45 protein-coding genes and 1 pseudogene are annotated in these 51,299 nt (G+C 64.9%); 22 read left to right on the top strand and 24 right to left on the bottom strand.

The genetic code is table 11. The annotated features are described in order from the left end of the window. From ACS8Y6_RS16870 to ACS8Y6_RS16825, 10 genes and pseudogenes are all read left to right on the top strand, one after another. Positions 1-251 (top strand): annotated as a pseudogene (locus ACS8Y6_RS16870) (aldehyde dehydrogenase (NADP(+))); the annotation flags it as partial. Positions 252-268: 17 nt separating this feature from the next. Next, a complete protein-coding gene (gene araD1, locus ACS8Y6_RS16865) occupies positions 269-1,276 on the top strand; it encodes an AraD1 family protein (protein WP_440851190.1) in 1,008 nt (335 codons plus the stop codon). A 107-nt stretch (positions 1,277-1,383) separates the two neighbouring features. Next, a complete protein-coding gene (locus tag ACS8Y6_RS16860; protein WP_440856097.1) occupies positions 1,384-2,598 on the top strand; it encodes an aldose epimerase family protein in 1,215 nt (404 codons plus the stop codon). Positions 2,599-2,687: 89 nt separating this feature from the next. Continuing rightward, on the top strand, positions 2,688-3,773 hold the full coding sequence (locus tag ACS8Y6_RS16855) for a sugar ABC transporter substrate-binding protein (protein WP_440851188.1): 1,086 nt from the start codon (positions 2,688-2,690) through the stop codon (positions 3,771-3,773). A 15-nt stretch (positions 3,774-3,788) separates the two neighbouring features. Then, on the top strand, positions 3,789-4,841 hold the full coding sequence (locus ACS8Y6_RS16850; RefSeq protein WP_440851187.1) for an ABC transporter permease: 1,053 nt from the start codon (positions 3,789-3,791) through the stop codon (positions 4,839-4,841). Further along, the gene (locus ACS8Y6_RS16845) at positions 4,838-5,614 is read left to right on the top strand and encodes an ATP-binding cassette domain-containing protein (protein ID WP_440851186.1); all 777 of its coding nucleotides are present in this window, start codon (positions 4,838-4,840) and stop codon (positions 5,612-5,614) included. Before ACS8Y6_RS16850 ends, ACS8Y6_RS16845 begins: the two co-directional genes overlap by 4 nt. A gap of 89 nt (positions 5,615-5,703) precedes the next feature. Continuing rightward, the gene (locus tag ACS8Y6_RS16840; protein WP_440851185.1) at positions 5,704-6,261 is read left to right on the top strand and encodes a gluconokinase; all 558 of its coding nucleotides are present in this window, start codon (positions 5,704-5,706) and stop codon (positions 6,259-6,261) included. Beyond that, positions 6,258-7,148 carry an SMP-30/gluconolactonase/LRE family protein gene (locus ACS8Y6_RS16835; protein ID WP_440851184.1) on the top strand — a complete coding sequence of 297 codons (891 nt, stop codon included), beginning with the start codon at positions 6,258-6,260 and terminating at the stop codon, positions 7,146-7,148. The genes ACS8Y6_RS16840 and ACS8Y6_RS16835 overlap by 4 nt, the downstream gene beginning before the upstream one ends. Then, on the top strand, positions 7,145-8,077 hold the full coding sequence (locus ACS8Y6_RS16830) for a Gfo/Idh/MocA family protein (RefSeq protein WP_440856096.1): 933 nt from the start codon (positions 7,145-7,147) through the stop codon (positions 8,075-8,077). Before ACS8Y6_RS16835 ends, ACS8Y6_RS16830 begins: the two co-directional genes overlap by 4 nt. Positions 8,078-8,135: 58 nt before the next feature. After that, on the top strand, positions 8,136-9,215 hold the full coding sequence (locus tag ACS8Y6_RS16825) for an aldose epimerase family protein (protein WP_440856095.1): 1,080 nt from the start codon (positions 8,136-8,138) through the stop codon (positions 9,213-9,215). 24 nt (positions 9,216-9,239) lie between these two features. Here the strand turns inward: ACS8Y6_RS16825 and ACS8Y6_RS16820 are convergent, their stop codons facing one another. From ACS8Y6_RS16820 to ACS8Y6_RS16810, 3 genes are read right to left on the bottom strand one after another with little or no spacing between them, the layout of a single operon-like run. Continuing rightward, positions 9,240-11,771 (bottom strand): heavy metal translocating P-type ATPase, encoded by a 2,532-nt coding sequence (locus ACS8Y6_RS16820; protein ID WP_440856094.1) that lies wholly within the window; start codon positions 11,769-11,771, stop codon positions 9,240-9,242. Positions 11,772-11,793: 22 nt separating this feature from the next. Next, the gene (locus ACS8Y6_RS16815) at positions 11,794-12,096 is read right to left on the bottom strand and encodes a metal-sensitive transcriptional regulator (RefSeq protein WP_109994182.1); all 303 of its coding nucleotides are present in this window, start codon (positions 12,094-12,096) and stop codon (positions 11,794-11,796) included. After that, positions 12,096-12,296 (bottom strand): CopZ family metallochaperone, encoded by a 201-nt coding sequence (locus ACS8Y6_RS16810; protein WP_109994181.1) that lies wholly within the window; start codon positions 12,294-12,296, stop codon positions 12,096-12,098. The genes ACS8Y6_RS16815 and ACS8Y6_RS16810 overlap by 1 nt, the downstream gene beginning before the upstream one ends. Positions 12,297-12,454: 158 nt before the next feature. On the opposite strand from ACS8Y6_RS16810, the gene ACS8Y6_RS16805 reads away from it, so the two are divergent. Both ACS8Y6_RS16805 and ACS8Y6_RS16800 read left to right on the top strand, forming a co-directional pair. Continuing rightward, on the top strand, positions 12,455-13,183 hold the full coding sequence (locus ACS8Y6_RS16805; protein ID WP_440851180.1) for a DUF4396 domain-containing protein: 729 nt from the start codon (positions 12,455-12,457) through the stop codon (positions 13,181-13,183). Positions 13,184-13,255: 72 nt separating this feature from the next. After that, complete coding sequence (locus tag ACS8Y6_RS16800; RefSeq protein ID WP_440851179.1) at positions 13,256-13,945, top strand: hypothetical protein; 690 nt, start codon at positions 13,256-13,258, stop codon at positions 13,943-13,945. 33 nt (positions 13,946-13,978) lie between these two features. On the opposite strand, the gene ACS8Y6_RS16795 is transcribed toward ACS8Y6_RS16800, so the two are convergent. After that, the gene (locus ACS8Y6_RS16795; protein ID WP_440856093.1) at positions 13,979-14,554 is read right to left on the bottom strand and encodes a LysE family translocator; all 576 of its coding nucleotides are present in this window, start codon (positions 14,552-14,554) and stop codon (positions 13,979-13,981) included. Positions 14,555-14,657: 103 nt separating this feature from the next. Continuing rightward, positions 14,658-15,512: an AraC family transcriptional regulator gene (locus ACS8Y6_RS16790; RefSeq protein WP_440856092.1), complete on the bottom strand. Its 855-nt coding sequence runs from the start codon at positions 15,510-15,512 to the stop codon at positions 14,658-14,660. Between the two features lie 559 nt (positions 15,513-16,071). Between ACS8Y6_RS16790 and ACS8Y6_RS16785 the strand changes: the two genes are divergently transcribed. Then, positions 16,072-17,457: a purine-cytosine permease family protein gene (locus tag ACS8Y6_RS16785; protein ID WP_440851176.1), complete on the top strand. Its 1,386-nt coding sequence runs from the start codon at positions 16,072-16,074 to the stop codon at positions 17,455-17,457. A gap of 188 nt (positions 17,458-17,645) precedes the next feature. Here ACS8Y6_RS16785 and ACS8Y6_RS16780 read toward each other — a convergent pair whose 3' ends face one another. The 5 genes from ACS8Y6_RS16780 to ACS8Y6_RS16760 all read right to left on the bottom strand — a co-directional run bounded on the left by ACS8Y6_RS16780 (position 17,646) and on the right by ACS8Y6_RS16760 (position 22,448). After that, the gene (locus ACS8Y6_RS16780) at positions 17,646-18,152 is read right to left on the bottom strand and encodes a hypothetical protein (RefSeq protein ID WP_440851175.1); all 507 of its coding nucleotides are present in this window, start codon (positions 18,150-18,152) and stop codon (positions 17,646-17,648) included. 282 nt (positions 18,153-18,434) lie between these two features. Then, positions 18,435-19,583: a galactonate dehydratase gene (dgoD, locus tag ACS8Y6_RS16775; RefSeq protein ID WP_440851174.1), complete on the bottom strand. Its 1,149-nt coding sequence runs from the start codon at positions 19,581-19,583 to the stop codon at positions 18,435-18,437. A 58-nt stretch (positions 19,584-19,641) separates the two neighbouring features. Continuing rightward, entirely contained in the window at positions 19,642-20,265 is a 624-nt protein-coding gene (locus ACS8Y6_RS16770; RefSeq protein ID WP_440851173.1) for a 2-dehydro-3-deoxy-6-phosphogalactonate aldolase, read from the bottom strand. A 29-nt stretch (positions 20,266-20,294) separates the two neighbouring features. After that, entirely contained in the window at positions 20,295-21,266 is a 972-nt protein-coding gene (locus ACS8Y6_RS16765) for a 2-dehydro-3-deoxygalactonokinase (RefSeq protein ID WP_440851172.1), read from the bottom strand. A 54-nt stretch (positions 21,267-21,320) separates the two neighbouring features. Then, positions 21,321-22,448, bottom strand: coding sequence for an AbrB family transcriptional regulator (locus ACS8Y6_RS16760; protein ID WP_440856091.1), 1,128 nt, complete (start codon positions 22,446-22,448; stop codon positions 21,321-21,323). Between the two features lie 233 nt (positions 22,449-22,681). Between ACS8Y6_RS16760 and ACS8Y6_RS16755 the strand changes: the two genes are divergently transcribed. From ACS8Y6_RS16755 to ACS8Y6_RS16745, 3 genes are all read left to right on the top strand, one after another. Next, positions 22,682-23,596, top strand: a complete 915-nt coding sequence (locus ACS8Y6_RS16755) for a 3-keto-5-aminohexanoate cleavage protein (RefSeq protein WP_440851170.1) — start codon at positions 22,682-22,684, stop codon at positions 23,594-23,596. After that, on the top strand, positions 23,593-24,582 hold the full coding sequence (locus ACS8Y6_RS16750; RefSeq protein ID WP_440851169.1) for a 3-hydroxyacyl-CoA dehydrogenase NAD-binding domain-containing protein: 990 nt from the start codon (positions 23,593-23,595) through the stop codon (positions 24,580-24,582). The genes ACS8Y6_RS16755 and ACS8Y6_RS16750 overlap by 4 nt, the downstream gene beginning before the upstream one ends. A 204-nt stretch (positions 24,583-24,786) precedes the next feature. Beyond that, a complete protein-coding gene (locus tag ACS8Y6_RS16745; protein ID WP_440851168.1) occupies positions 24,787-25,251 on the top strand; it encodes a thioesterase family protein in 465 nt (154 codons plus the stop codon). Between the two features lie 301 nt (positions 25,252-25,552). Here the strand turns inward: ACS8Y6_RS16745 and ACS8Y6_RS16740 are convergent, their stop codons facing one another. From ACS8Y6_RS16740 to ACS8Y6_RS16725, 4 genes are all read right to left on the bottom strand, one after another. Next, positions 25,553-26,521, bottom strand: a complete 969-nt coding sequence (locus ACS8Y6_RS16740; RefSeq protein ID WP_440851167.1) for a zinc-binding metallopeptidase family protein — start codon at positions 26,519-26,521, stop codon at positions 25,553-25,555. A 239-nt stretch (positions 26,522-26,760) separates the two neighbouring features. After that, a complete protein-coding gene (locus tag ACS8Y6_RS16735; RefSeq protein WP_440856090.1) occupies positions 26,761-27,726 on the bottom strand; it encodes a GlxA family transcriptional regulator in 966 nt (321 codons plus the stop codon). A 50-nt stretch (positions 27,727-27,776) separates the two neighbouring features. Further along, positions 27,777-28,373 (bottom strand): hypothetical protein, encoded by a 597-nt coding sequence (locus tag ACS8Y6_RS16730; protein WP_440856089.1) that lies wholly within the window; start codon positions 28,371-28,373, stop codon positions 27,777-27,779. 20 nt (positions 28,374-28,393) lie between these two features. Beyond that, positions 28,394-28,606, bottom strand: a complete 213-nt coding sequence (locus tag ACS8Y6_RS16725) for a hypothetical protein (RefSeq protein WP_440851164.1) — start codon at positions 28,604-28,606, stop codon at positions 28,394-28,396. A gap of 103 nt (positions 28,607-28,709) precedes the next feature. On the opposite strand from ACS8Y6_RS16725, the gene ACS8Y6_RS16720 reads away from it, so the two are divergent. The 4 genes from ACS8Y6_RS16720 (at position 28,710) to ACS8Y6_RS16705 (ending at position 35,878) form a co-directional block, all read left to right on the top strand. Further along, positions 28,710-29,654, top strand: a complete 945-nt coding sequence (locus tag ACS8Y6_RS16720; protein ID WP_440851163.1) for a pyridoxal-phosphate dependent enzyme — start codon at positions 28,710-28,712, stop codon at positions 29,652-29,654. A 479-nt stretch (positions 29,655-30,133) separates the two neighbouring features. Continuing rightward, positions 30,134-31,411 (top strand): metallophosphoesterase family protein, encoded by a 1,278-nt coding sequence (locus ACS8Y6_RS16715; protein WP_440851162.1) that lies wholly within the window; start codon positions 30,134-30,136, stop codon positions 31,409-31,411. After that, a complete protein-coding gene (locus ACS8Y6_RS16710) occupies positions 31,408-34,923 on the top strand; it encodes an AAA family ATPase (protein WP_440856088.1) in 3,516 nt (1,171 codons plus the stop codon). Before ACS8Y6_RS16715 ends, ACS8Y6_RS16710 begins: the two co-directional genes overlap by 4 nt. After that, the gene (locus ACS8Y6_RS16705) at positions 34,913-35,878 is read left to right on the top strand and encodes a S66 peptidase family protein (RefSeq protein ID WP_440851160.1); all 966 of its coding nucleotides are present in this window, start codon (positions 34,913-34,915) and stop codon (positions 35,876-35,878) included. The genes ACS8Y6_RS16710 and ACS8Y6_RS16705 overlap by 11 nt, the downstream gene beginning before the upstream one ends. Positions 35,879-36,132: 254 nt before the next feature. Here the strand turns inward: ACS8Y6_RS16705 and ACS8Y6_RS16700 are convergent, their stop codons facing one another. Further along, positions 36,133-37,878, bottom strand: a complete 1,746-nt coding sequence (locus ACS8Y6_RS16700; protein WP_440856087.1) for a glucan biosynthesis protein — start codon at positions 37,876-37,878, stop codon at positions 36,133-36,135. 77 nt (positions 37,879-37,955) lie between these two features. On the opposite strand from ACS8Y6_RS16700, the gene ACS8Y6_RS16695 reads away from it, so the two are divergent. Beyond that, entirely contained in the window at positions 37,956-38,288 is a 333-nt protein-coding gene (locus ACS8Y6_RS16695; RefSeq protein ID WP_440856086.1) for a hypothetical protein, read from the top strand. A 34-nt stretch (positions 38,289-38,322) separates the two neighbouring features. On the opposite strand, the gene ACS8Y6_RS16690 is transcribed toward ACS8Y6_RS16695, so the two are convergent. From ACS8Y6_RS16690 to ACS8Y6_RS16675, 4 genes are all read right to left on the bottom strand, one after another. After that, positions 38,323-38,601, bottom strand: coding sequence for a RidA family protein (locus tag ACS8Y6_RS16690; RefSeq protein ID WP_440856085.1), 279 nt, complete (start codon positions 38,599-38,601; stop codon positions 38,323-38,325). Between the two features lie 269 nt (positions 38,602-38,870). Next, the gene (locus ACS8Y6_RS16685) at positions 38,871-40,073 is read right to left on the bottom strand and encodes a hypothetical protein (protein WP_440851598.1); all 1,203 of its coding nucleotides are present in this window, start codon (positions 40,071-40,073) and stop codon (positions 38,871-38,873) included. Positions 40,074-40,356: 283 nt separating this feature from the next. Continuing rightward, a complete protein-coding gene (locus ACS8Y6_RS16680) occupies positions 40,357-42,060 on the bottom strand; it encodes a methyl-accepting chemotaxis protein (protein ID WP_440856084.1) in 1,704 nt (567 codons plus the stop codon). A gap of 719 nt (positions 42,061-42,779) precedes the next feature. Further along, a complete protein-coding gene (locus tag ACS8Y6_RS16675; protein ID WP_440856083.1) occupies positions 42,780-43,418 on the bottom strand; it encodes a class I SAM-dependent DNA methyltransferase in 639 nt (212 codons plus the stop codon). A gap of 342 nt (positions 43,419-43,760) precedes the next feature. Here ACS8Y6_RS16675 and ACS8Y6_RS16670 point away from each other — a divergent pair, with 342 nt between their 5' ends. Next, entirely contained in the window at positions 43,761-45,491 is a 1,731-nt protein-coding gene (locus ACS8Y6_RS16670) for a winged helix-turn-helix domain-containing protein (RefSeq protein WP_440851595.1), read from the top strand. A gap of 54 nt (positions 45,492-45,545) precedes the next feature. On the opposite strand, the gene ACS8Y6_RS16665 is transcribed toward ACS8Y6_RS16670, so the two are convergent. The 5 genes from ACS8Y6_RS16665 to ltrA form a co-directional block, all read right to left on the bottom strand. Beyond that, positions 45,546-46,859 (bottom strand): alginate export family protein, encoded by a 1,314-nt coding sequence (locus ACS8Y6_RS16665; protein WP_440856082.1) that lies wholly within the window; start codon positions 46,857-46,859, stop codon positions 45,546-45,548. A gap of 880 nt (positions 46,860-47,739) precedes the next feature. Further along, a complete protein-coding gene (locus ACS8Y6_RS16660; RefSeq protein WP_440856081.1) occupies positions 47,740-48,033 on the bottom strand; it encodes a HigA family addiction module antitoxin in 294 nt (97 codons plus the stop codon). Next, the gene (locus tag ACS8Y6_RS16655) at positions 48,033-48,311 is read right to left on the bottom strand and encodes a type II toxin-antitoxin system RelE/ParE family toxin (protein WP_440856080.1); all 279 of its coding nucleotides are present in this window, start codon (positions 48,309-48,311) and stop codon (positions 48,033-48,035) included. The genes ACS8Y6_RS16660 and ACS8Y6_RS16655 overlap by 1 nt, the downstream gene beginning before the upstream one ends. An 822-nt stretch (positions 48,312-49,133) precedes the next feature. Continuing rightward, a complete protein-coding gene (locus tag ACS8Y6_RS16650; RefSeq protein ID WP_440856079.1) occupies positions 49,134-50,051 on the bottom strand; it encodes a restriction endonuclease in 918 nt (305 codons plus the stop codon). Between the two features lie 151 nt (positions 50,052-50,202). After that, positions 50,203-51,299, bottom strand: a 1,097-nt coding sequence (gene ltrA / locus ACS8Y6_RS16645; RefSeq protein ID WP_440856078.1) for a group II intron reverse transcriptase/maturase, incomplete at its 5' end; no start/stop codon positions are given.

The raw sequence follows: 51,299 nt of genomic DNA, 5'->3' as shown, positions 1-51,299 counted from the left end.
CCGGGCGGGTGTTGTTCAACGGCTTCCCGACCGGGGTGGCGGTCAACGATGCGATCGTCCACGGCGGACCGTATCCGGCGACCACCGATTTCCACAGCACGTCGGTCGGTACGCTGGCGATCAACCGTTATCTGCGCGCGGTCTGCTACCAGAGTGCGCCGGCCGCCGTGCTGCCCAAGGCGCTCGCCGATGACAATCCGCTGGGTATTCGGCGGCTGGTGAACGGCGATATGACGACGGCCAGCCTGTAAGCGATCCGGAGCACGCCATGCAGCTGATTCAATACGAAACCGCAGCCGGTCAACGACGCGTCGGCGTCGTGGACGCCGACCGCGTGACCACCATTGCCGATACCCGCACGGTCCGCGAACTGGCGCTGGCCGCGATCCATGCCGGCCACGGCCTGGCGGCCGAGGCCGAAACCCGTGGCATGGCCGACGGCATCGAAAGCCTCGAAGCCCTGCTGGCCGCCGGTCGCGTGCTGCCGCCGCTCGATCACGACGATCCGGCGCATTGCCTGATCAGCGGCACCGGGCTGACCCACACCGGCAGCGCGGATACCCGCAACGCCATGCACCAGGCCGGCCAGGCCCAGCCCGATCCGGACAAACTCACGGACTCGATGAAGGTGTTCAACTGGGGGCTCGAAGGCGGCCGCCCGGCGCCGGGACAACCCGGCGTACAGCCGGAATGGTTCTACAAGGGCGACGGCCGGATCGTCGCCCGCCCGGGCGGCGAGATTCCGGCGCCGGAGTTCGGCAAGGATCTGGGCGAAGAGCCCGAGATCGCCGGACTGTACGTCGTGGCTGACGACGGCACGCCCTGGCGCGTCGGTTATGCCCTCGGCAACGAAACCTCCGATCACGTCACCGAGCGCGAGAACTATCTCTATCTGGCGCACTCCAAGCTGCGTTATTGCAGCTTCGGCCCGGTATTGCTGACCGGCGAACTGCCGCAGTCGGTGGAAGGCATGAGCCGCATCCGGCGCGACGGCGCGGTACTGTGGGAAAAGCCCTTCCTGTCGGGCGAGGCGCATATGTGCCACAGCCTCGAAAACCTCGAGTACCACCACTTCAAGTATCGACAATTTCTCGGCGCGGGTGATGTGCACGTGCATTTCTTCGGCACGGCCACGCTGTCCTTTGCCGACAATATTTCCACCCGCGTCGGCGATGTGTTCGAGATCGAATCACCGATCTTCGGCGCACCGCTACGCAACACGGTGGGCACCGCCCGACCGGCGCTCGCCCCCGGGGCCGTTCAAGTCCTGGACTGACGAGCCCCACCCAAAAAACGGCGGCGCCATGCGCGCCGTCGATATAACAAAAGTTCGTCTTCGCCTGAAAAGGCGTTATTCGCGACGACAACACGGAGGAGAAAACCATGACACACGAATCCAAACTCGCCCGAGGCCTTGGGCTGGGCGGCAGCGCCACCGTACTGGCGGCCCTGCTGGTCGCCGGCCCGGCCCTGGCTTCCAACGACAACAGCAGCGCGAGCAACGACAGCGGCAGCCAGAACTCGCATCTGGCCGTCACCGAAAGCGATTTCGGCAAGACGCCACAGGGGCAGGAGGTCAAGCGTTATCAACTGACCAATCGCAACGGCATGTCGGTGGACATCATCACCTTCGGCGCCCGGATTCAGTCCATCAAGGTCCCGGACAAGGACGGCAATGTCGCCGACGTGGCCCTGGGTTTCGACAACGTCGAGGGCTATATACACAAAAACCAGTATATGGGCGCGACCATCGGCCGATACGCCAACCGCATCGCCAACGGCCAGTTCACCCTCGACGGTCATACCTATAACCTGCCGAAAAACAACGGCCCGAATACGTTGCACGGCGGGCCCGAGGGGTTCCAGCAGCAGGTCTGGCAGGCCAAGGAAATTCACCCGCACGGCACGGTCGGGGTGGAGATGACCTACCTGTCGCCGGACGGACAAATGGGGTTCCCGGGCGATCTCGTGACCACGGTGCGCTATACGCTGGATAACGACAACGATCTGCGGATCCACTATTCGGCGGTCAGTGACAAGGACACGGTGATCAATCTCACCAACCACACTTATTTCAATCTGGAAGGTGCCGGCAGCGGTTCGATCCTCAACGAGGTCGCGATGATCAATGCCGATAAGTACAGCCCGATCGACAAGACCGAAATCCCGCTCGGCTCGGCCCGCGCGGTCAAGGGCACCCCGTTCGACTTCACCACCCCGCACACCTTTGGCGAGCGCATTCACGCCAAGACCACCCAGTTGATGCGCGCGGAACCCAAACAGGGCGGCTATGACCACAACTGGGTCCTCGATACCAACGGCAATCTCGACGCGCTGGCCGCCCGCGTCACCGACCCCAAGTCCGGTCGCGAGCTGGAGGTCTACACGACCGAACCGGGCGTGCAGGTCTATACCTCGAACTTCATCCACGGTAAATACGAGGGTAAAGGTGGCAAGACCTATCACCACTGGAGCGCCTTCACCATGGAGACCCAGCATTATCCGGATTCGCCGAATCACCCGTCGTATCCGACCACCGAACTGAAAGCGGGCAAGAAGTTCACGTCCACGACGATCTTCAAGTTCCTGCCTGAGTAAAGTCAGCGGCGATCGGCCGACCGCGACCCGTGGCCGGCCGATTCTGTCCCTGGCCAGGAATGTATGCGTCAAACCGGAGGAAGAAAAAAATGAGCGATTCATCAGACCACAACGACAAAAACATCGACGTCAGCCGTCGCCGAATCCTGCACGGGGCCCTGAGCGGCGGCGCCGGCCTGGCCGCGCTGACCGGAATGGGGATTTCACCCGCGGCGTTCGCGGCAGGCAAACACAATGCGAACCTGCCGGATCATCCGAAATACAAGTTCGTATTCATCAACCATGTGACCACCAACCCGTTCTTCGTGCCGACCCAGTACGGTGCCGCCGATGCCTGTGCGGCCTTCGGGTGCAGCTATCAGTGGACGGGGTCACAGAAATCGGAGGCCAGCGTCATGGTCAATGCCATGGACGCCGCGATCTCCTCCGGCGTCGACGGTATCGCGGTGGCACTGGTCGACCAGCATGCGTTCAACAAGCCGATCGACCGCGCGCTCAAGGCCGGTATCCCGGTGGTGTCCTACAACGCCGATGTCGATAACAATCGGATGGCGTATATCGGGCAGAAGCTGTTCGATGCGGGCAAGGCGCTCGGCCAGCGAATCGTCGATGAAGTCGACTCGGGCGACGTCGTGGGCTTTATCGCCACGCCGGGCCAGCTCAACATCCAGCCGCGTCTGAACGGCGCCAAGCAGGCGATCAAGGAGTCCGGCAAGAACATCACGCTGCACGAGGTCGCCAGCGGGCCGACGGTCAACGAGGAGTTCTCGCGCATCGAGTCGTTCTACCTCGGGCATCGCAACATCAAGGGCATGTTCGCGGTCGATGCCGGCAGCACCGAAGGTGTGGCCAAGACCATGAAGAAGCACGATCTGGCCAAGAAAGGCGTCAAGGCCGGCGGCTTCGACATGCTTCCCGGCACGCTCGACGGCATCGAGAGTGGCGATCTCAGCTTCACCATCGACCAGCAGCCCTATCTGCAGGGCTTCATCCCGGTGATGGAACTGTATCTGTATCAGATCTCGGGTGGTCTCAGCGGTATCGCCAACGTCAACACCGGTCTCAAATTCGTGACCAAGGACAATGTCGGTGAGTACCTGAACACCAAGAGCCGTTTCGAGGGCAACTCAAGCAAGGAAAAAGTCCTGTCCCGGTCCGGCGCCATCTCGACCTGAGTGTAAGTGTAATCTATGGCAACACAATCCAAAGCTGATCCGACGCATCGACCGAAGGGGCGGTCCGATGAAGCAGCACGACGCCAGGGTTCCTGGCGTCGTGCGGTCATCGCCACATTCGCGCGTCGCGAAGCCAGCATCGTCATCGCGGGCATCCTGCTCGCCATCTATTTCCAGTCCACCACGGGCGGCGTTTTCCTCTCACCCGACAATATCGGCACGCTCGGCCAGTACACGGCGGCGACCGCCGTTCTGGCAGCCGGCGAAGTGCTGGTTCTAATCAGCGGCGAACTCGACCTGTCCGTGGGCATGGTCTATGCGATGGCGCCGTTCGTGATGTTCTACGCGCACAGCGCCGGCATCCCAGTCGTCGCCGCGATCATCCTCGCACTGCTGGCCTGCGGCGTGGTGGGCCTGCTCAACGGCCTGATCACCGAACTGCTCAAGATCCATTCGTTCGTGACCACGATGGGCATGCTTTTCATGCTCAACGGGTTCACGCTGACCATCTCCGGCGGCTATCCGGTGCAGCCGCAGGCCGGCGCATTCTTGACCACGATCTTCGGCGGCAGCGCCTTCGCGCAACTCGGCTGGGCCCTGCTCATCGCCATCGTGTTTCAGTTCATCCTCACGCGCACGCGCTGGGGGCTGCATACGATCGCGGTCGGCGGCAACCTGAACGGGGCGACCGAGGCCGGCATCAGGGTAACCTTCGTCAAGGTTCGTAATTTCACGGTCTGCAGCATGCTGGCCGGCTTCGGCGGCATTCTGGACAGTTTCCAGACCGGATCGATCACGCCACTGGCCGGCGGTACGCAGATCATGTTCATGTGCATCGCCTCGGCCGTCATCGGCGGCACCCTGCTGGCCGGCGGTGTCGGCACCATCATCGGCGCATTCTTTGGCGCCGTGGTCATCGGCATGCTCAAGGACGGCTTCACCCTGGCCGGTGTCTCGGCCTACACCTTCGACATGATTCTGGGCGGCGCGATCCTCGTGACCATGATCGTCAACGTCCATATCGGCCGCTTCAAATACTTCTTCAAATTCTTCGGGAAGCAATCATGACGGAGAAAAACCAACCATTGCTGCAGGTCGAGAACGTGGCCAAGGAGTTCGGCCACGTCACGGCCCTGGAAGAGGTCAACCTGACGGTCGGCAAGGGCGAAGTGCTCGGCCTGCTCGGCGACAACGGGGCCGGCAAGTCGACGTTGATGAAGATCCTCTGCGGGCTTCATCAGCCGACCCGGGGGCGCATCGTCTACGACGGCAAGGAGGTGCACCTGCACTCGGTCAGCCACGCGCGCTCGCTGGGCATCGACTGTGTGCATCAGGATCTGGCAGTGATTCCGCAACTCAATGTCTACCACAACATGTTCCTGCAACGGGAATCGCTTACGGGCGGCCCCCTGGCGATCCTCAATAACAAGCCGATGCGTGAGAAGGCACGCGAAGCGCTGCTCGATATCGGCGTCAACATTCCCTCGGTGGACGTGCCGGTCGAACAGCTTTCAGGCGGCCAGCGGCAGGCGGTCGCGGTCGCGCGATCGGTCTACTCGAACTCGCGCCTGCTCCTGCTGGACGAGCCGACCGCGGCCATGGGGGCCAAGGAAGGGGCGATGATCCTCGATGTGATCAACCGGCTTCGAGCCAAGGGCGAGGTCTCGATCATCATCATCGCGCACAACTACGGCCAGATCTTCGACGTCTGCGATCGTGTCAATCTGCTGCAGAACGGCCGTATCACCTTCAACAAGGCCACCGCAGACACATCGGTCCAGGAGCTGACCGATATCGTGGTCAACGAATATCGCAACGCCGCCAGGCAAGCCAACGCCTGAACCGACCGTCCGGCCCGCGCTTGCGGCGGGCCGGGGGCTTTGGAAGAATGCCGGGCGACGCCACCCATGCACCGACCGGATGCGCATTCATGACCCATACCCCACCCTCCGACACCCCGCCCCCGAAGTTCGATCGACGCGTGGTCGTGATGGGTGTGTCGGGCAGCGGCAAGTCCACCGTCGGTGAAGCGGTCGGCAGCGCGCTTGGCGTGCCATACATCGACGGCGACAAATATCATCCGCGGGCCAACATCGACAAGATGTCGCGCGGCGAACCCCTGAGCGACGACGATCGAGCCGACTGGCTGGCGGTGCTTACCGACCTGATTCGCGACAATCACGACAAGAACGAACCTCTGCTGATCGGCTGCTCTTCGCTCAAGCGCATCTATCGCGACCAACTCCGCGAGGCCGACCCCGGTTTGCTGTTCCTGTACCTGGACGGCAGCTTCGATGTCATTCTGGGGCGCATGCAGCGACGCAAACATTTCTTCTCCTCGGAGATGCTCACATCGCAGTTCGACACCCTCGAAGCGCCCGGCGCGGACGAAGCGATCCGCGTCGATATCGATCAGAACTTTGCCGACGTCATCGATCAGAGCACCGCGGCGCTACGCACTCGCCTTGAACAGGACAAGCTTTCATGAGCGACACGCTCACCCCGCATCTGACACTGGCAATGGGACTCGGCGAGGGCCCGCTCTGGCACCCCGAATACAACGCCCTGTACTGGGTAGACATCCTCGGCGGCGCCCTGCACCGGTTGCATTTCGCCACCGGCGAGCACAGCGTGGTCGAATACGACGAGGCCATTACCTGCGTGGTGCGGCATGCCGACGGCGGGCTGGTGGCGGCCCTGAGATCCGGCCTCTGGCATCTCGACGCGGCGGGCGGCCGGCAGGTCTGTCTGGCACAGGCGCCCGAGGACACCGACGATCATCGTTTCAACGACGGCGGTTGCGATCCGGCGGGGCGTTTCTGGATCGGCACGATGAATGAAACCCAGGCCGCCGCCGATGCATCGCTCTACTGCTACGACGGCCACGCCCTGGTACCGCGCATCGGCGGCATGACGATCACCAACGGCCTGGCGTTTTCGACCGACGGCCGCTGGATGTACCACACCGATACGCCCACCCGCATCATTCGCCGGCACGCCTTCGACCCGGCCACCGGCGACATCGGGCCCGGCGAGACATGGATCGATCTGAACGCGCTCGATATCGAGGGCAGCCCGGACGGCGCGGCTGTGGATGTCGAGAATCACTACTGGACCGCCCTGTTCGGCGGCGCGGCGGTTGCCCGTTTCGATCCCGAAGGACGCCTCGTGGCACGCTATCCGCTGGCCGCATTGCAGCCGACCATGCCGGCCTTCGGCGGCCCGGATGGCCGCACATTATTCGTGACGACCGCGCGCGAGAACATGAGCGCCGCCATGTTGTCAGAATGGCCGGAGTCGGGATCCCTGTTTGCCATGAAGGTCGACGTACCCGGCCGCGCGAGCGCCCCATTCAACCCGAGAGCGAGCCTATGAGCACCCGCATCGCCATGATCGGCTTTGGCAAAATTGCCCGCGATCAACACCGGCCGGCGCTCGCCGCCAGCGCCGACTTCGATCTGGTGGCCACCGTCGATCCGCAACTGCAATCCGATCCCGCGGCCACGCCGGCGCACTTCACCGATTTTGACGCCTTGCTGGCCGCGGATGTCGATGTCGATGCCGTGGCCCTTTGCGTGCCGCCGCAACACCGGTTCGCCATGGCCTGCCAGGCCATCGCGGCCGGTCTGCATGTACTGCTCGAAAAGCCGCCGGGTATCACGCTGTCGGAAGTCGACGACCTGGAACAACGCGCGGCCACCGCCGGCGTCACCCTCTACGCCAGTTGGCATTCGCGCCATGCCCCGGCCATCGAGGCCGCACGCGAATGGCTGGCGACCCAGACGGTGACCGCGGTGGAGATCGATTGGCGTGAAGATGTCACGGTCTTCCATCCGGGCCAGGACTGGATCTGGGAGCCCGGCGGCCTGGGCGTGTTCGACCCAGGCATCAACGCCCTGTCCATCGCCACGCATATCCTGGTGCGCCCGTTCGCCCTGCGCGAGGCCAGCCTGGATGTACCGGGCAACTGCGCCACGCCGATTGCGGCGAAACTGTCGTTCCAGGATACAGCCGGCGCCCCGGTCGACGCCATTCTGGACTTCCGCCACAAGGGCGATCCGTGCTGGCAGATGCGCGTCAAGACCGAGGAAGGCGAGCTTCTTCTCGAGGAAGGCGGCGGGCGGATGCGGGTGGACGGCGAAGTGCGTATCGACGAGGACAAGGACGAATACGCTGGCGTCTATGCCCGGTTCGCAAGCCTGCTGGACGAAGGCCGCTCGGATATCGATCTGCGGCCGTTCGTCCACGTCGCCGATGCCCTGATGCTCGGCCGGCGGCGCGTGGTTGCCGACTTTCACGAATGACAGGCCCAACCGAGCGATGGCGTCACCGCCGATCAATCGACAACACGCGAGAGCTGCCATGTCCCACGCCCTGCCCGACCGCCTCGCGGTCACCCGCGACGAATTCGCTTCCACCCCCGACGGCGAGCGTGTCGATCGCTATCAGTTGACCAACCGCCGCGGCATGCGGGTGGCGATCCTCACCCACGGCGCCCGTATTCAGGCGCTGGAAGTACCGGACAAGAACGGGCGGCTGGCCGATGTCGTGCTCGGCTTCGACCGCGTCGACGACTATCTCCAACCCGGCCCCAGTTATTTCGGCGCCACCATCGGCCGCTACGGCAACCGCATCGCCGGCGGCGCGTTCGAGCTCGGCGACCGGCGACATCAACTGTCGACGAACGAAGGCGGCAACACGCTGCACGGCGGCGAGCGCGGTTTCGATCGACACGTCTGGGCCGCTACGTCGATCGACGAGGGCGATGCCGTGGGCGTCGAGCTCACGCTGTTCTCGCCCGACGGCGACATGGGCTTTCCCGGCAATCTCGCCGTCACCCTGCGCTACACGCTCGATAATGCCAACAATCTCCGGCTGCATTATTCCGCCGTGGCTGACGCCGAGACGGTGATCAATCTCACCAACCACGCCTTCTTCAATCTTGCTGGCGCCGGCAGTGGCACCATCCAGGACCAGATTGCGATGATCCACGCCAACCATGTCACCGCCGTGGACGAAGCCCTCATTCCCACCGGCGAACTGACCCCGGTGGCCGACAGCGCCCTGGACTTCACCCGGCCGAAACCGTTCGGCCGGGACCTCGACGATCCGGCACTGGCAGGCATTGGCGGCTACGATCACAATTGGGTGCTGGCCAGCGCCGGCGATCCGAACCGTCTCGCGGTACGCGTGGTCGATCCGGCATCGGGCCGCGCGCTGGAAATGTATTCCACCGAGCCCGGTGTGCAGGTGTATACGAGTAACGGGCTCGACGGCAGCATGACCGGCAAGCGCGGCGCCGTCTACGACCGGTACGCCGCCTTCACCCTCGAAGCGCAGCATTTCCCGGACGGACCCAACCAGCCGGCATTCCCCGGCACCCAACTGGCCGCGGGCGAGAAATACACCCAGACCACGGTCTATCGGTTCTTGCCCGCATGATGCCCTGCCCGGGCCGCCGGCGCCTCAGGCCGCGTTCGGCATGTTCGCCGTGTTCGCCGCAGCCGGCGGTTGCGCCGAAGCGGCGGTGGCCACCGGCGCCAGTACCGCCGAAAAGCGCCGCAGGCGCAGCGAGTTCGTCAGCACAAAGATACTCGAAACACTCATCGCCGCGGCCGCGATGGCCGGGTTGAGCAACCAGCCCGTCAGCGGGTAGAACACCCCGGCGGCGAGCGGGATCAATAAAACATTGTAGCCGTACGCCCAGCCGAAGTTGATGCGAATGGTCCGCATCGTGCGGCCGGCCAGCGCCAGCGCGTTGACCACGCCCGACAGATCGGCGCGCATGAGCACCACGTCGCCCGCTTCGATGGCGATATCCGTGCCCGAGCCAACCGCGATGCCGACATCGGCCTGCGTCAGTGCCGGCGCATCGTTGATGCCGTCGCCGACGAACGCCACGGTACGCGCGTCACCCTGCAGGCGCTTGATTTCGTCGGCCTTGGCCTGCGGCATCACGCCCGCCACCACACGATCGATGCCCAGCTCCGCCGCAATCGCCTGTGCGGTCGCCGCGTTGTCGCCGGTGAGCATGGCCACTTCAATACCCCGGTCATGCAGTGCGGCGATCATGTCGGCCGCCTCGCCGCGCGCCGGATCGGCCACGGCCACCAACGCGGCGAGTTCACCGTCGATCGCCACGTACAGCGGTGTACGCGCGGCCGCGGCCAGCGCATCGGCACGCTCGGTCAGGGGCGCATGATCGACGCCCAGGCTGTCCATGAAGCGCGCCGCCCCGACCTGGATTTCCCGGCCGTCGACCACGGCGGCCACGCCCTGGCCGGTGTGGGTCGTGAAATCCCGAGCCTCGGGCACAGCCAGGCCGCGGTCCGCGGCCGCTTTCACGATCGCCCCTCCGATCGGATGCTCGCTGACCGCTTCCACGGCGGCAATCTGCCGCAGCACGTCGTCGGTCTCGAAACCGGCGCAGGTCTCGAATTCGGTCAGCGACGGTGCGCCCTCGGTCAGCGTGCCGGTCTTGTCCAGCACGACGGTATCCACGCGCGCCAGCTGCTCCAGCGCCGTGCCGCGCCGAAACAGCACACCCATGGCCGCGCCGCGGCCGGTACCGACCATGATCGCGGTCGGCGTCGCCAGACCCATGGCGCAGGGACAGGCGATCAACAGCACCGACACCGCCGCGACGAAGGCCAGCGCCAGCGCCGGGCTCGGCCCGAAGACCAGCCAGCCGATGAACGTGGACACCGACACCGCCATCACGATGGGCACGAACACGCCGGCGATGCGGTCGGCCACGGCCTGGATCGCCGGTTTTTCGCCCTGCGCCTGTTCGACCATGCGGATGATGCCGGCCAGCACCGTATCGCCGCCGACGCCGGTCGCCTCGATTTCCAGCGTGCCGGCGCCGTTCACGGTGCCACCGATGACCTGCGCTTCGGTCTGCTTGGCGACCGGCACCGGCTCGCCCGAGATCATTGATTCGTCGACATAACTTTCGCCCGCGACGACACTGCCGTCGACCGGCACACGCTCGCCGGGGCGCACCGCAATACGGTCGCCCCGGACGAGTTCACCGACATCGATTTCCCGCCATTCGCCTTCGCGCTTCGCGCGCGCCGTCCTCGCCTGGAGCTTCATCAGGCCCTGGACCGCCTGCGAGGTGCGCCCGCGCGCCAGGGCTTCGAGATAGCGCCCGAGCAGAATCAGGGTGACGATCATGCCGGCGGCATCGAAATAGGTATGCGCGGCACCGGCCGGAAAAATCGTGGGCAGCGCAAACGCCACCAGCGAATAGAAATACGCGGCATTGGAGCCGATCAGCACCAGGCTGTTCATGCCGGGCGCCGCATGCTTGAGTTCGCCCCAGCCCAGTCGATAGAAACGCGAGCCCGCATAGAACTGCACCGGCGTCGCCAGCACCAACTCGATGATGGTCCAGGCGATCGGCGGCGCCAGCGCGTTCATCGCGGCGCCCACGCCGGGCAGCATGCGGGCCATGGCGATCACGAACAGCGGCACGGTGAACACCGCGGACAAAAGCAATGCGTGCTTGAGCTCGTCTGCCTCTGAATCTTCGTTTTCGGCGTCCCCAGCGTCCTGGTCGTCCAGCGCGACCGGCGTATAGCCCGCTTTCTCCACACAGGCGAACATCGCCGGCGGGTCGACCTGCCCGGGCAGATAACGCACCCGGGCCCGCTCGGTGGTGAGATTCACCGTGGCCTCGAGCACGCCGTCGAGCCGCGCCAGCTTCTTCTCCACCCGGGCCACACAGGCGCCGCAGGTCATGCCGTCGACACCGAACTCGATCTCTTCCGCCACCGGTGTGTAACCGGCGCTCTCGACCGCCCTAAACACGGCCGCGGGGGCGTTGGAGCCGGCCTCGAGCGTCACCTTCGCACGCTCGGTGGCAAGATTCACCGACGCCTCGGTAACACCCGACACCTTGCGGATTTTCTTCTCGACGCGGGCGACGCAAGCGCCGCACATCATGCCGTCGATGCCGAATTCCAGGGTTTGGTCGTGTTGGGCTTCGCTCATGCCGTACTCGGCTGTCGTTGAATCAGCGGTATTTCAGAACGTCCATCAATTCCGCGACGATGGCGTCCTCGTCGCCACGCTCATGGGCGGTGACCACGTGATGCTTGAGATGACCGCGCAGGATCAGATCGCCGGTCTTGGCGAGCGCGCCCTGCACTGCCTTGATCTGCTTGAGGGCATCCACGCAATAGACATCGTCGCGCTCGAGCATGCGCAACACGCCGTCGACGTGGCCGCGAATCGATCGCAGCCGGGCCGTGGCGTCCTCGCGCACGCCCGGCTCGATCGCCAGATGATTACAAGGCTGCTGGGTGGTATCGGCCATTACGCCATCGTGGCTTCGTAGCCTTCCTCGCGCACCGCGGCCAGCAACGCCTGCGTATCCGCGTCGCCCTCGACTTCGGCCACACCGGAATCCAGATCGACCTGCACCACGCGTTCCACGCCGTCGACCTCGGCCAACGCCTCGTTGACAGCCGCCACGCAATGCTGACAGCTCATGCCTTCAATCCTGAGTCGTGTCATAAGGGTTCTCCTTGGCTTGATCCACCCCTCCTGGGGTGGGGTATGCTCAATACAAAGCTTATGCCCGCTGCCGGGCATCGTCAAATCGTGCGACCGTGGCAACGGCGCCGCGATCCCGGCATTGAATCTGGGCTCGATTGGATAAGGATCAACCGCTTATGACACTCACTGCCCTGTCCTGGATCGTCATCGCGCTGGGAATCGTCACCGGCGCCGCCATCGCGATCGATTGTTATCAACGCCCGCAGCACATGAACGTCATGAACGTCACCTGGCCGATCACCGGCCTTTATTTCCCGGTCGTCGGCTGGTGGATTTACAAGGCGATGGGTCAACCCGACGGCATGCCGCGCGGCGGCGGCCACGCTCACGCGCATCACGATTCGCATCACGGTCACGGCCATGGCGACGATGGCGGCGGCGGTCATCATCACGCGCCCAAGCCCCATTGGCAGAGCGTCTTCGTTGGTGTAACCCACTGCGGCGGCGGCTGTACGCTGGGTGATTCGGTAGCCATTCCGGTCGTGGCGCTGACCGGCTTCACCGTGCTCGGCTCTACCCTGCTCGGGCATTTCACCGCCGAGTTCGTGGCCGCCTATCTGTTCGGCATCCTGTTCCAGTTCCTGCCGGCCATGAGCATGGGCGAGACCAACCCGGTCAAGGCGCTCGTCAACGCCGTCAAGGCCGATACGCTGTCATTGATCGCCTTCCAGATCGGCATGTACGGGTGGATGGCATGGGCCTCGCTCGTGCTTCTGCCACAAGAACCCGACGCCGGCTCGGCGGTGTTCTGGTTCATGATGCAGATCGCCATGGCCATCGGCTTTGCCACCGCCTATCCGGCCAACTGGTGGTTGATCGACCGCGGTATCAAGCACGGCATGTAGTGCCGAAGAACGCGTTAAATTCTGGTCACCGTGGGATGGTGGCCGGGCTGGCTTCCCACCGGGTAACGCACTATGTTTCGATCCCGCCATCGCGAACGCATACTGCCGCAGCTCGAGCATTCGCTTTTCAGTGGTCTGCTCGCGGTGCACTGGGGCAACGCGCGCTTCGACCGCCCCGCGCTCGACTTCAAGGCATTCGCCCGCGGGGTCGCCCTGCACGACTGGCACTATGGCCCGCTCGACAACCACCCGCTCGGCACTTACGGCGATGCCGAATGGCAGGCGATCGTCGAGCGTGGCGTGGCCACGCGCCACGACGACCCGATCACCGATGCCGTGGCCAAGCGGCATCTGCGCCGCCTGATCGGCACGCCGGAAACGCCGGCGGTTCAGGCGCTGGTCCAGCGGCTGGACGGGGCAATCGCGGAACGCCAGGGCGAAACCTCTTATTCGGACGCCGACTTCGAGTGGGCCGATCACATCACCCGGTTTTGCGATACGGTCGCCTTCGATCTGGGTTTCGAGCACCGCGGACCGCGCCACGTGCGCGTCCCGGCCCATCGCGACGCCCGCGACGAGACCGACGTCAGCTACGAGATCGCAGCCGACGGCGTGATCCGATTCGCGCCCTGGCCATTCGATCGTCCCGACTTCGGCATGCCGCTGACTGCCTACCAGGCGTCTGACTACCCGGACCGCTTGCAGCCGGTCGTGATCTTCGTGCAGTGCGTGCCAGGCGAACCGCCGGACGTATCGGCGTGAACGCGAATCCGGGCCCGGCGCCCGGCCACCGTCTCAAACCCGAATCGACAACCCGGCCGCGACCACCAGCAATAACGCCATCGCCCGATTGAACAGGCGGCGATGGCGACCCCGGCTGCCGATACCATAGCGCCCCGGCACACCCCAGGTGGCCAGACCGGCCATCGCCACGATCAGGAACACCAGAGCACGCAGACTCGCGCCGCCCGCATCGCCGGGCGCGAATACGCCGACCACGGCGAGCGCCATCATCCAGGCCTTGGGGCTGACCGGTTGCAGCCCGGCGCCGGTCAACAGGCCGGGCGCGACCTCGGGCGTGCGATCGGCTGCCACCGGCTCGCCGGCGCTGCGAAACAGCTGCCACGCCAGCCACCCAAGCCAGCCCATGCCGATCGCGGTCAGTACATGGTGAATAGCCGGATACGCGACAAGCGGCGCGGCCAGGCCCAGCCCGGCGGCCCAGACCATGCCGGCCACGCCCAGTGCCGCCCCCATCACCAGCGGCAGGGTCGCGCCCAGCCCGCGCCGCGCACTACTGGCCATCACCAGAATATTGGTCGGGCCCGGTGTGAATGAAGCGACGATGGCGAACAATGTGAAACCGATCATGAGGCCCGCGCCCGGCGCGGCCTCATCTGCCCCTGGCTTGTCGATGAACGCATGACTTCTCGACTCGAACGAAAACGTCCGGCGAGGATGCGCGCGGGCCGGGCTAGGCGTCTGGAATAGTCGTGCAGTGCCGGCGATACGCCGCGGGGCTCAGACGATAGGCGCGCTGGAACCAGCGCCCGAGATGCGATTGATCGGCGAAGCCGAGTGCGGCCGCGGTCTCGGCCGGGTCTTCGCCGGCCATCAAGCGACGGCGGGCGCGAACCAGCCGCAACTGAACGAGATACGCATGCGGCGGCATGCCATAAGCGGCCTTGAACACGCGCGTCGCGCGAAACCGGCTTACGCCGAGGGCATCGGCCAGATCGTCCAGGCCGATGTCGTCGGTTGCGTGCGCATGCAGATAATCCCGGGCCCGGACCGCCAGCGACGGCGGATCGTCGGCCCGCGCATCGGCCAGGCGCCAGTCAACGTGACGGCCCAGGGCCAGCAACAGGTCGTCGAGGGCGGCATGGCGCGCCATGCGCAAGTCGGCGTCGTGCAGCGCACCCACCGCCCGGCCGATGGCCGTCACCAGCCGGGCATCGCCGGCCAGCGTGGCATCGAACATGGGCTCGCCGGCCGATGGCGCGTCATCCATCAGCCGGCCCAGCCAGCATTCGAACCAGGCCGGTTCGATATACATCGTGCGATAGGTGAAGCCGCCGGCCTCCGGCGCATCGCCGTCGTGAATCTCGCCCGGGGTGAGCAGAAACGCCTGCCCCGGCGTACTCACATTGCGGCGGCCGCGGCAACGGAACTGTTGCACGCCGACCTCGGTCGCCCCCACGAGATACACGTCGTGCCAGTGCGGATCGTAGGCGTGGCCTTCGAAATGGGCGCGCAGCGTCTCGATGCCGGTCTCGGTATCGCGGCGCAGTTCGACCCAGTCGTTGGCGGTAGCGGACTTCAGCGACATCTCGGCACATGGTGTGGCATGGAAATCCAGGCCAAGCTAACCGGCCCCGGCCCAGCGGGCTAGAAGATTCGTGCAGAATTCGCTTGCAAGCCTGTGCCCATAGGGCGACGTGGCCTGCACTCAGGCCCGCCCTTCGAGGCGCTCGCCCGGGCCACAGGGCAGGACATTGAAGCTACCGGACACTCACCCGGATCGCAGGCAACCGCGCGAACGATGGCAAACTGTCGCCCATGACAAGCGTAAAGCAACGCCGGGTACAACCGACCTATCGGTATGGCCTCAATCCGTGCGGACCCGCGGCAACACGCGTGTACATGCCGCCGGATTCCGACCAACGCACGGCAAGGCATATAAAGCCTTCGCCTGGCCGGTTCGGCCTGGCGTGCGACGATGCCTGTCCGGGCCGGCGCCTGGCGGGCGGACATGCCGGCGGCGGACGCGCCTGCCGCCCTCCGCGCCCCGGTCATGTACACAACCGGGACGCCACCACCCGCCGGGCGCGCTGGCCCGAAATTTGCTGCGCATCTCCTGTTCCGACCGCCACTGCCGCGAGGCTGACGTGACCGATCTCCACAACGCCGACACCGAACTCGGCCCTCTTCGCCCCGGCCAATACGGCGACCGGGTCCTGGCCGTCGAGCCCGGAGGCATCGAACGCATCGCCGATACCGAACGGCACGGCCGCCCGCTGCAACTGTTCTGGACCTGGGCCTCGCCGAATCTGGAATTCGCCACCGCGTTTATCGGCGTGCTCGCGGTCGCGGTGTTCGGTCTTTCGTTCGGGTCGGCGATACTCGCGCTGGCGCTGGGCACCGGGCTGGGCGCCATCGCCCACGGTTTTCTCTCGGCTCGCGGGCCGCGTTACGGCGCCCCGCAAATGGTGCTGGGGCGCGCGGCCTTCGGCTACCGCGGCAACCTGCTGCCCGCCACGCTGATGGCGGTCACCGCCGGCATCGGCTGGTTCGCGGTCAACAGCGTGAGCGCGGCATTCGCGCTGAACGCCCTGACCGGTTTGTCCACCCTGGCCAGCCTGGTGGTGATCGTGGCCCTGCAAATCGCCATCGCATTCTTCGGCCACAATCTGGTGCAAACCTTTGAACGCTATGTCGTGCTGGCGCTGGGTCTGATCTTTGGCGTCGCCGCCGTCATCCTGTTTGCCAAGGCCCAGCCCGCGGCCCCGGGCCATCCCGTCCCCGGCGCGTTTTTGCTGACGATCGGCACGGCCTTCGGCTACAGCGCCGGCTGGAACCCCTATGCCGCCGACTACACCCGCTATCTACCGCGCGACACCAGCCCGCGCACGGTCGGGCTATTCGCCGGTAGCGGTCTGTTTGTCGCCTGCCTGGTCATGGAGGCCGCCGGCGCCGCCTCGGTCACCGCCGGCGGCACCTCGCTGAGCAATCCGGCGGGCGCCTTCACCAGCCAGCTGCCCCAGCCCGTGGCCGGACTGACACTGCTGGCGATCGCCGTCGGCGCGATCGCCGCCAATATACTGAACACCTATTCCGGCGCCATGGCCTTTTTGACCCTCGGCATTCGCCTGCCGCTGCGGCTGCGCCGGGCCGCCGTCGCCCTGGTTTTCGGCGCGCTCGGGTTTTTGCTGGCGTGGTCGGCGCTCGGCGACGCCGGCGACGAATACACCCAGTTTTTGCTGATCATCGCCTACTGGATCGGCCCCTGGCTGGGAGTGTTCTTCGCCGACCAGATCCTGCGCGGCGGCCAGGCCGTCGATGGCCTGCTCTACAACCGCCGCCATCGCGGTGCGGCCGGGGGGATCGCCATGGCCCTCGCCATGGCGATTTCCATCCTGCTGTTCTCCAACCAGGAACTGTTCACCGGCTGGGTCGTGCGACGCGTTCCTCAGATCGGCGACATCACCTTCCTGGCCGGCTTCATACTGGCCGCGGCCTCGTACACGCTCATGACACGCCGCGCACGCTATTAATCCGGCATCAAAACAGCTGACTTCATCCGCTGTTTTCAACGCCTTCAAAAATAAAAGCCGGCGCCTGTCCGTCTTTTATTTTCAAAGGCTTCGCGGCCGATGGCCGCGGCGAGCATGCGGTCGCATACGCGCGCTATCAACCCGAAAAATCATCTATTTCTGTGCCGGGTGAATAAGCGCTGGACACACTACGACGCCTTCAGCTTGAAGGTGACCGGCGGCCTGTTGTTCACTGAAACCTGTACCCGATACCGGCCCGGCGCCAGATGCACATTATTGCCGAAATGCATCGTGCTCCGGCCCTTGCCGGCAATCCACATCTGGGTGACCGGGAGCTTATGCCAATGCTCACCGTTCTGCTGTCGATAACGCATCGATACCTTGGCTTGCTCAACCGGCTGTCCATGCTTCGAGATGAATACCACCAGATGGTAATTCGGATGGGCCGGCCCGTTACGTCGCACCGGCGCGGCACCGGAACCGGTGACCATGGCACCGGCATGCGCGGGGTCATTGGCTTTGCTCGGCGCAACGAACGGCTCAGCGGGCAACAGATTCAGGTTGAGGGTGTAGGGTCCGGACTGGCGCGTCATCGAGTTGTGGTTGGACGCCGCGAGGGCCGTCGAGGCCGCCAGTAGACAGACGATCGCAATGATCGAGCGCGACACGAGGCTGACATTCGGTAGGGGCTGCATGGAGACTCTCCGTACGGTTTGTAAGCCAATCTACGCCCCGGGCCCGTCCGGCGACGCATTGAATGTTTGCGCGTCAGTCCACGGGCCCTTCGGCATGCGCCTCCGGGCACTGTAGCGGCGCGATCCGAGGCTCAGATTCTCCAACATTGCCATGACGAGGCAGAATGAATCGACGCCAAGCCGCAGGCACGACTCACCGCCGGAATAGCCGCCGATCGAGGCAGAGTCACCCATCGCGGCGCTGTCGGCAACGCGAAAGCCCTGAGCGAGGCCGGCCAACGTCTACCACTCGGCAAAACTGCCGTCGGCATGGCGCCAGATCGGGTTGCGCCAGCGGTGACCGACTTCCGCGCGTTCGCGGACGTAGTCCTCATTGATCTCCACCCCCAGGCCCGGCCCGTCCGGAATCGTCACGAAACCGTCCTCGTAGGCGAAGACTTCCGGATTGGTGATGTAGTCGAGGATGTCGTTGGACTGGTTGTAGTGAATGCCCAGCGACTGTTCCTGGATGAAGGCGTTGTAGCACACGGCATCGAGCTGCAGGTTGACCGCCAGCGCGATCGGGCCCAGCGGACAATGCAGCGCCAGCGCCACGTCGTAGGCCTCGGCCATGGCCGCGATCTTGCGCGTCTCCGTGATGCCGCCGGAATGCGAGGGATCGGGCTGGATGATGTCGACGTGCCCGCCCGCCAGGATCGGCTTGAAGTCCCAGCGCGAGAACAGCCGCTCGCCGAGCGCGATCGGCGTGCTGGTCAGCGCGGCCAGCTCGGGCAACGCCTCGTAATGCTCGGAGAGCACCGGCTCTTCGATGAACATCAGGTTGTATTGTTCGAGTTCGTGCATCAGCACCTTGGCCATGGGCTTGTGCACGCGGCCATGGAAATCCACACCGATGCCGAAGTGCGCGCCGACCGCGTCGCGAATCGCCGCCACGTTGTCCAGCACGCCATCGACCTTGGCGTGGGAGTCGATGAACTGCATCTCTTCCGAGGCATTCATCTTGATCGCGGAAAAGCCGAGTCCGGCGCGTTCCTTCGCCATGGCCGCGGTATCGCCCGGCCGGTCGCCGCCGATCCAGGAATAGACCTTGATCCGATCGCGCAGCTTGCCGCCCAGCAGTTCATGCACCGGCACGCCCAGCGCCTTGCCCTTGATATCCCAAAGGGCTTGATCGATACCGGCCAGCGCGCTCATGTGGATCGGCCCGCCGCGATAGAACCCGCCGCGATAAAGCACGGTCCAGTGGTCCTCGATCCGGCGCGGATCGGCGCCGATCAGGTAGTCGGAAAGTTCGTCGACCATCGCCGCCACGGCCGCCGCCCGCCCCTCGACCACCGGCTCGCCCCAGCCGACGATGCCCTCGTCGGTGGAGATCTTGAGAAAACACCAGCGCGGCGGGACGAGAAAGGTTTCGAGTTTCGTGATTTTCATAGGCTTCCTGTCGGCCCTTAAATCATTGCCAGGACCGCTTGCGGACAATCTTGATTTTTCAGCGTGAGATTCGCGCCCACGCGGCAGCGAATGCACGAGCGTTGGCGGCGACGGTGTCGGCATCCATGCCCGCCTTGTACAAAGCCGAGCCCAGGCCGAAGCCGGTCGCCCCGGCCGTCACGAACGCCTGCATGTTGTCGGGGTCGATGCCGCCGACCGGCATCAACGGCACCTCCGCCGGCACCACCGCCCGCCAGGCCTTGACCACGTTCGGGCCGATCGCCTCGGCCGGGAACAGTTTCAGGGCATGCGCGCCGGCGTCGAGCGCGGCGAAGCCCTCGGTCGGCGTGGCCACGCCGGGTGCGCTGGCCAGCCCGGTGCGCACCGTGGCCTCGATCACGCTTGTCTTGGCATTGGGCGAAACAATGATGCGCCCGCCCGCGTCCCGCACCTGGCCGACCTGCTCGGGCTGCAGCACCGTGCCGGCCCCCACCAGCGCGGCCGCGCCCAGTTTCGTCGATAGCCTTTCGATACTGATCAACGGCTCGGGCGAGTTGAGCGGAATCTCGATCACGCGGAAGCCGGCGTCGAACAGCGCCTGGCCCACCGCCTCGATCTCGCTCGGCTTCACGCCGCGCAGAATCGCGATCAGCGGCAGGTCTTTAAGATAATCGTTGAGCATGAGGGCGCCTCCGGCGCATGGAAATCGAATCAGGTGGTCACCAGCCCGGCGGCCGCGGCGATACGCCACAACCCCAGGCGAGCGGCATCCGGGATCTCGGCGACATCGTCGACATCGAACCGTGCCAGCGCGCGGCGATAGCGGGCACACAATGCCGCGTCGCCGATCAGGCGCAGCGGCGGCACGCCGTCGAGACCGACGATCGCACTCCGCAGTTCATCGCCGATCAACAGGCCCGACAGGTAATCGGGCGTGGCGTCGGCTGTGATCTCGCCGGCCAGCATCCGGCTACGGGTGGAAAACAGCGCGGCGGCAAGGCCGGCGTGCCCCGTCGCGCGCGCCGTGTCCACGCCCAGATCGAACGCGACGGCATCAAAACCGGTCTCGCGCTCGCCCGCCGGCTTGCCGAGGATGGAGTGCCGACGCAGGACCGCGAACAACTCGCCGGTCATGTAGGTGGTGAAAGCCGCGAGCCGATGATCGGCGATATGCACCCACTTGCAATGAGTGCCCGGCAACACCAGCAGGCCGCGCCCGGCCAGCTCGGGGGCCACGGCCAGCGCACCCAGCACCTGGGTTTCCTCGCCGCGCATGACGTCGGGCAAGGCGCGCCCGCCGGGCGGCTGCATCACACCGGGCACCACATGCAGCGCCACCGGGTCGGCGTCGATCCGTAGCAGCCGGTCGGCCAGCCCGGCAAGCTCGGCCGGGCAATCGACATAAGCCGCCTCGGCCCAGCCGCCGCGGCTGCCGATCATGCCGCAGGCCAGCGCCGGCAGCTCGCCGTGCGCGGCGACCCAGTCGCCAATGAGCTCGCGGTAGACGCCGGCGAAATCGCCGTTGTCGACCTGCATGATGCCGCGGCGCGCCGTGCGCGCGTCGATCACTTCGCCATCGTCGCCAAGCAGCCAGGCGCGCAGCGACGAGGTGCCCCAATCGAGCGCGACAAGACGCGCCGTATTCGCGGATTTGTCGTCCATACGCGTTAGTTTACCCAGCATACTCGCTCGCCGCGATCCGGATGCCCCGAATGCGGGCGACAGGCAGGCGTCAGTTCATGCGCGGTCGGCGGCATGGTACCCGCTCCAGCGTGTCAGCATGCGCGCCAGGAACGGCCCGGTGAGCATGACGGCGAAGAACCGCGCCAGCTGCATGGCCATGATGTAGGCGACGTCCACATGTGTGGAACTGGCGATGATCGCCACCGTATCGGCGCCGCCCGGGCTGGTGGCCAGATAAGCGGTCAGCGGTGCCACGCCGGCGAACACGACCAGTAACACGGCGATCCCGCCGCAGACCAGAACCAGGATCAGGATCGACGCGATCACCGCCGGCAGGGCGCGCACCGCGTGCGACAGCGTCGATCGGGTGAAGCGCATGCCGATGCCCCAGCCCACGAAGGCGAAGCTCACCGCCAGCAGGGGCAAGGGCAGTTCGAGTTTCAGCCCCAATAGATCCTGGGCGAGCGCGGCGATCACGATGGCGGCCAGCAACGGCCCGGCCGGCGTACGCAGCAAACGGGCGACGACGAACCCGACAGCCACAACCAGCAACGTCCCGCCCTGCCCCGCCACACTCGACGGCCACCATGACCCGGCGCCGCCGCCGTCGGCCGATGGCGCGAGCACCGCCGCCAGAATCGAGGCCGCGGACGCCACGATCACCACCCGCGTGTACTGCATGAACGCCACCAGTCGCGCGTCGGCGCCGTAGGCCGAAGACATCAGCGTCATCGCCACCGCGGCGCCGGGCGACACACCCCAGATCGCGGTCGGCCCGGGCAGGACCTGCCACTTGGTGAGCAGCCACCCGATGATCAGGCTCACGGCGATGACCGAGAACACACCGCCCAGAAAAACCGGCCACTGGGCGCCGATTTCGGTGAGAATCGGCAGCGTGATGGTGCGCGCGATCAGGCAGCCGATCACCGCCTGGGACAGCTGAAACGGCACGCGCGGCACAGCGACCGCGCCACCGGCGACCGAAAGCGCGATCGCCGCGATCATCGGGCCCAGCAGGAAGCCCGCCGGCAAGCCGCACCAGCGCAGCGCGACCCCGAGCACGAGCGACACCCCGATCAGCAATATCCAGCGCCCTGGCGCCGGCCCATGGCGCATGCGTTGTATTGCCCCGCTCACGAACAGGCCGCGCCGCCGCATCGCGCCGACGCGGGTGGGCGGCACGAGTTGCATCGTGAGTCGAGCACGGCATCGGACATGGGCGGCGCACGTAAAACGCGTGGTGAGCGCGCAGATAGTGCGCGTCATTGGGCTATACAGCAATTCCGGGCCGTTCCGCGCGCAAGCAAGCATCAGCCCGGAGCCGTCGCTTTTCGCACAAAAACCGACGCTTCACGCAGATCGCGCGCGGCGCCTGGAGATCATACTCCGGCCACGATCCACCGACCGAGGCCTGCATGAACACCCAGGTGATTCTGACCTGTGCGGTTACCGGCGCCGGCGACACACGCGGCAAGAACCCGAACGTGCCGGTCACCCCGGCCGAAATCGCGACCGCCTGCATCGAGGCCGCCGAAGCCGGGGCCTCGATCGCGCATGTGCATGTCCGCGATCCGGAGACCGGCGCGCACAGCCATAAACGTGAATATTTCCGCGAAATCGCCGATCGCGTGCGCGATTCGGCCACCGACGTCGTGCTCAACTTCACCGCCGGCGGAGGCGGCGATCTGTTCCCGGAACTGACCGGCGCCGAAGGCGAGGACCGCCAGATTCGCGCCGCCGCCGGTTCCGACCTGCAGAGCCCGTCCGAACGTCATGCGCCGATCGGCGAGATGCTGCCCGAAATCTGCACGCTGGACTGCGGCAGCCTCAACTTCGGCGACATGGTGTACCTCAACTCGGCCGACTGGCTGCGCGAGCATGCCGCGCTGGTCCAGGCCGCCGGCGTAAAACCGGAGCTGGAATGCTTCGATCTCGGCCATGTCTGGTTCGCCCGCCGGCTGATCGACGAAGGCCTGATCGACGGCGACCCATTGTTCCAGCTCTGTCTCGGCATTCCCTGGGGTGCGGAAGCCGATCCGCAGACCGTGCTTGCCATGCGCGACAAACTGCCGGCGAACGCCCACTGGGCCGCCTTCGGCATCGGCCGCATGCAGATGCCCATGGTCGCCCAGGCCATGATCGCCGGCGGCCACTGCCGCGTGGGCCTGGAGGACAATCTGTATCTGTCGAAGGGTGTGAAGGCCGACAACGCCGGGCTCGTCGACAAGGCGCGCGCGATCATCGAAGCCCTGGGCGGCGACGTCATGAGCCCGCAGGACACGCGCAATCGTCTGGCCCTGCGCGGCGCGAACACCGGGAGCGCGGCATGAACGAATCAACCGAGAAACAGGCTATCGTGCCCAGGCACGTCGCCATCGTTGGCACCGGTGTCATCGGCTGCGGCTGGGCCGTGCGCGCGCTGGCCGCCGGGGCCGAGGTCGTGGCCTACGACACCGACGTCGAGACCGCGCGCCGCCGGCTGGCCCGGACCCTCGACATCGCCTGGCCATCGCTGGAAAAGCGCGGCCTGGCGGCCCACGCCGATCGCGGCAACTGGCGCGTGACCGACGATCTCGATGCCGCGGTCGCGGATGCCGATCTGGTGCAGGAAAACGTGCCGGAGCGGCTCGAACTCAAGCAGACCGTGCTATCGCACATCGACGGCGCCACGCCGCTGGATACGCTGATCGGCTCGTCCACCTCCGGTATCAAGCCAACCCCACTCGCCGCCGGCTGCGGTCATGCCCCGGAACGCGTCTTCGTCGCCCACCCGTTCAACCCGGTCTATCTGTTGCCGCTGGTGGAAATCGTGGGCGGCGAACGGACCGCGCCCGACATGATCCAGACCGCGCAGGCGATGTATCGCGGCCTGGGCATGCGCCCGCTGGTCGTACGCCGCGAGATCGAGGGCCATATCGCCGACCGGCTGATGGAAGCGCTCTGGCGCGAGGCGTTGCACCTGGTCAACGACGGCGTCGCGACCACGGAAGAAATCGATGCCGCCGTGGTCTATGGCGCCGGCCTGCGCTGGTCGCTGATGGGTACCTTCCTCACCTTCCATCTGGCCGGCGGCGAACAGGGCATGCGGCACATGCTCGAACAATTCGGCCCGGCCCTGAAGCTGCCCTGGACCAGACTGGAAGCCCCGGAGCTGACCGACAAACTGATCGATCGCGTGGTCGCGGGCTGCGAGCATCAGGCCGGCGGCCGCTCGGTCGCCCGGCTCGAGCATCGGCGCGACGCGTTCCTGACCGACCTGCTCGCCCTGGTCGAGAAATACTGGCCGGAATCCGAAGGCCTGCCCGGGCGCATCTAGGTTGGGAGACCGCTTCTTTTCTATGCCGCGGATTACGCCGATTGCTGCCGGCGGCGTCGATATTTCCGGACGGGTACTTGATGCTCGTCGACTATCGGCAATGTTCGCCGCCGGCATCCGACCCGAATAATCCGAGTATTGTTCGGCGAAACCCGTCTAATCTGCGGCTCGCACGCCGGCCTCCGTCTTTCGAAACACCAAGCCATGGATCACGTCATTCTCGAAACCTGCGTCGCCCCGGAATGGGTGGATTACAACGGCCACATGAACGATGCCGAGTACGCCCGCGTATTCTCGCTCGCGGTGGACGCGTTCTGGGAAGCGATCGGCCTGACCGAGGCCGCGCGCGATGCCACCGGCGTGACCACATTCACGCTGGAGTCGCATGTCTGTTTTCTCGCCGAATGCGTAGCCGCCGAACCGCTCACCGTGAAACTTGCCGTGCTCGACCGCGACGCCAAGCGGTTTCATCTATTCCTCGCCCTTCATCGTGGTGACGGTCACCTGGCCGCCACCAGCGAACAGATGCTCATGGCCATCGACCGGGCCACGCACCGTGGCACGGCATTCCCCGATCACGTCGCGTGGGCGGCCGATGGCTACGGCCAGCGGGCGCATGGGCAATGGCCCGAGCAGGCAGGGCGGACGATCGGAATTCGGCGCAGGTAACACCCCGATCATGCCGGTGATGCGTACCCCTCACGGGGCGGCCCGGTACCCATTACCCAAGCCGACATCGGCAGCGCGAGTCCCCGAGCCGGCCATACCGACACGGCATGGGCCAACGCCAACCCAACAGCCGCGCCGGTCAGCCCGTTGTCGGCTTACGGCCTACGGCCCAAGCCGACCTACTTCAACTGCGCCCGGGCAAACCCCAATACAGTCCGGGCCCGGAATGTGCGGGCGTCGGGCGCCCGGATGCCGCGCCGTTGACACAGCGAGGCAGACACGCTGCACGAATCCGCCGCGCTCACCACCCCTGCGCCCCCCGCCGCAACCATTCATGCACGAAGGTCAACTTGCGATTGACCGGCGCCGAGAGCATGAACGGATACAGATCCGGCAATCCCATGGAGCGGTTGACGTGGTTCACGCTCATCGCGAGCGCCGCGCCGACGTGGATCAGCCGCGCGGTGTCGGTTTCGGCATAGGGGTTCCAGTTCGGCGCCGGCAGATACGGCGACCCCAGTCCGGCGGCGATGAAGCTGTCGGTGATGTCGGTCAGATGGAGCAGGTGCGACGTCGTCTCGGCCCAGTCCTCGTGCGGATGCGCCGAGGCATAACTCGAAATGAACCGCTCGCCCCAGTCGACCGGCGGGCCGTGGTTGTAATGCCGGCCGAGCGCCTCGGTGTAATCCGCGCGTTCGTCGCCGAACATGTCGCGAAACGCGTCGATAAAATCGGCACGCAGCGCCAGTCGCCACCAGAGCATGTGCGCGATTTCGTGGCGCATATGGCCGATCATGGTGCGATACGGTTCGCCCAGGGCCTGACGGCGCTTCGTGCGCACGACCGGATCGGCCTCGGAGACGCTGATGGTGACCACGCCCTGGCCATGGCCCATCGGCGCCGGCTGGTCGTTGGCGTCGGCCAGCATATGAAAAGTCGGCCGTGTGCCCGGGTCCTCCGGCCGAAACCACTGCCAGCGGCCGAGATTATCCAGTACCCAGCGCTTGGCGAGTTCGGTTTCGGCCCAGTCCGGGATGGCGTTAGCCAACGATGGATCGGGCGCGAGTGCGGTCATGGCACAGGCGCGGCAGAAGGCGCCGTGCTCCGGCGCGATCCAGTTGCAGCCAATGCGCTCGCGATTGGCACAGAACGGCGGGGCCGGGATGAACGCCCGCGCCTGCGGATCGTAGGCCACCGGCGTGCCCTGGGCGGTCGTGAGGTTGTCGAACCAGAGTGGCCCCGGGCCGACGGGATTATCGAAAACATGCATAGGCGAGCACTTGCGGAAGACGAGGATCCGATGGACCGTAACGACACCAATGTACGCGCTTCGGGGCCAATCCACGGGCCCGGGCCGGCACGGGGCGTGCCTGTGCGGTGTGTTGCGCGGCGCCGGCGGCCCGGTTTCATACGCGATCCCGCCATCCTCGCCGGCCGATCGCCGCCTGGGGCCCGGACGCCAACCCGGTAACAGCGCGGACCGGCGCTCGAGCGGGCGCGCCCCGCCGGCTATCCGGTCTGCCGTCGATATCGCCACACCGAGGGCGAAACGCCGAATTGCTGTCGGAATGCTCTCGAGAACGTGGTCGTCGATGCAAAGCCGGAGGCCGCCGCGATTTCGGTCATCGAGCGGTCGGTTTCCTCGATCAGCGTGGCCGCATGGTCCAGGCGCAGGCGTCGATACCAGGCGCCGGGCGTGGCCTGCAGTTCGGCCTCGAACAGGCGTTGCAACTGACGCGGCGAACGGGCGGTACGCCGGGCGATGACCGCCAGCGGCAATGGCGTTTCGAGATGATTTTCCATCAGCGCCACCGCCTGGACCAACGGCGGACTGTGAATACCGAGGCGCTTGACGATGGATTGACGCTGCCGGGCGTCGGGGTCGCGGGCGCGATCGTGGATGAGCTGCTCGGCGACAGCCCGGGCCAGTACCGGGCCATGGTCGGCCGCGATTCCGGCCAGCGCCATGTCCGTGGCGGCCATGCCGCCGGCACAGGAAAACCGGCGTGGGCCGATTTCGTACAGCGACTCCACCGCCGCCACCAGCGGAAACCGCTCGCGAAAAGCCGGCAGGCTCTCCCAGTGCAGCGTCACGCGGTGGCCGTCGAGCAACCCGGCCGCGGCCAGCGCGAAACAACCGGTGTCGATCCCGCCAAGTATCGCGCCCGCCGCGTCACAGCGGCGCAGCCAGCGCGCCAGGGCGCGGCTGGGCACGCCGGTTTCAAGAAAACCGCTGCAGATCGCCAACCGGGCCGGCATCGCAGCCCGGTCGATGCCGGCATCGGGCAGCACACGCATGCCGTTCGACGCGGCCACGGCCCCACCCGACTCGCTCAGCAGCCGCCAGGCATACAAATCCGCACCGGCCAGACGATTGGCAATACGAAACGGCTCCGTGGCCGCCACGAACGCCATCATCGAAAAGCCGTCGATCAACAGATAGCTGGTCTTGGCAGGCGTGGCCGCCGAGTTCATGCGCGCTTCAAAGCCCTCGGCGAGGCTCGCCGCTATCGTCGCGCATCACTCTACTGGCCATGGCCGCTTGCCGGTATCGCATGCCCCGGGCCATCGAGGTTCGGTATCAACGGCGTGCGCGCGGCGGCGGCCCCGTTGTCGTCGACCGGCACATAGCCGCCCCCGGCATATTGCATGCGCTGGCCATGCGAGCCCCCGGCGTCGCCCACCGTGGTGACCCACAGATCGTGCCAGCCGTGATGGCGTTGATCGAGTTCGTAAACCGGCGCGCGGGCCGTGGGAATACGCGAGACCGCTTGGTAGCGATCGCCGTCGCGCGCGAGGACGTACAGATCGCAACCCTGCGCGCAGCCCGAGGGACCGGTGACATAAACCACCGCCTCGCGCTTGCCGTCGCCGTTGAGGTCGACGAACCGAGCGTGGTAGCGCAACGGGTGCACGCTGCTGTCGGCATAAATCGTGGCCAGTGCCTCGGTCAGACGCTGCCGGTCATCGGCGTTGCGAGCGGCCGGTGTAGCCTTGAAGGCAGCGGCCTGCCTGGCCCGCTTGTGGTGCCCGTCGCCGCTGTTCGAGAGCGCCGCACAGCCCGACAGCAGCGCGCTGGCGACGACGAGGTCGGCCACGGCATACATCGCGACTGCTCTCATGCTGCGAACCCGCCGCATGGTCAACCGACGGTAACGGTGTGGTCGTCCCCGGCGATCAGGGGCAGATCGTAGTCGGTCGCCTCGGACACCGTCACCGTATAGGTGCCGGGCCCGTGTTCGGCGGCGTACGCCTTGGCCGCCAGGTCCGCCGCATCCTCGGCACTGGCGGCTTCCACGATTGTCTCATCGCCGCCCAGTTCGCAGATATAGCGCAGCACCATCGGTTCTTCCATCACGCACTCCATCGGATTGAACCACCGCCGGACCGGAAAAGGCCACCCGATTCCCGGCCCTGCATGGCAGTATGCGGATTCCTGCCCCGAACTAAAGACACGAATGACGCGCCCCACCGCTGCCGACCTGGTTGCCGCCCGCCAGCGCATCGCCGAACACATCCATCGCACCCCGGTACTGACCTGCCGCACGCTCGACCGGGCCGCTGGCGCGGCGCTGTTCTTCAAATGCGAGAACTTCCAGAAAACCGGCGCGTTCAAGGCACGCGGGGCAACCAACGCGGTGTTCTCGCTGGGCCCCGAACAGGCCGCGCGCGGGGTCGCCACCCACTCCAGCGGCAACCACGGCCAGGCCCTGGCCCGCGCTGCGGCCGCGCGCGGCATCGCCGCCACCGTGGTCATGCCGAAAACCGCGCCGAAGCCCAAGATCGACGCGGTCCGCGGCTACGGCGCCGACGTCATCTTCTGCGCACCGACCAACGCCGCGCGCCAGGCCGCGCTCGATGCGTTCGTCGGCCAAACCGGCGCCGAGTTCATCGCCCCGTATGACGATGCGCGCGTCATCGCCGGACAGGCCAGCTGCGCCGCCGAACTCATCGAGGAGGTCCCCGATCTGGACGCGGTGATCGCGCCGGTGGGCGGCGGCGGCCTGCTCAGCGGCACCGCGCTCACCGTCGCCGCCCACGCGCCGCATATCGCGGTCCACGGCGGCGAACCGGCCGCGGCCGACGACGCCGCCCGTTCGCTGGAGAGCGGCGAGCGCTGCGGCAATGACGCGCCGGACACCGTCGCCGACGGCCTCAAGGCCTCACTCGGCGCCATCACCTGGCCAATCGTGCGCGACCATGTCGCCGCCATCACGCGTGTTTCGGAAGACGAGATCATCGCCGCCATGCGGCTGATCTGGCAGCGCATGAAGATCATCGTCGAGCCGTCCTGCGCCGTGGCACTCGCCGCCGTTCTCGCCGCGCCCGAGCAGTTCGAAAACCGGCGCGTCGGCGTGATTCTCACCGGCGGCAACGTCGATATCGATCGCCTGCCCTGGTAGGGCGTCGCACGGCCACCCGCGGCGGCACGTGCAAGCCACTTGTAGGCGGTCTCGCGACTGATACCAAAGCGTCGGGCCAATGCCGATACGCTGATGCCCTGGCTTTGCGCCAGCGCTACGAACGCGGTACGTGAGGTCATCGATGTGGTTTCCTTCCAGGGCATGATGTGGCACCTCGATACGCCAACGATCAGCGTCGAGGTGTAACCCATGTCCTGGCACATCTGTTACCTATGTCTCCGGTCTATACAAGCAAGCAGAAGAAGGGACTCGCGCATCAGTGCGAAACCGGAGTCCGAAGCGCCTCGCGATTCGAACCGATCAACCCCGCGCGAACAGCGGCTGGCTCAAAATTGCTACACCCCGGCCTACTCTCACCAGGCACCATGCATCCTCGATACCGCCCCAAACCGATTGGGTGCATCGCCCGCAGCCGCTAAGATGCAGCGATCGCCAACGCCCTGCCCCGAACTGTTGCCTTGAGTTCCTTTCGCTTCATCCACACCGCCGATATTCATCTCGACAGCCCCATGCGCGGCCTGTCGGACGACGTGCCCGGCGTGGCGGCGCAACTGCGGCTGGCCACCCGCGAAGCGCTCACCGCGCTGGTCGACGCGGCCATCGAGCGGGCGGTAGATTTCGTCGTCATCGCCGGCGATGTCTACGACGGCGACTGGCGCGATTACCAGACCGGCGTGTTCTTCGTGCGCCAGATGCATCGCCTGAACAAAGCGGCGATCCCGGTTTATCTGATCCACGGCAACCACGACGCCCAGAACCAGATGACGCGCAGTCTCTCGCTGCCGAACAACGTGCATGTTTTCTCGCACGAGCACGCCGAAACCCGTGCCATCGACGAACGGGGCATCGCGCTGCACGGCATGAGCTATGCCCGCCAGAAGACCACCGACAATCTGGTGCCCGGCTACCCGGCACCCACGCCCGGCGCCTTCAACATCGGGCTGCTACACACCGGACTCGGCGGCCTGGGCGGGCACGAGAACTATGCCCCATGTGGACTCGACGAGTTGACCGCCAAGGGCTACGACTACTGGGCGCTCGGCCATGTGCACGGCGCCGAAGTGCTGGCCAAGCATCCGCACGTGGTGTTTTCCGGCAACCTCCAGGGCCGCTCGATCCGCGAGACCGGCGCCAAGAGCGCGTTCGAGGTGATCGTGGAGGACGGTCGGGTGGCGGCGCTGCACCCGATCTACTGCGATGTCGCGCGCTGGCAGCACGCCGAGGTCGATGTCTCGAACGCCGACGATTTCAACCACGTGACGGCCGCCATGCGCGCTGCCATCGAAACTGGCGTCGAGGCGGCCGACGGCCGGCTGCTGGCTATCCGCCTGCGCCTGACCGGAACCACCGTCCTGCACGATCGCCTGGTCGCCGCCGCCGAACAACTGCTTGCCGAAGCCCGGGCGGCCGCAGCCGGGCTGGGCGGCACACCGGTGTATGTAGAAAAGATCCGACTGGCTACGGCGCCAGAGCTCGATGCCGCCAGCCGTCGCGCACGCCAGGACGCACTCGGCGAGCTGCAGCGACTGCTGGACGACGCCCGTAACGACGCCGATATTCGCGAGATGATCGAAAAAGACGTGCGCAAGCTGGCCGAACGCCTGCCGCACGAAATCCGGACCGACGCCGATGACGCCCTGTTGCGCGCCGCAATCGACGGCGATACGGCCGCGCTCATCGACGGCGCGGGCAATTATCTGTTGTCGCGGCTGGCCGCCGACGAGGGCGCCTCGTGAGATTCGCTGCGCTGAACCTGCTCGCCTACGGCCACTTCACCGAGCGACGGCTCGTCTTTACGCCGGGCGCAATCGATCTGCATATCGTGTTCGGCGCCAACGAGGCCGGCAAATCGACCGCACGCAGCGCGGTCGGCGATTTTCTGTTCGGTTTCCCCCCGCAGACGCCACTGAATTTCCTGCACGCCTACAACGCGCTGCGCATCGGCGCGCGCCTCGAGGCGGCCGGCGCCGAAATCGAGGCGGTGCGCAAGAAAGGCCGCAAGAACACCCTGCTCGACGCCGCCGGCGAAGCCGCGGCCCGGCTGGAGGCCGATCTGGAACGCGGGCTTGCCGGCGCCGACCGGGCGTTTTTCACCCGCATGTTCAGCCTCGACCACGCCGGCCTGCGCGAAGGCGGCAAAAACCTCGCGGCAGCCGACGCCAATGCCGACACCGCCCTGCTTTCGGCCGGCTCCGGCCTGGCCGACGTGCTCGCCGAACGCGAGGCCCTGGGCGCCGAAGCCGACGCGCTGTGGTCGCCGAATGCCTCGCAGAACCGACGCTACTATCAGGCCGAAGCCCGGCTGAAGACCGCCGAGGCCGATATCCGCGAGCACGAGGTCACGGTCGGCGACTGGCGCAGCAAACGCGAAGCCTTCGAGACCGCCGAAGCCCGCTACCAGGCATTGGCCGAACAGCGCCGCGGGCTGCGCCATCAATGGCAACAACTCGAACGCATCCGGCGCGTGGCCGCCCCGGCCCGTCGTTATCGCGAAATCGAGGCCGAGCTGGCCGGTCTCGGCGAAACACCTGCCCTGCACGCCGAAGCACGCGCGACCTTCGAGCGGGCCAAACACACGATCGAATCGGCCGATGCCGCGATCGCATCCATCGAAGACCAGATCGAGCACATCGATGCCGAAATCGCCCCCCTCAGCGACGACCCGGCGCTGCGCGAAGCCGGCGAGGCGATCGAACGTCTGGCCGAACAGCGCGGCCGGATCGCCGCCGATCGCGAGCGCCGCGCCGAGATCGAGCGCGAACAGGCACATTTAACCGACGCCCTGGCGCACGCACAGCGAGAACTCGGCTGGCCCGATGAAACGAGAGAATGGCCGACCGCCGCCGCCCTCGCCCGGGCCCGGCGTCTGGCAGCCGCCGAGGCGACGCACCGCCAGAGCCTCGACCACGCCACCGACAATCTCAACACCGCCCGCGAAGCCGAGGCCCGGCTGGCCGCCGACGCCGACGCGCTGGGCGGCGCGGCCGACACCACCGCGCTCGAAGCATGGCTGGCCGCCTGCACCCGCGAAGGCGATCTCGAATCCGAACAGCGCAACAGCCAGGTCGACGTGGATCGGCTGGCGCGCGAGTTGGCCCGCCGGCTGGCCGCCATGCAGCCGGCCGTGGCGGATATCGAGACCCTTGCCGCGCTGGACGTGCCCGCCCGCGACCGCATTGACGAGTTCGAAGCCGCCATCGACGGCGCCCGCGAAGCCCGCCAACAACACCAGGCGCGCGTCGACGAACTCAGCGACGAAGTCGAACGCGCGCGCGATGCCCTGGCCCGTCGCCGCGCCGACCAACCCCTGCCGAGCGCCGAAAGCCTCGCCGCGACGCGCGAAAAACGCGATGCCTGTTGGCAGCTCGTGCGGCGTCGGTATGTGGAACAGCGCGAGCGCGATCTGTTCGACCAAGCCGACGCACCCAGGCTGGACGCCGCCGCCGAAAAGAACCCGGTCGAGGCCTTCGAGCGCACGACACGCCAGGCCGACGCGCTGGCCGATGCCCGCTTCGATCATGCCGCAGCGATTACGCAGGACGCAGAGCGCCAGCGCCATGTGGCCGAGCGCGAACAGGCCCTGGAACAAGCCATCGCCCGGCGCGACGCGGCCCGCACGCGGCTCGACGGCCTGCTGACCGAATGGACCGCGCTGTGGGCAGCCGCCGATCTCGAACCGGCCAGCCCGGCGGCGATGCGCGACTGGCTCGCCCATCGCGACGCCGCGCTGACCGCCCGCGCGAATCACATCGACGCCGAGGCCGCCCGCGACGAGCTGGCCAACCGTATCGCCGCACATCGCGACCAGGTACAGCCGTATCTGGTGACCCTCGGCGTGGACGAAAGCCACATCGCCGACGCCTCGCTCGCGATGCTGATCGAACACGCCCGGCGGCTGATCGAGCGCGCGCATCGCCAGCGCGACGAACGCCAGCGGCTCGGTCGCGAACGCCGCGAACAGGCACGCCGTATGGAAGCGCTCGAGGCGATCCGCGAGCAGGCCGCGACCGAGCTGGCCGACTGGCAGCGCGCGTGGCGGGCCGCGCTCGACGAACTGGGGCTCGACACATCGCTCGATGCCCAGGCCGGCCAGGCGGTGCTCGACGTCATCGAAACCGGCCGTGAACAGGCCCGGCAGGCGCGAGAGCTGGCGGCCGAACAGCAGGACCTCAACGAACGCCGGTCGCGTTTCGAGGCCGAACTCGCCCGTATTCTCGACGCCACCGGCCGCAGCGCCGTCGACGACGAACCGGGCGAGGCGACCGTGCAGCGGCTGACCGCCGCCCTGCGCGACATCCGCTCGCAACACGCACGCCTGCAGACGCGCGAAGCCGATCTGGCCGCCCATCGCGAGCGCATCGCCCAGCACGAACAGACCCGCGCCGACGCCGAACGCCGGCTCCACGGCTTGTGCCGGCAGGCCGGCGTGGCCGATCCCGATGCGCTCGAGGCCATCATCGCGCGCGCCGAACGGCGCCAGGCGCTGGCCGCCGAACACGCCGCCATCGCCGAAACACTGGCCGAGCAAGGCGACGGCCAGTCGATCGACGATCTCATCGCCGCGGTCGAGGCGAGCGATCTCGACACCCTGCGCGAACAGATCGACGCCCTGTCCGAGCAGATCGAGCATCTGGACGCCGACCTCGGCCCGGCGCGCGACGCCCGCAACGAAGCCAAGTCCGCGTTCGATGCCATCGGCGGCGATGATCGCGCGGTGACCGCCGCCGCCGAACGCCAGACCGCACTGGCCGACATGCAGGACGCCGCCGAGCGCTACCTGCGCGTGGGCACCGCCGCGCTGCTGCTCAAATGGGCCGGCCAGCGCTACGCCATGGACAAGCAGCGCCCGCTGATCGAGCGCGGCTCCGCACTCATGAACCACCTCACCGGTGGCTCCTTCGAACGGCTCGCCGGCGAATTCGACGACCGCGACGAGCTGCAGATCGTCGGCGTACGCCCCGACGGCGCGCGCGTCGCCCCACCCGGGATGAGCGAGGGCACCCGCGACCAAATCTATCTGGCGCTGCGCATTGCCGCGATCGAGGATTATCTCGAACGCGCCACGCCGCTGCCCGTGGTCGCCGACGACCTGTTCATCAACTTCGACGACGACCGTGCCATGGCCGGGCTCGACGTGCTGGCCGGCCTGGCCGAAAAAACCCAGGTATTGTTCTTCACCCACCACCAGCATCTGCGCGACATGGCCGGCGAACGACTCGGCACGCGGGTAACAACCCATGACCTGTGAACCGACACCGCTGGCCGCCCCGCTCGCCCGCCTGGCCGATGTGCTCCGCCCGCTCGCCGGCCAGCGCATCGCCCTGATCGCCCCCGCCGGCGGCGTGGCCGACGCACGGATCGACACCGCGCTGGCGGTGCTGGCAGCCGCCGGTATCGACGCCTGCCTCGGCGCCCACGTCCGCGATCACCACCGCTATCTGGCCGGCACCGCCACAGCGCGCCTGGCCGACCTTCACCGGGCTTTCGAGCTGCCGAACGTCGCCGCCGTCTGGTGCCTGCGCGGCGGCTACGGCAGCGCGCATCTGGTCGAACACGTCGACTGGACACGCATTCCGGGCAACGTTCCGCTGATCGGCTTTTCCGATATCACCGTCCTGCTCGAAGCCTTTCGCCAGCACGGGCGTCTGGCGATCCACGGCCCGGTCGCCACGCAGCTCGCCAGGCCGGGTGAAACCGCCGAAGAACAGGGCCAGCGTGCGGCCTCCATGGCCTCGCTGGTCGATTGGCTGCAGGACCGCGCCAGCGCGTGGCGCCTGACCCACATGGCCGGCCCTACCGGGCCCGTGTCCGGCCAACTGGTCGGCGGCAACCTGACCACGCTCGCCAGCATGGCGGGCACGGCCGCCGCCCCGCGGCTCGATACCGATGCGATTCTGTTGCTGGAAGACGTGGGCGAGGCCGAATTCCGGCTGGAGCGTAGTTTCGGGCAACTGATCGGCTCGATACAGCGCGACCGCCTACAAGCCGTCTGCCTGGGCGGTTTCGACCACTGCACCCTGGCCGACGGGCTACGATCGCTCGCGGCTGTTTTTGCTGAATGGATCGAAGACGTCCCGATCTACGCCGGATTGCCGGTGAGCCACGGCTACGAGAACTGGGTGTGGCGGTATGGTAGCCACGGCTCGATTGACGCCGGCCAGATCGAATTCAAGACGGCCCCGGACGCTATCGAAAGCCGCTGATCAGGCGCTGCCACCGCCGGCAAGTCGTTGTTGTTCGTTGCGTCATGTCGCCGAATCGCCCGGCCCGCGCCGCGGCAAGCGTGATGAAGCGCTATCCCGGGTGACTTTACGGTAGCGCATAGGCTGTCGATAGCCGTGGTTACGTAGGTCGGATCAGGTGCGCGCACCGTAATCCGACAGCCGTGCCCCAGAAGTCGCGAATTGAACGTCGGATTACACGCTGCCGCGGTTTCCGGGTCACGGGAAACCCGTCGTCATGGCGTTTTCAGCTCATAACTCCAGGTTTCGGTGATGCCGCCGCCTTGCGGCTTGGCCAGATAAGCCCTCAGGCCGAGCGGCTTCGACAAATTCTTGGCCGAAACCTCGAAGGTGAGCCGCCAGCCGCGCGTATGCGGATTGCGGCGTAGCTGGATGTTGTAGAGCGTGACGTCGCGCCTGGCATTGACCTTGGGTTTCACCTCGCTGGCCTTGGTGAGGTCGGTCAGCTTACCGCCGGCGAAGTCCACCATGACCTTGACCCTGCTTTTCTTCTTGCCCGGTTGCGGGGCGACACGGCCAACGCGGGTGGCAATCGCCCGGCCGAGACTGTCCGGCTCGGCACGTTGTTCGCTCCATTTGATGGTGTAACCGAAATGCAGGCGCTGGTTGGCCTTAACCGGCTTCCTGGGAACCCAGTACAAGACGATGTTGTCGTTGACAATGCTGTTCGACGGAATTTCCACCAGTTGCAAATGGCCCTTGCCCCAATCGCCGTCGGGGGTAACCCACGCGTTCGGCCGCTTTTGGTACTGATATTTGAGCGACTGATAATCACTGAAGCGGCGGTCGCGCTGCATGAGCCCGAAACCCTTCACGTGGTCGGCATCGAAATCGTTCAGGCGCAATTTCTGCGGGTCGACCAGCGGTCGCCACAGCCACTCGCCCGTTGCCGCGTGAATCAACAAGCCGTCGGAGTTATGCGCTTCCGGCAATATGTTGTTCATGCGCGCAAGGCTGGTCTTGCCGCGCGTGAACATGCTCGTCAGCGGTGCCACACCAAGCTTCTTGATCTTTTTGCGGGTAAAAAACGTGGCCTCGACGTGCGTATAGGTCGCCTGCCCCGGGGTGACCGTGAACTTGTACGCGCCGGTCACGCTCGGCGAATCAAGCAGCGCGTAGATCGTCAGCTGACGGCTGGTCTTGCCCGGCTTCACCAGCCAGAAGTGGGTGAATTTCGGGAACTCCTCGCCCGAGCTGCTGGCGGTATCGATGGACAGCCCGCGGGCCGACAGCCCCCAATGCTCGTTCGCGCCAATCACCCGAAAATACGATGCGCCGAGGAAGGACAACACCTCGTCGAGTTTGCCCGGGTGACCCATCTCATGCAGGACCTTGAAACCGGCGTAGCCGAGATCCTTCGGAATCTTTTTCTTGAGTTTCTTGTCGGGAAAGGTAAAGCGTTGCTTATCGAAAGGCACCGACCGGGTCTTGCGGCCGTTGACCACCGATATCTGTACCGCATGATCGAAATACGACCCGGGCATGTCGAACATCACCCGATACGGCAAGCCCGCCTGCCGCCAGAGGGCATTCTTGCGCTTGTACTTGATCTGCTGATATTTGGACAGCGAAAGCTTTTTCAGAAAGCCGGGAATTTTCGCCGGCGGCTGATACGATTTCTTCGCCCTGGCCCGGGCCATGGCGACCACGTCTGCGTAACCGAACCGCCTGGCTTGTGGTTGTTGCGCCCCGGACGCCGACTTGTTGCCTTTTTTGGCCGCCGCGTGTGCCGCCGGCTTGCTCTTGCCGCCGCCCGCCGTCGCAGACTTCTGGGAGGGTTTCTCGGAAGACTTTTGCGAAGACTGCTGGCCGCCCTGGGAGGCGTGAGCCTGTTTTTGCCGTGTCTGGCCGCCCGGGTTGTTCTGGCCGGCATTGTCGGCGGCGAAAGCCCCCGGGCCGACGGTCGCCCCGATGGTTAAACCAAAAACCAGGACCACCCGCCGCAGCCAAATATATCGCATGATTCCAAACTGATCGTCAGACACTGTCTCCGAGTCTAGCGCCCGCACCGTAAGGACCCGCTTAACGACGGGCCCTTGTGCACCGGGATGATGCCCGCCATTTCCAAGGCCGTGTATTCATCCAGAGCGCACGGCGATGCCGCGCGCCTCTGTGTACCGCTACCGCGACACACTTTTCCTTCGGCTACCGATTCACCCCGTCGGGGCTGCTCGACAACGAACCGGCCCGTTCGCGCCGCCCCCGGACAGAAATCGACTTTTCGTTATCGCTTGATGGCGATGATGGCCTCGATCTCGACGACCACGCCCAGCGGCAGCGATCCCATGCCGACGGCGGAGCGGGCGTGAAAACCGGCCTCGCCCAGGACCTCGGTGAACAGGTCGGAACAGCCGTTGCCCCCTTGGCGTGATGGCGGAAGTCGGGCTCGGCGTTGACCATGCCGGTTACCTTGACAATCTCGATGCGCGACAGATCGTCGACCACCGACTTGGCGACCGCCAGCAGTTTTGCAACCCGACGTTGCGCACCGCCGCATATCCGTCGTCGACCGGGGTGTCCTGGCTCATCCGGCCCGCGACCAGGGAGCCGTCGCCATTACGCGGGACCTGGCCCGACAGGTACAGCATGTTGCCCACCCGCTTGACCGGGCGGTGTTGCGCCAACGGGTCGGGCGCCGGTGGCAGGACGAGTCCCAGTGCGTCCAGTTTCTGTTCCGGCGTCATGTTCACTCCTTGCTATCGAGGTTCACGGAGCACGCGGGTGTCTCCGGACACACGGATGCTGGCGCCCCTGCGCGGGCGGGATGCCGACTTCCAGACCGGGCAGCGGCGGCTCGAGTGCCCCCGATCGGCTCGAATTGACGCTTGCGCCGGATGCTATCGCAAGCCGCTGATCGGGCGCCGCGGCCATTCAGGAGCCGGCGCTGCCGCCCGCTGGCAACCCGCTGTTGTTCGTTGCGTCATGTCGCCGAATCGCCCCGCCCGCGGCGCCGCTAGCGTGATGAAGCGCTATCCCGGGTCACTTTACGGTGGCGCATGCGCTGTCGATAGCCGTAGGTGGCGTTGCGCACCGTGGCATCGCCCTCCAGGCTCAGGCCCAGCGCCCCCGTGATCGTCGCCACCGACGTGATCAGCCAGGCCAGCACCACGTAACTGTAGAGCCCGGCGGGATGCTGGAGCACCTGCTGCAAGTAATGGCCCGGAATGAAGATCAGGGCGGTCGTGAAAAACAGGCAGAAAAGAGCGACGTAGTAACAGGCGACGCCAATCAACAGCGTCGTCAGCGTGGTCGCGTTGTAGAGCCAGACCAGCGTGAATCGCGCGTTTGCACTGCGCGGCTCCCACAGCCCGTGCGCAATGGTGATCCACGCGATCATGGCGATGAACGACAGGGCCATCAACGCCAACAGACGCGCCCTGTCGTAGGCATCGCTCAAATGCCATAACGTCGGGAACACGAGGCCATAGGTACCCGTGGCAAAGGCGATGGCGACCACCCGTCTGAATGACGGCAGAATCGTCCAGGGCCGATTGGCGTACACCATGCCGAGCAACAGCTGGATATAGCCCCGCCAACGGCTCGCGGTCACGAATCGGACATCCACCGCGGAATCGTCGGGTGTCAGACGGCGAAGCGAAACGAACGGTCGCAGATAGCGACTGCCCACCAACTCGCGGGCATTCGCGCTGATCTCGCTGCCGTGCCCATACCGGTCCGCCTGCTGCGCGATATGAACCTGCTGGCGATTGCGTGCGGCATCCGAGCTGCCGTGATGCATTTCGTTGACGAGTTGCAGGATTGCGTCCTGCAATCGGCGCTTGAGTTGCAAGAACCCCAATGCCGGCTGCGAAAGCACACCCGTGCCATGCTGGCCGTCCGCTTCGGCGATCGTCAGCCTGCCATGACGCAACATCGGCAGATCGGTCACGCACACGACGTACTGCCAACCTCGCGCCTGCTTGATACGGCCGGCCTTGGCCAGAATCTGCCTAGTCTCGTCTTCGGCACCGATCAACGGGTCGGTGACGGTCTCGACATGCCAGGTCAGCCGGTCGTCGATGCACTGGTGGAGCCGTTCCGGCAAGCCCGCCACAATACGTGCGACCACGGCCTCGGGCAGATCGGGGGCCGGAATCAGCCCCAGCGTGGCCTCGCCGGTGAACGCCGGCGCATTGTCGTGTTCAGCCGAATTCATCGAGTTGCGTGATTTTTCGTATGTTGCAAACCGTTGCGCAGACGCACTTTATGGGCGCCGACGAGGATTGCAATGGGCCGCCCGGTCCGGGCCGGAACGACCGCAGACGCGCAGCACCCAGCCATACCGGTTCACCGGCGCCGGCTGAACCGCCGATGGCGGCATACTGGGGCCCTGTGCCGCACATACGGAACAGGGCCTGATGCGGGGCCGTTTTTCTCGATGTGCCGGGGCCCCACGCACAAGGCGACGTGGCCCCCGGGTTTCGTTGCGCGAACCGGCCCTAGAACGTCGCCCACTGGTCGTCATCGCCAGAGGCAGGCGCCGCGACGGGCGCGGGCTTTGCAGCCTGTGCAGGCTTGCCGCCGCCTATCGCCTTCGCCGGCCCATTCTGGGACTGGCCCGCGTCCGGCTGCGGCGCCAGCGTGCGCATCTTTTGCGCGGCCCGGGCCGCCACCCGGAAGGAGGCAACCTGCGCCTTCAGATCCTCGGCCTGCTCTTCCAGCGAGCGCCCGGCAGCGGCCGATTGCTCGACCAGGGCCGCATTCTTCTGCGTGGTGTTATCCATCTCGCTGACGGCGATGTTGACCTGCTCGATGCCCGCGGACTGCTCCTTGCCCGCGGCCGCCATTTCCGACACCAGATCGCTGACCTTGGTCACCGACTTGACGATCTCCTCGAGTGTGCTGCCGGACAGCGCCACCTGGCTCGAACCGTCGGCCACCTTGGCCGAACTGTCCACCACCAGCGCCTTGATTTCCTTCGCAGCGTTCGCGCTCCGGCTGGCCAGGTTGCGAACCTCGGTGGCCACCACCGCGAAACCACGCCCCTGCTCCCCGGCGCGTGCCGCCTCCACCGATGCGTTCAGTGCCAGCAGATTGGTCTGGAACGCGATGTCGTCAATCAGGCCCACGATGTCGCCGATCTTGCGGCTGGCGGCGGTGATTTCCTCCATGGCCGCGACCGCGCGACCGACCACTTCGCCGCCCTCGTTCGCCTGCGAGCGCACCTGCCGCGCCAGCTGGTCCGCCTGGGTGGCGTTGTCGGCGTTCTGCTTGACGGTCGCGGTCATCTGCTCCATCGACGACGCCGTCTCCTCGAGGCTCGCCGCCTGTTGCTGGGTTCGGGTGCTCAGCTCGTCGTTGCCGGCGGCAATCTGCCGGGCGCCCACGCTGACCGAATCCGAACCGTCGCGCACCTTCGTCACGATGGCGGCCAGCCGTTCCTGCATTTCCGCGAGCCCCGTCAGCAGCTGGCCGAACTCGTCGCGGAACGGGTTGACGATTTCATTATCCAACCGCCCCTGGCCGATGGCATCCACCAGGCCTCGTGTCTGCTCCAACGGCCGGGTAATCATGCGAGTCATGAGCAGGGTCGTCAGAATCGTGACCACCACCACGAACCCCAGCAGGGCCCACATGATCACGTCGGCCTGCGAAGCAGACGCGATGCTGGCCGTATGCGCCCCATCGGCCTGCGTCACCTGCAGGCTACCCAGGTCACGTAACTCCGAGCGCAGTTGCCGAAACGGTTTGTCGACGTTGGAGGAATAATCGGTCATCGCCTGCTGGAAGTTGCCGGCCGAGGCAAGGCTGATGAAATGATTCATCAGCGGGAGAACTGCATGATAGTCGGCGATGGCTTGTTTCGCCTTCGCATGTTCGCTCGGACTACCGACCATCGCCGGATAGTACTCTCCGAGATTCTTTGCGATTTTCTTTTTGGCGCTATTTAGGAACGTCTCCAGATTCGCGGCAGATTTCGCATCTTTCTTGTTCATCACCCTCAATGCGCGCGCGTCGACCCGGCCCAACTGCAGGTTGACGTCGCCAAGATAATGCATCGCTTTCAGATTGCTGTTGAAAATCTGATTAGCGTTCTGCTGGCTGTTGTGCAGTGAATGCAAAGAGACCGCGCCCAGCGCGCAGACCAGCAACAGGATCAGCCCGAAGCCTGCGCCAAGTTTTGTTTTTACGCTTTTAAGCATTTAAATATGAGCTCCCATTCTTGGGTTGTATTCTGATAGAAATAATCCGCGGGTCCGGTCGGCCTCATGCTCTGTAAATCGCAAAAAGCCACTGGGGCCGTCTTTTTTTCGCCGTGGAAAGCCGGATAACCTGATAGTCACAGCAATATCGGCAGATACAGGAAAACTTTAGGCAGGCGGCGCATAAAAGTCGGCCGCTGGCGGGCAAGCTATGAGCCATATCGCCCAGTACGCCAATGCACGTGTCAAAGACCACTTTTACCGATTATGATGCCGATGATGCATTGCGGAACGCCCCTGGATGCCCTGAATGCATGGAATGCTGGCGCCCCGGAATACCGTTCGAATCAAGCGCACGCCCGAGTGCGAAACGCAGCATGAGGCCCCCGCCGGCCGTTCACGCGCCGCCCGCCCGACGGGCGCCGGTCGCGGACACAGCGACCCGAGCGAACGCACTCGCTTCGGAGTGGCCCACGCAGTCGCGGCTATGGCACGTCGCCTGCCGCGATTTCATGCAACGCGCCGCAGGTGACCGTGTTGCGGCAAGACGAGGCGCGCGGGCCCCCGGCCACGATAAGCGCGCCGCGCCTGAAGGAGTGCGACAAAGGCCGGCGGCCCATCGGGATTACCGCACCGGGCCGATTGTCGGGCGCCGCCTGGTGTGCAACGACGACAGACCCGGGCCTCGCCCGACATGACGTTGCGACAACCGGGCCCGTTCAATCGGCCGTACGATACAGGTCGTAGTGAATATCCTGCGCCCGGCCGAACGCCTCATAGTGCGGCAGATACGGCTGTGGCTCGGAGTGATACAGCAGCGACCACAACCCCTGGGCCGTGACGGTATCCAGCGCGGCCTGGAATGCGTCGCCGTACAGGTCCTTGCGCTGCGTGAACAGGATCAGGCCGCCCGGCTGCACCACACGGCAGAGTTCGCGCATGAACGGCGAAACATCGCGGACGTAAGTCAAGGTACCAATGCACTGGGCGGCGGCGAACTGCCGGTCGGCGAGCGGTAACGGCTGATTGATGTCGCACTGGACAAGCCGGCGATAACAGCACTTGGCTTCGGCTTGCGCCAACGAAGCCGCCGACAGGTCGAGCCCGACGAGGTGTTCGAACCCTTCGCCGGCGAGCGCCTGCCCGGTGAGGCCAGTACCGCAGCCCGCGTCCAGTATCGGCGCGGCACGAACCACCGGGTACTCGCCCAGGATGCGAGCCGCGACCTGGGGCGCCCGATATCCCATCGCGGCGAGATCCGCGTCGTAGGCCTGCGCCCAGTCGTCGTAGTACGACTGCAGCGCCTCGGGCGACGCATTCTGGATGGCCGCAAGCGCAGCGCGGTCCTGTTTTGCCATGGGTGGATCTCGATTCAAGTGATCGTCGGCAGGGCCCGGGCACCGCGCACGTTGGCCACTGCCCGTGCCGATAACGGCCGTGCCGCGCGCATTTTAGCGCACACAGGTTGCACACCCGAGACCCATACCGGAACGGCCCGGCAGCCGCGGCGCCGGGTGATCGTGTGGGCGCGGCAGCTTCGCCGGCGCGGGATGCCGCGGCCCGCGGGCGCTTTGCGAAACACAGGGCTTATCGGTTAGCTTGATTATCCAAGGGCCCCGGCAAGAACAGGCGAACCCATCGTCGGCACGGGCCCGCGCCGAGTACGGGGCTCGGGCCTGGAGTGCGTGGGGGACTGAACGATGCTGGACCCGGCTCAATATGGGGATTGGCGTTTTTCGCCGGATTTCGCTACCGCGGTCCATGTGGCGACAGGCGATGCCCTCAAGTTCACCGGCGCCGAACGTGCGTTGCTCGGCGTGTTCGTGCACCACGCCAATACGGTTTTGCGGCGCGAGCGCCTGTTCGATGCCATCGTCGGAGACGATCCCGAGATTTCCGATCGCAAGGTCGATTACATCATCAATAGCCTGCGGCGCAAGTTGCGCGATTCGGCCACCGAGCCGCGCTATATCGCAACCCAATACGGCGAGGGCTATCTGTGGGTTGCACAGCGCGTGCAGACGCGGCGCCCGTCCGCTGGCGCACTTATCGTCGTCGGCCCGGTTCGCGGTTTGCACTTCAGTGGGCACCTGGCCGAGGCCGGTTGGGCGTTTCTCCGTACGCTCATGCGACAACTCGATCGCGATACGGCCCAGCGGCACAAGGTCACGCTCGATCTGGACTGCCCCGCGCCTGAATGCTTCGAGGGCGAGCCCCCGCGATTCGCCGTACAGGTCAGTTTCGTCAAAAGCGCCGATCGATGCCTGGATTGCGCGGTGACGCTCAAACCTTTCGCCGCCCGGGTCATCCTGAGTGTCACGCGGCTACGCATCAGCGCGCCCGACCCGAAATCCCTGCCCTGTGGCCAGATCGCGGCAAACCTGGCCCGGCAGATCATTGGCGATATCCGGCGCAGCCTGACATACAACGAAAACGCCGCGACCGCGCCGGATGCGCAACCGCTGGCCATCGGCCTGCAACAAGCCGCGCTGCTGTTCGCCCAGAGCCGCCCGCAATGGGATAAGACCGCAGAACAGCTGGAAGCGCGCCTGCGCGAAAACCCGAATGACCACCAGGCCGCGGCCGCGCTGGCACTCGCCCAGCGCCGGCGGTCGATGGCCGCCAACCGGGCGGCCGAGCGCGAATATCGCGCGGCCCTGCGGGACAAGCCGCACGATCCCGTCAGCCAGTTGCTGCTCGCCACCACGCTGCATTCCAAGTATATATTCGCCGGCCGCGACATATTCGCAGGCCCCGAGCGGCACAGGCGGCATGCGGACGAAGCCGAAATCGAAGAACGGGTGCTGGCCGCGCTGCCCAAGCTTCAGGACAACCCCGTGTTCGTCCTGAACGCGGCCAAGCTGTTGTATTTCGTCAACAAGGCCCACCGGCCGCTGGCCCTGGAACTGGCGCAGGACGCGCTGCAGCAAACCACTGCGTTCGCGACGGGGTTTACCACCGTGGGCCAGATGTACGCCTGGGAAGCGCGCACCGACGAGGCACTGGCGCTCTACGACCAGGCGCTGGAACTCGCGCCTCGGGCCACGGACTTCCGCCTCTATGTGCAGATACTCCAATGCCAGGCCCTGACCGCCATCGGCGACCACGACGCGTCGGCGCTTGTCGCAACCGACATGTACCAGAACGTGCCCAGCAGTCGGGCCCATCTCGGCCTGTTTTTCGCCGCCACCGATGCCGTCGATCTGAACGCGACCCTGGAATGCATGCTCCAGGTGCTCGATATGGACGAAATCCGTGGACGGCTTCTGTACTTTCACTATCTGTCCGTACGGCATTTCATCCGACAAAATCACCGCCAGAATCTGATGCGCTGGCCGCTGGCCGTGCTTATGGCGCGGGTCGGTGAAGATTGCATACCCGACGAGATCCGCACCGACATGCCGCCCGGTTTGCGATCGCAAACCGGGTAACCCAGAGGCCGTCTTCAACCCGGCGCATGCACTACAAGCCCGGCTCGCGCCGGTTCAAAACCGCCAGACGGCGATGAGTTGGAAAAAATGATTGGTCTGGCGCGCGCCAATCAGCGCCGCCGCACCGGCGCCGGGATCGAAGATGACGAAGGACGGCGATATCAACACATTGGGCTTCGGCAACCAATCGACAAAGAAATCCCATTCCCGGGCGAAGTCGTCACTGACGCCCGCAGGCGTCTGACGGATGCGGTAGTGGAAAAACATCACCCCCGCGCGCCGCAGGCCGGGCGGATGCACGTACAACCCGACGTGCTGTATGTCGGCGTTGCGATTGAAGGGCCCGGTGTACACCCCGGCCACATCCCCCTGAACCCAGGTGCCGTATTGTCGGTAAAAGCCGTAGAACAGCGGATCGTAGCCTTCGAGCGTCCGCGTATCCGGGTTGTCACCGGAAAACGAACTGAAGCGATAGACCAGCTTTGGCGTCCACGGCCAGCCGGAAAAACGATAGGCCGCCTGTGCGTACCACGCCCAGGCCTTCACGCGGCGTGGCCGGCCCCGGACGGTCGGATGACCGCGCTGGAGCGTCCCCGCGAACGAGAACAATGCATGGTCCAGGCCCAGGCGGCTGCGGCCACGCACGCTGAACGTGTTCAGACCGGCCCGCGCAGCCCAAAGACCGTGAAATGTCGTCGAGTCGACGTCCGTGACCCGGAGATAAGTCGCCCCCAGGGCGTCGCCGGCCCCATCCGCGTAGGCCAGATCGGCCCCGGCCAGGTGCGTTTTGCCGGTCATGGCCTTGTCCGAACCGAGATAGAACGCCTTGGCGGTGAAGCCAGCGCCCAGGCGGAAGCGCGCAACCGCCGTCTCATCGAACGTTCGCCCGGTGCCAACGGCCAGCGCGCCGCTGTCGACCAGCCAGCCCCGGTCCAAGGTCAGGCCTTGCTTGCCGACCGACACATCGATCGCGTCCTTCACGCCGAAGAGCGTTCCGGAACGCCAGCCGACATAGGCCTGGTCGAGGCGCGCACTGCGATCGCCACCGTGTGAAACACCGGCGGCATCGCCATCGCCGTTGACGACCGTACCCAAGCCGGTGACCGCGCCATAGACCGTCGAACCGCCGGCCACAGGCAGCTTGCCGGACAGCCCCACTATGGCGGCGCTGAGACTCCACGCCAGAGAACCGCGGCGCTGGCCGGAGTAATCATGCTGACTGGAAAACAGCCCCACACCCGCATCGAGTATGAAATCGAGCTTCCGCCCGCGCTTGCTCTGGTAAAGCGTGTACCCGGTCGCGACCCCGGGCATGCAGGCCAATACGGCCACTGACCAGATCAGCCCACGGGCGACTGCAAGTCGCACTGCCGGCGCCAAGCGTATTTCAGTGCACTCACGGCCGGTAACCAACCGGCGTCCGCGCCGGATGAACGGTCCTGGACGATGCATGCGCTATCGCTCCCCCGGAGTGCGCGTGACCCCCTTCACGGTCTCACCCAAGGGCACGGCGCGATCCCGCATGAAATCCCCGCGCGCGCCCCTCTTATTATCGTCTGGCGATTATGGCCGCCTGATATCCAGTTCTGCCCCACCGCTCCCCAGCCACGACAACGCATGGGAAGCGCCCCATCAGTCAACCGCCGTCCAAGGCGAACGCCAATATTTTTCCAACATTTGCGCCCTACGTTGGATTCGGGTTCAGCAACAGCACGGGTACCCCATGAGACTCATCAAATCACGTCGCACGCAACCGGGGCATCGCCCCCTATTCCGGAGCGGAACCGGCGACCTGAAATGCCCACACTGCCGGCGCGTTCTCTACATCAACTTCTACGAAACCTATCACGCCGCGCCGTGGGCCGCGACACGCGGACAAAGACAATGTAAATGCGGCTCCCGGATGGCGTTTTAACGCCACGGCCCTGGTCCATTACACGCAGAAGGCCATGAATCCGCCAACCGAGACTCATCGTGCCATTTGCGTCGTCAACGCAAATGGCGGGTGCACATCACCCTTGGCGACAAGAAGAACGCCGTCGAATGAACGAATTCATGGCACCAACACACCATCCCATCGCCGTAGAGCTGGATGATCGACTGCGGCGATTGGGCCCGGTGTTGCCATTGCGGGCACGGAGCAAGACCTGCTCCCGGCGGCGGACTCAACTTCCAAGATCGTGCCCATGCCGGGCGTACGGGAACCCGAAGCGCGGCAGCGCTTCGGGCGCTCAACTACAGTGTATCGTTATACAGCGTCAAACTCGATTTTCTCAACTGCGTCGAGATTTACAGTGCGCTTGGCTTGCCACAGCTCGTAATTATCCTGCATCGCCAACCAGCTTTCGGCAGAACGCCCCAAGGTTTTGGATAGGCGAAGTGCCATTTCAGAACTAACGCCACTACTGCCCTTGAGCAGACGATTAAGCGTCGATGGCGACACTCCGAGTTTTTTCGAAAGCGTTCGGCCCGTAATATCGAAAGGCTCCATATATACCTCTCGGATGAACTCGCCAGGATGCGGGGGATTGTGCATAGCCATTAGTGATCATCCTCGTAGTCCAGAACGAAGGCATTACCCTCCTGAAATTCGAACGTGACACGCCAATTGCCATTAACCCTAATAGACCATCGTCCTTCGTTCGAGCCCTTCAAGGCGTGCAACTTGAAGCCAGGGATGTCCATATCTTCGATCACAATCGCTGTGTCCAACGCAGCCAATTGCATTCGCAACCGCTTGGCGTGCTCGGGCTGGATTCCGGCCTTTGATCCCGATTCAAAGTACCTCTTGAGTCCTTTGTGGCGAAACGACTTGATCACGCCTCGATAATACCGCGTTGCGCATCACGCAACAAGGCATAACGCCGAAGCTCAGTTGCCGCCGAAGCGCGGCAGCGCTTTGGGCGGTCAACTGCAGCGTTTTGTTAGCCCCTACAATGTGATTGCAAAACCACGGAATAACCGGAAGTATCGATTATGGGTTGATATAGTACGAACGCTTTATATTCGGTGTCATAACTATAATAACAAAGGCTTTGAAACAATGGTTTTCGATTTCTTGCGCTAAAAATCTCGACATTAAGAAAGTATTTTGGAGGTGAGCTATACGCTAATGGCGACGTATTTACAGCTCCTGGCGAGGCTTTAAGCTTAATCTCGTGCTGGAACGAATTGTTCTTCGTGCTTTTCTTTCCTAGCGCTATGTTCTGGGATTCGTATCCGCAAGGAATTAATTTCGGTTGTGCGTCTGATCCTGTCACGCAACCCATATTGCTTTCGACCTTGGCGAAATAATTGATACTCCTTTTTGAACTGTTAATAACTTTAAAATTAAAAGAATTATCCCCATTTTTAATTTTATTTATCGGAAACTTGCCGGTAGATACGGTCACGCTCGCGTCATAGTCGGCATGAAATTCGCTATTGTTCTCAATGAACTGCCAGCCGCTCATGAAGAGAGATACAGCCGCTATCAAAAGAGAGCCAGCTGCAACCATAAGAGACCATATCGCGACCTTAAACGATGAGCTGGAATTATTATTTTCTTTCATAGGGGCTAACGCCTGGGCTCAGCGGCCGATTTGGAGGCGCAACCCGCCGGAAAAGCGGTCCGCTGCAGCCCCTTGTTATAGGTGGTTTCGGTCATTCTTCGATGAAGAAATCCGTATCCACTTTTCGGACTTCATACACCGCCGCCGAACTAACTCCGACACCATGATCAATCATCAATTGGACTAAATCGCTTCCGTCAATAAGAACGACCTTTGGATCTATTTGGCCGACATAATCGGAAGCTTCTTTGGAGAACCGACTGGTCGTAATGAAAACACCTTTCTTCGCTCTTTGCCCATGTAAGGCACCTACAAATTTTTGTATCTCTGGACGACCAACGACCGCCTCCCACCGTTTAGCTTGGAGATAAATAGCATCGAGGCCTAACCGATCTTCTTTAATGACACCGTCGATTCCTTCATCACCGGTTTTTCGAGTCGCTTTGCCTGCCTCTTTAACCGAACCACCGTAACCCATTGCAACGATTAAATTGACAACCAGCTTTTCGAAAAACTCCGGGCTATTGCCTTTTATTAAATGAAGAAGCTCATTCGCGACCTCATCTCGGAGCTGCTGATACGCTTGCTCCAATGTTTCCTCGGGAGTTGTAGATGGGGAATCTGCTTCATCTGTGTGGGTGACTTTTTCAGTCCGATTTTTGTTGCTTGCTTGCCTGAATTCCTGAAATTCTTTGAACCTCTCCAGATCTTTGATTCCGATGCGCGGTGGTTTTTCAGATAGAAGCTTGCGCCCGCGCTCAGAAATAAAGAACTTTCCCCGCTTCGGAGACTCCAGAACACCCGCCTGAGTTAGGTAAACTTTTGCCCATGCGACTCGGTTAGCAAATGTTGTTTGCCGGCCACTTGGCAACCTTTCTTCCAACTCGGAATCAGAAAGCCCCAGCTTTGTCGCTAACGCGTCTCTTGTTTCCTTCATCGAGTGCTCGGCCCCATCAGCCGCAAACTCAAGCATTGGCAGCATTAGCGATTGGAAGTCTGGTACAGCCAAGAAGCTCTCCTTTGTCTTTTCCTATAACGCCCAAGCTCAGTTGACGCCGGAGCGCGAAGCGCGGAATCGGGATAGGGGGCAGCCAACGGGCTGCGCCCCTCCCACACCACCGAGCAAGCGGTTCCGCACACGGCGGTTCGAGAATTTGAAACTAGCACAACCGGGGTGCGCCCTGGCGGTCGAACCACGCAATCGTGAGCAGACTATTCAGTGCTATGGCACTGCCCCGCCACCAGTGCCCAGCGCTGCGGCCGGCCTGTTGGGCCGTCGCAGGTCGGGCGCCGAGTGCACGGGCCGCTCGATAGATCGTGGCGCCGCTACCCCAGTGCTTGAGCTGGATCGCACGGAGTCGGTGGCGCAGCCATTGGTCCAGTTGTTTCCAGACCCGGGGCGTTTGCGCCAGCCGAAAATAGGCTTTCCAGCCGCGCACGTAGGGACGGAGCTTGGCGATGATGTCGAGCAGGCTGCGGCCGGTATGACGAGGCGTCAGTTGTTTGACACGTCGTTTGTAGGCCTTGATTGCCTTGGCCGCGACCGCCACTTTGACCTCGCCATTCGGGGCTCGCCATAACGCATAACCCAGAAACGAGGCGTCGAAGGCGCTCCGGATCGTGGTCTTGGCTTCGTTGATGCGTAACTTGAGTCGACCGTAAATCTGACGCAGGCGGGCCAGCACGCGTCTTCCAGCCTGCCGACTGCGAACATAGATGTTGCTGTCGTCGGCATAACGTTCGAAGCGATGGCCACTGCGTTCCAGCGCTTGGTCGACTTCGTCGAGCATCACGTTGGCAAGCAACGGCGACAGCGGACCGCCTTGCGGCGTCCCGGCATGTTGCCGTATCACCAGGCCGTCCACCATGATGCCGGCGTCGAGATACGCACGAACCAAACGCAAAATACGCGGGTCCGTGATATATCGACTTAGCTTGGCGATCACGATGTCGTGGCTGACGTGGTCAAAGAAGCTTTCCAGATCCAGGTCCACAACGATCTCGTGGCCCGCTTGCACATGACGCTGCGCATTACGCACGGCGTCGTGGGCACTGCGGCCCGGCCGAAAGCCGTGACTGTGTTCTGAAAAGCAGGGGTCGATTAACGGTTGCATGACCTGCAACAGGGCTTGCTGGATCAGCCGATCCGTCACCGTGGGAATGCCGAGCTTACGCTGGCCGCCATTGGCTTTCGGTAAGCGCTCCACCAACCCCATCCTTCCGGCGGCATAACCGATAAGCCAATCTCTCCGCTGTC

The organism is Salinisphaera sp. RV14, from assembly GCF_052044135.1.
In the GTDB taxonomy this organism is placed as follows: domain Bacteria; phylum Pseudomonadota; class Gammaproteobacteria; order Nevskiales; family Salinisphaeraceae; genus Salinisphaera.
This window is presented reverse-complemented; position numbering and strand designations above follow the sequence as displayed.

Excerpts from the sequence above, each read along its gene's own strand:
- ACS8Y6_RS16790 (WP_440856092.1), bottom strand. The coding sequence starts at position 15,512 with ATGTCGCTGAAGTCCGCTACCGCCAACGACTGGGTCGAACTGCGCCGC.
- ACS8Y6_RS16745 (WP_440851168.1), top strand. The coding sequence starts at position 24,787 with ATGGATCACGTCATTCTCGAAACCTGCGTCGCCCCGGAATGGGTGGAT.
- ACS8Y6_RS16830 (WP_440856096.1), top strand. The coding sequence starts at position 7,145 with ATGAGCACCCGCATCGCCATGATCGGCTTTGGCAAAATTGCCCGCGAT.
- ACS8Y6_RS16780 (WP_440851175.1), bottom strand. The coding sequence starts at position 18,152 with ATGCAGCCCCTACCGAATGTCAGCCTCGTGTCGCGCTCGATCATTGCG.
- ACS8Y6_RS16850 (WP_440851187.1), top strand. The coding sequence starts at position 3,789 with ATGGCAACACAATCCAAAGCTGATCCGACGCATCGACCGAAGGGGCGG.
- ACS8Y6_RS16835 (WP_440851184.1), top strand. The coding sequence starts at position 6,258 with ATGAGCGACACGCTCACCCCGCATCTGACACTGGCAATGGGACTCGGC.
- ACS8Y6_RS16675 (WP_440856083.1), bottom strand. The coding sequence starts at position 43,418 with ATGGCAAAACAGGACCGCGCTGCGCTTGCGGCCATCCAGAATGCGTCG.
- ACS8Y6_RS16810 (WP_109994181.1), bottom strand. The coding sequence starts at position 12,296 with ATGACACGACTCAGGATTGAAGGCATGAGCTGTCAGCATTGCGTGGCG.
- ACS8Y6_RS16765 (WP_440851172.1), bottom strand. The coding sequence starts at position 21,266 with ATGCTGGGTAAACTAACGCGTATGGACGACAAATCCGCGAATACGGCG.
- ACS8Y6_RS16770 (WP_440851173.1), bottom strand. The coding sequence starts at position 20,265 with ATGCTCAACGATTATCTTAAAGACCTGCCGCTGATCGCGATTCTGCGC.
- ACS8Y6_RS16860 (WP_440856097.1), top strand. The coding sequence starts at position 1,384 with ATGACACACGAATCCAAACTCGCCCGAGGCCTTGGGCTGGGCGGCAGC.
- ACS8Y6_RS16670 (WP_440851595.1), top strand. The coding sequence starts at position 43,761 with ATGCTGGACCCGGCTCAATATGGGGATTGGCGTTTTTCGCCGGATTTC.
- ACS8Y6_RS16725 (WP_440851164.1), bottom strand. The coding sequence starts at position 28,606 with ATGGAAGAACCGATGGTGCTGCGCTATATCTGCGAACTGGGCGGCGAT.
- ACS8Y6_RS16795 (WP_440856093.1), bottom strand. The coding sequence starts at position 14,554 with ATGATCGGTTTCACATTGTTCGCCATCGTCGCTTCATTCACACCGGGC.
- dgoD (WP_440851174.1), bottom strand. The coding sequence starts at position 19,583 with ATGAAAATCACGAAACTCGAAACCTTTCTCGTCCCGCCGCGCTGGTGT.
- ACS8Y6_RS16750 (WP_440851169.1), top strand. The coding sequence starts at position 23,593 with ATGAACGAATCAACCGAGAAACAGGCTATCGTGCCCAGGCACGTCGCC.
- ACS8Y6_RS16720 (WP_440851163.1), top strand. The coding sequence starts at position 28,710 with ATGACGCGCCCCACCGCTGCCGACCTGGTTGCCGCCCGCCAGCGCATC.
- ACS8Y6_RS16705 (WP_440851160.1), top strand. The coding sequence starts at position 34,913 with ATGACCTGTGAACCGACACCGCTGGCCGCCCCGCTCGCCCGCCTGGCC.
- ACS8Y6_RS16845 (WP_440851186.1), top strand. The coding sequence starts at position 4,838 with ATGACGGAGAAAAACCAACCATTGCTGCAGGTCGAGAACGTGGCCAAG.
- ACS8Y6_RS16855 (WP_440851188.1), top strand. The coding sequence starts at position 2,688 with ATGAGCGATTCATCAGACCACAACGACAAAAACATCGACGTCAGCCGT.
- ACS8Y6_RS16825 (WP_440856095.1), top strand. The coding sequence starts at position 8,136 with ATGTCCCACGCCCTGCCCGACCGCCTCGCGGTCACCCGCGACGAATTC.
- ACS8Y6_RS16735 (WP_440856090.1), bottom strand. The coding sequence starts at position 27,726 with ATGAACTCGGCGGCCACGCCTGCCAAGACCAGCTATCTGTTGATCGAC.
- ACS8Y6_RS16800 (WP_440851179.1), top strand. The coding sequence starts at position 13,256 with ATGTTTCGATCCCGCCATCGCGAACGCATACTGCCGCAGCTCGAGCAT.
- ACS8Y6_RS16820 (WP_440856094.1), bottom strand. The coding sequence starts at position 11,771 with ATGAGCGAAGCCCAACACGACCAAACCCTGGAATTCGGCATCGACGGC.
- ACS8Y6_RS16755 (WP_440851170.1), top strand. The coding sequence starts at position 22,682 with ATGAACACCCAGGTGATTCTGACCTGTGCGGTTACCGGCGCCGGCGAC.
- ACS8Y6_RS16730 (WP_440856089.1), bottom strand. The coding sequence starts at position 28,373 with ATGAGAGCAGTCGCGATGTATGCCGTGGCCGACCTCGTCGTCGCCAGC.
- ACS8Y6_RS16700 (WP_440856087.1), bottom strand. The coding sequence starts at position 37,878 with ATGCGATATATTTGGCTGCGGCGGGTGGTCCTGGTTTTTGGTTTAACC.
- ACS8Y6_RS16685 (WP_440851598.1), bottom strand. The coding sequence starts at position 40,073 with ATGAATTCGGCTGAACACGACAATGCGCCGGCGTTCACCGGCGAGGCC.
- ACS8Y6_RS16690 (WP_440856085.1), bottom strand. The coding sequence starts at position 38,601 with ATGACGCCGGAACAGAAACTGGACGCACTGGGACTCGTCCTGCCACCG.
- ACS8Y6_RS16840 (WP_440851185.1), top strand. The coding sequence starts at position 5,704 with ATGACCCATACCCCACCCTCCGACACCCCGCCCCCGAAGTTCGATCGA.
- ACS8Y6_RS16680 (WP_440856084.1), bottom strand. The coding sequence starts at position 42,060 with ATGCTTAAAAGCGTAAAAACAAAACTTGGCGCAGGCTTCGGGCTGATC.
- araD1 (WP_440851190.1), top strand. The coding sequence starts at position 269 with ATGCAGCTGATTCAATACGAAACCGCAGCCGGTCAACGACGCGTCGGC.
- ACS8Y6_RS16660 (WP_440856081.1), bottom strand. The coding sequence starts at position 48,033 with ATGGCTATGCACAATCCCCCGCATCCTGGCGAGTTCATCCGAGAGGTA.
- ACS8Y6_RS16815 (WP_109994182.1), bottom strand. The coding sequence starts at position 12,096 with ATGGCCGATACCACCCAGCAGCCTTGTAATCATCTGGCGATCGAGCCG.
- ACS8Y6_RS16740 (WP_440851167.1), bottom strand. The coding sequence starts at position 26,521 with ATGCATGTTTTCGATAATCCCGTCGGCCCGGGGCCACTCTGGTTCGAC.
- ACS8Y6_RS16805 (WP_440851180.1), top strand. The coding sequence starts at position 12,455 with ATGACACTCACTGCCCTGTCCTGGATCGTCATCGCGCTGGGAATCGTC.